Source organism: Roseateles subflavus (assembly GCF_030285365.1).
GTDB lineage: Bacteria > Pseudomonadota > Gammaproteobacteria > Burkholderiales > Burkholderiaceae_C > Roseateles_B > Roseateles_B subflavus.
The window spans coordinates 230,151-286,883 of sequence record NZ_JASVDS010000006.1; the positions used below are offsets into that span (position 1 = coordinate 230,151).

The 56,733-nt window shown below is 70.0% G+C and carries 49 protein-coding genes (2 of these 49 running past the window's edge); 25 read left to right on the plus strand and 24 right to left on the minus strand.

Going from position 1 to position 56,733, the window contains the following annotated elements; genetic code table 11:
- The 3 genes in view from ccoG to QRD43_RS19390 are tightly spaced (at most 13 nt apart) and all read left to right on the plus strand, a layout consistent with a single transcriptional unit that may run on beyond the window.
- A protein-coding gene (ccoG, locus tag QRD43_RS19380; protein ID WP_285984143.1) for a cytochrome c oxidase accessory protein CcoG crosses the window boundary here: on the plus strand, positions 1–158 show its 3' end. The gene continues 1,303 nt to the left of window position 1, outside the view; 158 of the gene's 1,461 nt are visible here — the last part of the coding sequence; its start codon lies off the left edge, out of view; it ends in the stop codon at positions 156–158.
- Between the two features lie 13 nt (positions 159–171).
- Positions 172–498 carry a metal-sulfur cluster assembly factor gene (locus QRD43_RS19385; RefSeq protein WP_285984144.1) on the plus strand — a complete coding sequence of 109 codons (327 nt, stop codon included), beginning with the start codon at positions 172–174 and terminating at the stop codon, positions 496–498.
- Positions 489–1,556: a DUF8744 domain-containing protein gene (locus tag QRD43_RS19390; RefSeq protein ID WP_285984145.1), complete on the plus strand. Its 1,068-nt coding sequence runs from the start codon at positions 489–491 to the stop codon at positions 1,554–1,556. Before QRD43_RS19385 ends, QRD43_RS19390 begins: the two co-directional genes overlap by 10 nt.
- Positions 1,557–1,604: 48 nt before the next feature.
- On the opposite strand, the gene QRD43_RS19395 is transcribed toward QRD43_RS19390, so the two are convergent.
- The 4 genes from QRD43_RS19395 to QRD43_RS19410 form a co-directional block, all read right to left on the minus strand.
- The gene (locus tag QRD43_RS19395; protein ID WP_285984146.1) at positions 1,605–3,347 is read right to left on the minus strand and encodes a diguanylate cyclase domain-containing protein; all 1,743 of its coding nucleotides are present in this window, start codon (positions 3,345–3,347) and stop codon (positions 1,605–1,607) included.
- Positions 3,344–4,411 (minus strand): ABC transporter substrate-binding protein, encoded by a 1,068-nt coding sequence (locus QRD43_RS19400; RefSeq protein WP_285984147.1) that lies wholly within the window; start codon positions 4,409–4,411, stop codon positions 3,344–3,346. The genes QRD43_RS19395 and QRD43_RS19400 overlap by 4 nt, the downstream gene beginning before the upstream one ends.
- Positions 4,412–4,536: 125 nt before the next feature.
- Positions 4,537–4,872: a rhodanese-like domain-containing protein gene (locus QRD43_RS19405; RefSeq protein WP_285984148.1), complete on the minus strand. Its 336-nt coding sequence runs from the start codon at positions 4,870–4,872 to the stop codon at positions 4,537–4,539.
- 50 nt (positions 4,873–4,922) lie between these two features.
- On the minus strand, positions 4,923–5,333 hold the full coding sequence (locus QRD43_RS19410; protein WP_434063911.1) for an ArsR/SmtB family transcription factor: 411 nt from the start codon (positions 5,331–5,333) through the stop codon (positions 4,923–4,925).
- A gap of 173 nt (positions 5,334–5,506) precedes the next feature.
- Between QRD43_RS19410 and QRD43_RS19415 the strand changes: the two genes are divergently transcribed.
- The 8 genes from QRD43_RS19415 (at position 5,507) to QRD43_RS19450 (ending at position 13,094) form a co-directional block, all read left to right on the plus strand.
- On the plus strand, positions 5,507–6,601 hold the full coding sequence (locus QRD43_RS19415; protein WP_285984149.1) for an efflux RND transporter periplasmic adaptor subunit: 1,095 nt from the start codon (positions 5,507–5,509) through the stop codon (positions 6,599–6,601).
- 12 nt (positions 6,602–6,613) lie between these two features.
- Positions 6,614–9,913, plus strand: coding sequence for an efflux RND transporter permease subunit (locus tag QRD43_RS19420; protein WP_285984150.1), 3,300 nt, complete (start codon positions 6,614–6,616; stop codon positions 9,911–9,913).
- A 1-nt stretch (position 9,914) separates the two neighbouring features.
- Entirely contained in the window at positions 9,915–10,124 is a 210-nt protein-coding gene (locus QRD43_RS19425) for a YgaP family membrane protein (RefSeq protein WP_285984151.1), read from the plus strand.
- Positions 10,125–10,139: 15 nt separating this feature from the next.
- On the plus strand, positions 10,140–10,574 hold the full coding sequence (gene trxC, locus QRD43_RS19430) for a thioredoxin TrxC (protein ID WP_285984152.1): 435 nt from the start codon (positions 10,140–10,142) through the stop codon (positions 10,572–10,574).
- Positions 10,574–11,050 carry an OsmC family protein gene (locus QRD43_RS19435; protein WP_285984153.1) on the plus strand — a complete coding sequence of 159 codons (477 nt, stop codon included), beginning with the start codon at positions 10,574–10,576 and terminating at the stop codon, positions 11,048–11,050. Before trxC ends, QRD43_RS19435 begins: the two co-directional genes overlap by 1 nt.
- 43 nt (positions 11,051–11,093) lie before the next feature.
- Entirely contained in the window at positions 11,094–11,291 is a 198-nt protein-coding gene (locus QRD43_RS19440; RefSeq protein ID WP_285984154.1) for a YgaP family membrane protein, read from the plus strand.
- 105 nt (positions 11,292–11,396) lie between these two features.
- Entirely contained in the window at positions 11,397–11,876 is a 480-nt protein-coding gene (locus tag QRD43_RS19445; protein WP_285984155.1) for a thioesterase family protein, read from the plus strand.
- Positions 11,877–11,981: 105 nt separating this feature from the next.
- Positions 11,982–13,094: a tetratricopeptide repeat protein gene (locus QRD43_RS19450; RefSeq protein WP_285984156.1), complete on the plus strand. Its 1,113-nt coding sequence runs from the start codon at positions 11,982–11,984 to the stop codon at positions 13,092–13,094.
- On the opposite strand, the gene QRD43_RS19455 is transcribed toward QRD43_RS19450, so the two are convergent.
- Both QRD43_RS19455 and QRD43_RS19460 read right to left on the minus strand, forming a co-directional pair.
- Positions 13,078–13,704, minus strand: a complete 627-nt coding sequence (locus tag QRD43_RS19455; RefSeq protein ID WP_285984157.1) for a helix-turn-helix transcriptional regulator — start codon at positions 13,702–13,704, stop codon at positions 13,078–13,080. The genes QRD43_RS19450 and QRD43_RS19455 overlap by 17 nt on opposite strands.
- A complete protein-coding gene (locus QRD43_RS19460) occupies positions 13,701–14,984 on the minus strand; it encodes an MFS transporter (RefSeq protein WP_285984158.1) in 1,284 nt (427 codons plus the stop codon). The genes QRD43_RS19455 and QRD43_RS19460 overlap by 4 nt, the downstream gene beginning before the upstream one ends.
- A gap of 170 nt (positions 14,985–15,154) precedes the next feature.
- Between QRD43_RS19460 and QRD43_RS19465 the strand changes: the two genes are divergently transcribed.
- Genes QRD43_RS19465 through QRD43_RS19475 form a run of 3 tightly spaced genes read left to right on the plus strand, consistent with a single transcriptional unit; the run spans position 15,155 to position 17,132 of the window.
- Positions 15,155–15,631: a protein-tyrosine phosphatase family protein gene (locus QRD43_RS19465; RefSeq protein WP_285984159.1), complete on the plus strand. Its 477-nt coding sequence runs from the start codon at positions 15,155–15,157 to the stop codon at positions 15,629–15,631.
- A gap of 14 nt (positions 15,632–15,645) precedes the next feature.
- Entirely contained in the window at positions 15,646–16,311 is a 666-nt protein-coding gene (locus QRD43_RS19470; protein WP_285984160.1) for a pseudouridine synthase, read from the plus strand.
- A gap of 38 nt (positions 16,312–16,349) precedes the next feature.
- Positions 16,350–17,132: an SDR family NAD(P)-dependent oxidoreductase gene (locus QRD43_RS19475; RefSeq protein WP_285984161.1), complete on the plus strand. Its 783-nt coding sequence runs from the start codon at positions 16,350–16,352 to the stop codon at positions 17,130–17,132.
- A gap of 73 nt (positions 17,133–17,205) precedes the next feature.
- Here QRD43_RS19475 and QRD43_RS19480 read toward each other — a convergent pair whose 3' ends face one another.
- From QRD43_RS19480 to QRD43_RS19520, 9 genes are all read right to left on the minus strand, one after another.
- Positions 17,206–18,195 (minus strand): CobD/CbiB family protein, encoded by a 990-nt coding sequence (locus tag QRD43_RS19480; RefSeq protein ID WP_285984162.1) that lies wholly within the window; start codon positions 18,193–18,195, stop codon positions 17,206–17,208.
- A gap of 29 nt (positions 18,196–18,224) precedes the next feature.
- Positions 18,225–18,920, minus strand: coding sequence for a CoA pyrophosphatase (locus tag QRD43_RS19485; RefSeq protein ID WP_285984163.1), 696 nt, complete (start codon positions 18,918–18,920; stop codon positions 18,225–18,227).
- Positions 18,921–19,131: 211 nt separating this feature from the next.
- Positions 19,132–20,442, minus strand: a complete 1,311-nt coding sequence (gene gltA, locus QRD43_RS19490; RefSeq protein ID WP_269632581.1) for a citrate synthase — start codon at positions 20,440–20,442, stop codon at positions 19,132–19,134.
- Positions 20,443–20,492: 50 nt separating this feature from the next.
- Positions 20,493–20,762, minus strand: coding sequence for an FAD assembly factor SdhE (locus QRD43_RS19495; protein WP_285984201.1), 270 nt, complete (start codon positions 20,760–20,762; stop codon positions 20,493–20,495).
- A 51-nt stretch (positions 20,763–20,813) separates the two neighbouring features.
- Positions 20,814–21,521 (minus strand): succinate dehydrogenase iron-sulfur subunit, encoded by a 708-nt coding sequence (locus QRD43_RS19500; RefSeq protein WP_285984164.1) that lies wholly within the window; start codon positions 21,519–21,521, stop codon positions 20,814–20,816.
- A gap of 10 nt (positions 21,522–21,531) precedes the next feature.
- The gene (gene sdhA / locus QRD43_RS19505; RefSeq protein ID WP_285984165.1) at positions 21,532–23,307 is read right to left on the minus strand and encodes a succinate dehydrogenase flavoprotein subunit; all 1,776 of its coding nucleotides are present in this window, start codon (positions 23,305–23,307) and stop codon (positions 21,532–21,534) included.
- Positions 23,308–23,310: 3 nt separating this feature from the next.
- Entirely contained in the window at positions 23,311–23,673 is a 363-nt protein-coding gene (gene sdhD / locus QRD43_RS19510) for a succinate dehydrogenase, hydrophobic membrane anchor protein (RefSeq protein WP_285984166.1), read from the minus strand.
- 28 nt (positions 23,674–23,701) lie between these two features.
- Positions 23,702–24,142, minus strand: coding sequence for a succinate dehydrogenase, cytochrome b556 subunit (gene sdhC, locus QRD43_RS19515; RefSeq protein ID WP_285984167.1), 441 nt, complete (start codon positions 24,140–24,142; stop codon positions 23,702–23,704).
- Positions 24,143–24,243: 101 nt separating this feature from the next.
- Positions 24,244–25,038 (minus strand): GntR family transcriptional regulator, encoded by a 795-nt coding sequence (locus tag QRD43_RS19520; protein WP_285984168.1) that lies wholly within the window; start codon positions 25,036–25,038, stop codon positions 24,244–24,246.
- Positions 25,039–25,342: 304 nt separating this feature from the next.
- On the opposite strand from QRD43_RS19520, the gene QRD43_RS19525 reads away from it, so the two are divergent.
- From QRD43_RS19525 to QRD43_RS19560, 8 genes are all read left to right on the plus strand, one after another.
- Positions 25,343–26,329: a malate dehydrogenase gene (locus QRD43_RS19525; RefSeq protein WP_285984169.1), complete on the plus strand. Its 987-nt coding sequence runs from the start codon at positions 25,343–25,345 to the stop codon at positions 26,327–26,329.
- Positions 26,330–26,434: 105 nt separating this feature from the next.
- Positions 26,435–27,430, plus strand: a complete 996-nt coding sequence (locus QRD43_RS19530) for an HpcH/HpaI aldolase/citrate lyase family protein (RefSeq protein WP_285984170.1) — start codon at positions 26,435–26,437, stop codon at positions 27,428–27,430.
- A gap of 203 nt (positions 27,431–27,633) precedes the next feature.
- Positions 27,634–28,173, plus strand: a complete 540-nt coding sequence (locus QRD43_RS19535; RefSeq protein WP_285984171.1) for a hypothetical protein — start codon at positions 27,634–27,636, stop codon at positions 28,171–28,173.
- A gap of 234 nt (positions 28,174–28,407) precedes the next feature.
- The gene (locus tag QRD43_RS19540; RefSeq protein WP_285984172.1) at positions 28,408–28,671 is read left to right on the plus strand and encodes an AbrB/MazE/SpoVT family DNA-binding domain-containing protein; all 264 of its coding nucleotides are present in this window, start codon (positions 28,408–28,410) and stop codon (positions 28,669–28,671) included.
- Positions 28,668–29,075, plus strand: coding sequence for a type II toxin-antitoxin system VapC family toxin (locus tag QRD43_RS19545; protein ID WP_285984173.1), 408 nt, complete (start codon positions 28,668–28,670; stop codon positions 29,073–29,075). Before QRD43_RS19540 ends, QRD43_RS19545 begins: the two co-directional genes overlap by 4 nt.
- Before the next feature lie 36 nt (positions 29,076–29,111).
- Positions 29,112–31,703, plus strand: a complete 2,592-nt coding sequence (acnB, locus tag QRD43_RS19550) for a bifunctional aconitate hydratase 2/2-methylisocitrate dehydratase (RefSeq protein ID WP_285984174.1) — start codon at positions 29,112–29,114, stop codon at positions 31,701–31,703.
- A 221-nt stretch (positions 31,704–31,924) separates the two neighbouring features.
- Positions 31,925–33,430, plus strand: coding sequence for a hypothetical protein (locus QRD43_RS19555; RefSeq protein ID WP_285984175.1), 1,506 nt, complete (start codon positions 31,925–31,927; stop codon positions 33,428–33,430).
- A gap of 227 nt (positions 33,431–33,657) precedes the next feature.
- On the plus strand, positions 33,658–38,682 hold the full coding sequence (locus tag QRD43_RS19560) for a diguanylate cyclase domain-containing protein (protein ID WP_285984176.1): 5,025 nt from the start codon (positions 33,658–33,660) through the stop codon (positions 38,680–38,682).
- Between the two features lie 55 nt (positions 38,683–38,737).
- On the opposite strand, the gene QRD43_RS19565 is transcribed toward QRD43_RS19560, so the two are convergent.
- Positions 38,738–39,277 carry an NADPH-dependent FMN reductase gene (locus tag QRD43_RS19565; protein ID WP_285984177.1) on the minus strand — a complete coding sequence of 180 codons (540 nt, stop codon included), beginning with the start codon at positions 39,275–39,277 and terminating at the stop codon, positions 38,738–38,740.
- A gap of 64 nt (positions 39,278–39,341) precedes the next feature.
- A complete protein-coding gene (locus QRD43_RS19570; RefSeq protein ID WP_285984178.1) occupies positions 39,342–41,570 on the minus strand; it encodes a lipoxygenase family protein in 2,229 nt (742 codons plus the stop codon).
- A gap of 406 nt (positions 41,571–41,976) precedes the next feature.
- On the opposite strand from QRD43_RS19570, the gene QRD43_RS19575 reads away from it, so the two are divergent.
- Positions 41,977–42,642: a hypothetical protein gene (locus tag QRD43_RS19575; protein WP_285984179.1), complete on the plus strand. Its 666-nt coding sequence runs from the start codon at positions 41,977–41,979 to the stop codon at positions 42,640–42,642.
- Positions 42,643–42,732: 90 nt separating this feature from the next.
- Here the strand turns inward: QRD43_RS19575 and QRD43_RS19580 are convergent, their stop codons facing one another.
- From QRD43_RS19580 to QRD43_RS19610, 7 genes are all read right to left on the minus strand, one after another.
- Positions 42,733–43,929, minus strand: coding sequence for a cation:proton antiporter (locus tag QRD43_RS19580; RefSeq protein ID WP_285984180.1), 1,197 nt, complete (start codon positions 43,927–43,929; stop codon positions 42,733–42,735).
- A gap of 95 nt (positions 43,930–44,024) precedes the next feature.
- Complete coding sequence (locus QRD43_RS19585; protein ID WP_285984181.1) at positions 44,025–44,756, minus strand: YoaK family protein; 732 nt, start codon at positions 44,754–44,756, stop codon at positions 44,025–44,027.
- Positions 44,757–44,835: 79 nt separating this feature from the next.
- Positions 44,836–45,543: a hypothetical protein gene (locus tag QRD43_RS19590; protein WP_285984182.1), complete on the minus strand. Its 708-nt coding sequence runs from the start codon at positions 45,541–45,543 to the stop codon at positions 44,836–44,838.
- 145 nt (positions 45,544–45,688) lie between these two features.
- On the minus strand, positions 45,689–47,203 hold the full coding sequence (gene malQ, locus QRD43_RS19595; protein ID WP_285984183.1) for a 4-alpha-glucanotransferase: 1,515 nt from the start codon (positions 47,201–47,203) through the stop codon (positions 45,689–45,691).
- A gap of 54 nt (positions 47,204–47,257) precedes the next feature.
- On the minus strand, positions 47,258–49,426 hold the full coding sequence (glgX, locus tag QRD43_RS19600) for a glycogen debranching protein GlgX (RefSeq protein ID WP_285984184.1): 2,169 nt from the start codon (positions 49,424–49,426) through the stop codon (positions 47,258–47,260).
- The gene (gene glgB, locus QRD43_RS19605; protein ID WP_285984202.1) at positions 49,419–51,605 is read right to left on the minus strand and encodes a 1,4-alpha-glucan branching protein GlgB; all 2,187 of its coding nucleotides are present in this window, start codon (positions 51,603–51,605) and stop codon (positions 49,419–49,421) included. The genes glgX and glgB overlap by 8 nt, the downstream gene beginning before the upstream one ends.
- A 23-nt stretch (positions 51,606–51,628) precedes the next feature.
- Positions 51,629–54,160 carry a glycogen/starch/alpha-glucan phosphorylase gene (locus QRD43_RS19610; RefSeq protein WP_285984185.1) on the minus strand — a complete coding sequence of 844 codons (2,532 nt, stop codon included), beginning with the start codon at positions 54,158–54,160 and terminating at the stop codon, positions 51,629–51,631.
- Between the two features lie 361 nt (positions 54,161–54,521).
- Here QRD43_RS19610 and QRD43_RS19615 point away from each other — a divergent pair, with 361 nt between their 5' ends.
- Both QRD43_RS19615 and malE read left to right on the plus strand, forming a co-directional pair.
- Complete coding sequence (locus QRD43_RS19615; RefSeq protein ID WP_285984186.1) at positions 54,522–55,640, plus strand: ABC transporter ATP-binding protein; 1,119 nt, start codon at positions 54,522–54,524, stop codon at positions 55,638–55,640.
- Positions 55,637–56,733, plus strand: the 5' portion of a protein-coding gene (malE, locus tag QRD43_RS19620) for a maltose/maltodextrin ABC transporter substrate-binding protein MalE (RefSeq protein ID WP_285984187.1). 88 nt of this gene lie beyond the right edge of the window; the window shows 1,097 of its 1,185 coding nt (coding positions 1–1,097); it begins with the start codon at positions 55,637–55,639; its stop codon lies off the right edge, out of view. The genes QRD43_RS19615 and malE overlap by 4 nt, the downstream gene beginning before the upstream one ends.

A 56,733-nucleotide genomic window follows, 5' to 3' on the forward strand; every position in this document is an offset into this window, starting at 1 on the left:
ACCCTGCGGCCATCGTGTCCCTGCCCGTGCAGCTGCGCCTGCCGGCCGGCGCCGTGCAGGACAGCGGCGCACGGCGCGTGCACCTGCTGGCCCGGGACCTCGACCACCCTGAGACCCCGGTCTTCCAGGCCGAGGCCAGTTTCTTCGTGCCGCGCTGAACGACCTGACCCCATGGACCCGCAAGACAACGCCGACGCCACGACACAGGAGCACCTCATGGCGGTGCTGCGCCGGGTGGCCGACCCCGAGATCGGCGAGAGCATCGTGGACCTCGGCCTGGTGGGCCGCCTGGACCTCGCGCCGGGGCGCGTGGCACTGTCCCTCATTCCCACCAGCGCCACCTGCCCGATGGCGGACGTGCTGATCGAGGATGCCGAGCTCGCCCTGCGCGAGGCCTGCCCGCCGGACTGGACGGTGGCGGTCGAGATGGACTGGAACGCCGTCTGGACGCCGCAGCGCCTGTCGCCCGCGCTTCGCCTGCGCCTGGGATGGGCCTGAATCGCCGGCCTGGCCTGCCCGGGTGGGGCCTGGCGCTGGCCCTGGTCCTCGCCCTGCTGAACCTGCTGGCCGCGATGGCCGGCGGCCTGCAGCGGCTGGGCAGTCTGCCGACGGGCCTGTCGGCCGTGGCGCAGGCGGCGCTGCAGCACCACGGCGCGCTGATGCTGGGCGGCTTCTTCGCCACGCTCATCGCGCTGGAACGGGCCGCCGCTCTCGGGCGCGGCCTCGTGGTGCCTCTGCTGTGCGGCCTGGCGGGCCTGGTGCTGCTGGCCGGTCTGCCGATCCCGGCCCTCGCGCTGTGGATGGCCGGCACCCTGGGCTTGCTGAGCCTGTACCTGCGGGCCGGCGACACGCGCGCGTGGTCCCTGCCCCTGGTCATCGAGGCCAGCGCGTGCCTGCCCCTGCTGATGGCCCTGGCCGCTCATGCGATGGCGGTCGACACGGCGCTGCGCTGGAACGGGTCCCTCTTCCTGCTGCTGACCATCGCCGGTGAGCGGCGCGAGCTCTGCCGGCTGCTGCCACTGGGCCCGCTGGCCCGTCACAGCTTCCTGGCCCTGTGGCTGGGCCTGCTCGCGAGCGGCGTGCTGAGCCTGTGGCAACCCACCCTCGCCGAGCGACTGTGCTGGCCGCTGTTGGGGGCCCTCGCGCTGTGGCTGATGGCCTTCGACATCGCCCGCCACCAATGGCACGCCCGGGGCTGGGCCGGCCACACGGCGCGCTGCCTGCTGGCGGGCTATGCCTGGGCGGCCATCGCCGCGCTGGCAGGGCTGCTGGGCCAGCCCACCTTCGCCTGGCATGCGCTGTGGCTCGGCTTCGTGATGGCCATGGTCTTCGGCCACGCGCCCATCATGCTGCCGGCGCTCCTGCGCCTCAGCCCCCGCTACAGCCCCTGGGCGCTGCTGCCGCTGGGCCTCATGGGCGTGAGCCTGCTGTTGCGCGGGGCCGGCCAGGCCGGCCTTGCACCGGCCCTGCTCCCCTGGGCAGGTGGGCTGCACGCCCTCGCCCTGCTGAGCTTCGGCCTGCTGATGGCCGGGCTGTGCCGGGCCGGGCGGCGCTGAGCGCCCGCGGCGAACGCATCAAGACCAGCGGGGCGGCCGCGGTCGGTGTCAGGCGCGATGCCGCTGGCTCGGCGCCGCGTGGCAGATGAGGCCCCCGCCGCCACTCTTGGCCCGGTACATGGCCGCATCCGCTGCGGCGATGAGCGCCTCGGCATCCTCGCCGTGATCGGGGAAACGGGCCACGCCGACGCTGGCGCCCACCACCAGCTCGCGGCCTTCCCAGCGCACGGGCTCGGCCAGGGTGTCGCGCACCTTGCGGGCCACCACTTCGACGTCCTCGGCCTCGTGCACCTCGTCCAGCAGGATCACGAACTCGTCCCCGCCAATCCGGGCGACGGTGTCCGACTCCCGCACCAGGTGGCGCAGGCGCTGAGCCAGGGTGCGGAGCACGGCGTCCCCCGCCCCGTGGCCTTCGCCGTCGTTGACTTCCTTGAAGCGGTCCAGGTCGACGAAGAGCATGGCCAGACGCCCCTGGTTCCGGCGCGCATGGGCCAGCGCATGGTCGAGGCGGTCCATGAAGAAGCGGCGGTTCTGCAGGCCGGTGAGGCTGTCATGGCTCGCCAGGTGATCCAGCTCCCGCTGCTTCTGCGCCAGCTTGGAGAACTGCGCGCCGATCTGCTGCTGCATGTGCTCGATGGCGCGGGCCAGCGTGCCGATTTCGTCGCGCCGCTGCACGGGCAGCGGATCGCCCGGCTTGCCGTCGACAAAGCCGTCGACCGCCCCCACGATCTGCGCGAGCGGCCGGGTCAGGGCCCGCGCCAGCAGCGCCGCCAGGAGCACCGCCAGGGCGCTGAAGGCGGCCACGATGCGCAGCACCATCGCGCCCAGGCTGTCGCTGTCGGACAGCACGGCCGACAGCGGCTGTGACAGGCCGAGCAGGAAGTCCTCCTCCGCCTTCAGCGCCGATCCCGGCTGCCGCACGAAGGCGGCGACCGCAACGGGGCCCTGGGCCGCCTCGGAACGGGCCACCACCGTCTTCTCATCCGCGCCGACCGGCGCGACCAGCAGCTCGCGCACCGCCGGGAACTCGTCCTGCACCACCGCGGACTGGCCGCGGTCGAAGGCGAAGGCCTTGCGCGGGTCGGGATGGATCAGGTATTCGCCCTGCGCATTGCTGAGGTAGAGCTGCAGCCCGGGCGGCAGGTCCGCGGCCAGCTGGCCGAAGAGGCCGTTGAGATCGACGTTGATGACCATGACCCCCAGGACCACGCCATGCACGTCCATGACGGGGGCCGCCACCTCCAGCGAGGGCTTGCCCTGCCCGGCATGGGCGCCCAGCTCGTGGTTGATCACGGCCCGGGACACATACACCTGCCCGGCATGCAGCCGCAGGGTCTCGTAGACATAGGGGTAGTGGCCCTTCTCCTGCAGGTCCTCGCCCTGCACGCGCATCACGCCGAGGTCATCGCGGTCCACACGCACGCGCTCGACGCCATGGTTGGCGGCATCCAGCAGCCGCATCTGGAAGTACTCGGGATGCGTCTCCAGCATCTGGCGGAACAGCAGCGCGAGGGTGGTCTCGTTGCGCGCCAGCTGCTCGGGATCGCTGCGCAGCAGCAGGCGGCCGGCCCCGGGATGACCGGCCACCAGCCGGACATCCCGCGCCGTGTTGTCCAAGCCCACCGCGAGCTGGCGCACCAGCACGCGTGTGGCCGTCACGAGCCGCTGCTCGGCGGCCGCGACCATCATGTGGCGGCTCGCGCTGTAGGCGTAGTAGCCCGTCAGCCCGGCCACCACCACCCCGGCCACGGCCAGGGCGACCCCGAGCCGCCAGGCGATGCCGAGCCTCATCGCTGCAGCACCCGCGACGGGGAGTCCCCCGAGTGGATGCGCGCCCAGTAGTGCTCGCGACGCTCCTCGCTTTCCACCGGTTCCAGCCAGCGCAGCGGCACCTGCGGGGCGCTGGCCACGGAGTCGCTCACGGTGTTGGCCAGGCCCTGGCGGGACACCAGGAGGCTGCTGGCGGGCTCCTCGAGCATGAAGTTGATCCAGGCGTGGGCCAGCTCGGGGTCGCCCGTGCTCGAGGAGATCGCCCAGCAGTCGAGCCAGGCCAGCGCCCCTTCGCGCGGGATCACATAGCCCACGTCGACGCCAGCCGCCTTCAGCAGGTGGAGCTGCTGCAGGCCGTAGTTGGCATACATGAGCGCCACCTTGTGCCGCATGAAGAGCTGCACGGATTCCTCCGGCAGGCTGTAGAAGCCCAGGACGTTGCGGCGCAGCGCGACCAGCTTGTCCACCGCCGGCGCCCATTGGCGCTCACCCAGCTCGAAGGGCTGCTGCCAGCCGAGGGCCAGGGCCGCCAGCGAGAAGTTGTGGGTGCCGCCGGCATAGGCCAGCACCTTGCCCCGCCAGCGCGGATCCCACAGGACCTGGAGCGAGTCCGGCGGCGCGCTCAGCTGGCGGCGGTCGTAGATCAGCCCCATCTCGGAGTAGGTGTAGGGCACGCCGTAGACCTGCGTGAGGCCGTCCACCCGCCGGATCAGCCCGGGAATCGCGGACAGCTCCCGGAATCGCGGCCGCTGGCGGCGCGTGTTCGGGACGCGCTGCAGCTCAATGGGCCGGGCGATGCCCTGGTCGATGTACTGCTGCAGCTCGGCGGTGTTGAGCGCAAAGACGTCGAAGTCCCGCCCGCGCCCGGACAGCAGGCGCTGGCGCATGGCCTCGTCGGAACCGACCACCGTCAGCTCCACCCGCGCGCCGGTGCGCTGGCTGAAGCCCTGCAGCACCTCCGGGTCCGCATAACCGGGCCAGGCCAGCACCCGCAGCACCTTGCCCGAGGGCTCGGCGGCGACCGCATGCGCCAGACCCAGGGCCCAGAACAGCAAAGGCATCAGGATGCGCAACGGCAACGTCATGGCGGCATCCTAGAGGACGAAAGGGGCGGCGCGCCGGGCCGTGGGGGTCTGCACCACAGCCGCGCTGCCTCGATCCGCGACAGATGCCGCGGTTTGATGCCGAAACGGCCCGCTGCCGGCCCAGATCAGCCGCCGCCGCGCACGGGCAGGCCGTGGGCCAGCCACGCGGCCATGCCCCCAGTGAGGTTGCGGACGCGACGGTGTCCCAGATGGCGCAGGTAGTTCATGGCCTGCTGGCTGCGCCCGCCGGCGGCACAGGCCAGGATCAGATCTGCATCAGCCGGCAATTCGGTGTGGCGCCGCTCGAAATCGCTCAGGGGCATGAGCAGCAGCCGCTCGACGCCATAGCCCAGCCGGGTCACCTCGTGCCCCTCGCGCACATCGACCAGCCAGGCGCCCTCGCGGATGGCCTGGAGCGCGGCACGGGGGTCGAGGTGAAGCAGTGGCAGGGAGAGGGTCATGGGCAGGGACTCCGTCGGGAAGGACACAGCATCGCAGGACGAGCACACCGTCATGGCTTGAGGAACGGGGCCTGGGCGTCGCTCATCCGCGCATGGTGGCGCGCCAGCTGGCCACAGACCAGGTCACACAGCGCATAGACCGAGGGATCGGCGATCCGGTAGTAGACGCTGGTGCCCCGCCCCTCGCGGTCCACCAGGCCGTGCCGCTGCAGCTGGGCCAGGTGGCGGGAGATGTTGGCCGCGCTGCTGCCGCAGGCCCGGGCCAGTTCGCCCACGCACCGGGGCTGCTCGCGCAACTGGTTGAGCACGCGCAGGCGGCTGGGTTCGGCCAGCAGCTGGAAGAAGCCCGCCACCTGGGCCAATGCGCTGTCGGGCAGGTCGCGGATGCCGCAGTGCTCGGGCAGGGGCGCGGCTGCGCCGGGGAGCGGGGCCGCGGTGGCGGAGGCGGGAACCATGGGCATCGTGCGGACCTCAAGGCTGCGACAGACCCCCGCGAGGGCGCCCACCCGGCTCGACCCGGCGCGGCGCCCCATGGATGCGGCGGTCTTTTGTTTTCATGTTTGACTATTTGCGTGATTGCGCAAATAATAAATGCAACAGGACCTGCTGTCCAGCCTTTCGCCGACCCACCACCATGCGCACTCCGTCCCCCCTCTTCCCTGCGGCTCTGCTGCTCGCGGCACTTGCCAGCCAGCCCCTGCCTGCACGGGCACAGTCCGCGGCGCCGCCGGCCCTGCAGACCTACGTCGCGCAGCCGGACCGCGCGGCCCAGGGCCTGCGCTACGAGGCCCGCGTCGAGGCCGTGCGCCAGACCACGCTGGCGGCGCAGGTCGCCGGTGCGGTCGTGCAGCTGGACGTCAGGCCGGGCGACGCCGTCAAGGCCGGGCAGCTGCTGATGCGCCTGGATGCCCGCAGCGCCGACCAGAACGCCCAGGCCAGCGAAGCCCAGGCCGGGGTGGCCCGCGCCCAGCTGGACCTTGCCCGCCGCGAGCTGGACCGCCAGCAGCAGCTCTTCCGACAGCACTTCATCAGCCAGGCCGCCCTGGATCAGACGGAGGCGCAGTTCAAGGCGACGCAGGCCCAGGTGCAGGCGCAGCTGGCCCAGGCCGGCGCCGCGCGCAGCCAGAGCGCCTGGTACCAGCTGCGTGCGCCTTATGCCGGCGTGATCGCCGAGGTGCCCGTGGTACAGGGCGACATGGCCCTGCCCGGGCGCAGCCTGGCCGTCCTGTACGACCCCACCGCCTTGCGCGTGACCGCCCATGTGCCTCAGGCGGAGGTGCGGGCCGTGCAGGCCGCCCTGGACAGCAAGGACGCGGGCATCGCGCTCGTGATCGACCTCCCGGCCCTCGGCGTCCTGGGCCAGGCGCCGCGCCGCGTGCAGTGGCTGCCTACCGTGGACGGCAGCAGCGGCACCGTGGAGCTGCGGGCCGATCTGCCCTCGCCGCTGACCGGGCAGCTCCAGGCGCTCGTGCCGGGGCAGTTCGCCCAGGTCCGGCTGGTCGGTCCCTCCGCGGAGCCGGGCCGGGCCGGTGTGCTGACCGTGCCGGCGCAGGCGGTGGTCCGCCGTGCCGAGATGACCGGACTCTACGTGCTCAATGCCGAGGGCCGCCCGCTGCTGCGCCAGGTGCGCCTGGGCGAGCTGCGCGGGGGTCAGATCGAGATCCTGAGCGGGCTTCGCGCCGGCGAGCGCGTCGCCCTGGAGCCGCAGGTGGCGGCGCGCGTGCGCTGATCGGGGATGGACATGGCTGACCGCACCCCCGCCCCCCTCGGCCTCTCCGGCCGCATCGCCGCCTTCTTCCAGGCCGCACAGATCACGCCGCTGCTGGCCCTCGTGGCGCTGTTGCTGGGTCTCTTCGCCGTGATGGTCACGCCGCGCGAGGAGGAGCCGCAGATCAACGTCACCATGGCCAACGTGCTGGTGCCCTTCCCGGGCGCCTCGGCCAAGGACGTCGAGCAGATGGTCGCCGGCCCCGGCGAGCAGGTGCTGTCGCGCATGGCCGGCGTCGAGCACGTGATGTCCGTGTCCCAGCCCGGCCTCGCCGTGCTGACCGTGCAGTTCAAGGTCGGTGTGCCTCGCACCGAGGCGCTGGTGCGCCTGCAGGAGACCGTGAGCAGCCATGCCGACTGGCTGCCCGCCGGCCTCGGCGTGCAGGCGCCGCTGGTCAAGCCCAAGGGCATCGATGACGTGCCCATCGTCAGCCTCACTCTCTTCAGCACACAGCCCGAGACCGGTGCGGCCGACCTCGAGCGCGTGGCCCACAGCCTCGAGACCGAGCTCAAGCGCGTGCCGGGAACGCGGGACGTCGTCAGCATCGGCGGCCCCGGGCGCGCCGTGCAGGTGCAGATCGACGCCGACCGCCTCGCCCGTGCGGGCCTGAGCGTGGCGGAGCTGCGCCAGGCGCTGCAATCCGCGCAGATGGGCCTGCCGCTGGGCGATCTGCTCCAGGGCGGCCAGGCCGTCGCGCTGGAGGCCGGCCCCTGGCTGCGCTCCGCCCGCGACCTCGAAGACCTGGTGGTGGCCGTGCGTGGCGGCAAGCCGCTCTTCCTGCGCGAGGTGGCCCGCATCATCGACGGCCCGCTCACGCCCGGCCGCTATGTGTGGCACGGCACCGGCGGGGCCCCGCAGCCCGAGGGCGCGGCGTCGGCGGTCCGGGGCGAGTTCCCCGCCATCACCCTGGCCATCACCAAGAAGGCCGGCGAGAACGCCATCGACGTCGCCAATGCGCTGATGCAGCGCGTGGACGCGCTGCGCAACACCGTCATCCCCGCGGACGTGCAGGTGCAGGAGACGCGCAACTACGGCGCCACCGCCAATGACAAGGCGCAGAAGCTCATCCAGAAGCTGCTCTTCGCCACGGCCTCGGTCGTCGCGCTGGTCTTCCTCGCGCTGGGCCGCCGCGAGGCCGCCATCGTGGGCACCGCCGTGATCCTCACGCTGACGGTCACCCTCTTCGCCTCCTGGGCGTGGGGCTTCACGCTCAACCGCGTCTCGCTCTTCGCGCTGATCTTCTCCATCGGCATCCTCGTGGACGACGCCATCGTCGTCGTCGAGAACATCCACCGCCACCAGCAGCTGCACCCGCAGCTCACGCTGGCGCAGCTGATCCCGGGCGCGGTCGACGAAGTCGGCGGGCCCACCATCCTCGCCACGCTGACGGTCATCGCCGCGCTGCTGCCCATGGCCTTCGTGAGCGGGCTGATGGGGCCGTACATGGGCCCCATCCCCATCAATGCGAGCATGGGCATGCTGCTGTCCCTGGCCATCGCCTTCGTGGTCACGCCCTGGCTGGCGCGTCTGTGGATGAAGGCGCTGCCGGCCGGCCACCCCGGCGATCCCGAGGCCCTGCACGGTCTGTCGGCGCGCCTGGCGCCGGTCTTCACGCGGCTGTTCACGCCGCTGCTCGACGAGCGCCGTGGCCCGCGCAGCCGCCGCCTGCTGGGTGCAGGCATTGCCGGCCTGATCGCGCTGTCGCTGGCCCTGCCCGCGGCCGGCCTCGTGATGCTCAAGATGCTGCCCTTCGACAACAAGTCCGAGCTGCAGGTGGTGGTGGACATGCCGGCCGGCACGCCGCTGGAGCAGACGGCCGCGGTGCTGCACGAGCTGGGCGCCTATCTCTCGACGCAAGCCGAGGTGCAGCACTACCAGGCCTACGCGGGCACGGCCTCGCCGATCAACTTCAACGGCCTCGTGCGCCAGTACGACCTGCGCGCCGGCAGCGAGCAGGGCGACCTGCAGGTGACCCTGGTCGACAAGCACCACCGCTCGGCACAGAGCCATGCCATCGCCACGCGCCTGCGCCCCCCGCTGCAGGCCATCGGCCAGCGCTTCGGCGCGAACGTCAAGGTCGTCGAGGTGCCCCCGGGCCCGCCGGTGCTGGCCCCGCTCGTGGCCGAGGTCTACGGCGCGGACGATGCCGGCCGGCTGCAGCTCGCCCGCCAGATCCGCCGGGTCTTCGAGGCCCAGGCGGGCCTCGTCGATGTGGACGACAGCGGCATCGCCGCGGCGCCCCGCCAGCTGCTGCTCGTGCAGCGCGCCCGCGCCGCCGAGCTCGGCGTGAGCCAGGCCGCCATCGTCAGCACGCTGCGCACCGCGCAGGCCGGCGAGTCCGTGGTCTACCTGCACGACCAGAGCAAGTACCCCCGCGCTGTGCGCCTGCAGCTGCCCCCCGAGCAGCAGGGCCGGCTCGACGCCCTGCTCTCGCTGCGCGTGCGCTCGGCGCAGGGCGCGCTCGTGCCGCTGCGTGAGCTGGTGACGATCTCCGACACCCAGCGCGAGCAGCCGATCCACCACAAGGACCTGCTGCCCGTGACCTACGTCGTGGGCGACATGGCCGGCCGCGTGGACAGCCCGCTCTACGGCATGTTCCAGATGCGTGGGGCGATCGCCCAGCTGAAGGCGCCCGACGGCGGCCCCGTCGCGGAGTACTTCATCCGCCAGCCCGACGACGCGTTCCGCGGCTACGCCCTCAAGTGGGACGGCGAGTGGCAGATCACCTACGACACCTTCCGCGACATGGGCGCCGCCTATGCCGTGGGCCTCGTGCTGATCTACCTGCTCGTGGTCGCGCAGTTCGGCTCCTACCTCACGCCGCTCATCATCATGGCGCCCATCCCGCTGACGATCATCGGCGTGATGCCCGGCCACGCGCTGCTGGGCGCCCAGTTCACGGCCACCAGCATGATCGGCATGATCGCGCTGGCCGGGATCATCGTGCGCAACTCGATCCTGCTCGTCGACTTCATCCACCTGCAGGTGCGCGCCGGGATGGCCTTCGAGACGGCCATCCTGCGCTCCGCCATCACCCGCGCCCAGCCCATCCTGCTGACGGGCCTGGCCGCGATGCTCGGCGCCTTCTTCATCCTCGACGACCCCATCTTCAACGGCCTGGCCATCTCGCTGATCTTCGGCATCCTGGTCTCGACGCTGCTGACGCTCGTCGTCATCCCGACGCTCTACTTCGTTGCCTACCGGCACCGCCTGCACCTGCTTCACCGGCAGCCGGCGGATGCCTCTCCCATCCCCTCTCCCGAAGGAGCCTGACATGACCTCCTGGCAGATCGTCCGCATCGCCGCCGGCAGCTTCGTGCTGCTGTCCCTCGCCCTCGGCCTCCCCGGCAGCCCGCTGTTCCTCTCACAATGGTGGCTGGCCTTCACGGCCTTCGTCGGGCTGAACCTGCTGCAAAGCGGCTTCACCCGCTGGTGCCTGATGGAGACGCTGCTGCGCAAGCTCGGGGTGCGCCCGGGCTGCTGATTCGAGGAGGACACCATGCATCTGGTCTGTGCCCATTGCGGGGCCACCAATCGCGTGCCGACGGAGCGCCTGCAGGACGGGCCGGTCTGCGGCCGCTGCGGCGCCGAGATCGCCCCGGCGCGCCCGCTGGCGCTGGGCGACGCCCATTTCGCCGACTACATCGCGCGGACCGAGGCCCCCGTCGTCGTGGACTTCTGGGCGGCCTGGTGCGGCCCCTGCCGCATGATGGCGCCGCAGTTCGAGACCGCCGCGGCGCAGGCGCCGGGCATCCGCTTCGTGAAGGTGGACACCGAGGCCAGCCCGCAGACAGCGGCGCGGCTCGGCATCCGCAGCATTCCCACCCTGGCGCTGTTCCTCGGCGGCCGCGAGGTGGCGCGCCAGAGCGGCGCCATGCCCGCGGCCGAGCTGCTGCGCTGGCTCCAATCCCATCTCCAGAAAGGACAGGGCTGATGAGCGACGAACTCGTGCGCGTTGAACTGGTCCAGCAGGCGGACTACCGCTTCGACACCCGCTTCGGCGGCGACGTCCCCGCCGTGCTGACCGACGAACCACCGCCCCTGGGCAGCGGCCAGGGGCCCTCGCCCGTGCAGCTGCTGTGCGCGGCCGTGGGCAACTGCCTGTCGGATTCGCTGCTCTTTGCGCTGCGCAAGTACAAGCAGGCGCCCGAGCCGCTGCGCTGCAGCGTCGAAGCCCAGGTCGGCCGCAATGCCGAGGGCCGCGTGCGCGTGCTGGCGATGCAGGCCCGGCTGCAGCTCGGGGTGCCGGCAGCGCAGCTGCAGCACCTCGATCGCGTGCTGAGCCAGTTCGAGGCCTTCTGCACCGTGACGCAGAGCGTAGGCCAGGGCATCGCCATCAGCACCGAGGTCCGCGATGCCGAAGGCGCGCTGCTCAAGCCCGCCGCGCCCCTGTCACACGGATCTTCGTGATCCCCCGGATCCTTCTTCCCCTCAACACACCAAGGAGTGAATCATGCAAGCCAATATCGGAACCCTGGACCGCGCCATGCGCATCATCGCCGGCCTCATCCTGATCGCCTGCACCCTGCTGGGCTTCATCGGCGCCTGGGGCTGGATCGGCGTCGTCTTCGTGGCGACCGGGGCCCTTCGCTTCTGCCCGGCCTACCTGCCCTTCGGCATGAGCACCTGCAAGCTGCCTGAGCAGAAGTAGGCCGCGACCGGCCGGCGGGGGCGCCCCCGCCCCTGTCGCCTGGGCGTCAACGGACGCGGGAAGCTCCCAGGGCTGGCCGGCGGATCGCTGGGGTAGTGTGGGGCCATGAGCAGCACGCCGCCCCGCACCGTCTTCGAACCCGAGTTCACCGTCGCCCTGTGCCAGATCTTCGAGGAGCACATCAGCTTCAACAAGGTGCTGGGTCTGCAGGTCACGGCCCTGGAGGCCCTCGCCGCCGAAGCCACCGTGGTGATGCGCCCCGAGCTCATCGGCCATTTCGCGCATCAGCGCATGCACGGCGGCGTCATTTCCGCGACGCTCGATGCGCTGGGCGGGCTGGCCGTGATGGCAGCCATCGGTGACCGTCACCGCGACGAGTTGCCCTCCGTCCGGCTGCAGCGCTTCAACAAGCTCGGCACCATCGACCTGCGCGTCGACTACCTGCGCCCGGCCATCGGAGACCACTTCATCGCCCGCGCCGAGGTCCTGCGCCTGGGCAGCCGTGTGGCCAGCACCCGCATGGAGTTCATGGACGCCCAGCGCCGCCTGCTCAGCACCGGCTCCGCCGCCTACATGGTGTCCTGAGCCGGAATGCGGGCGAGCTCGGGCGGCGCGCCATCAGGGTTTGCCGCGGCCTGCAGCGGTGATTTCTGGCAGGGGGCGGCCGGCGAATTGGCATAGAGTCCGGGCATGCAGTACCCGCCGTACCCCGACGCCGACCGGGGCGTTTCACTGTCGGCCACCCCCACCTCGAACGGGCCGGCCCCTTCGAGCCCCCGAGCGCAGGCGCCGCTGGACGCCACCGCCAGCGCCACGGCGGCCGGCGAGGCCCTGCTGGCGCAGGCGATCCAGTCCTGGCAGACCGGCGATCTGCTGCCCAGCTGCCGCCAGGCGCTGTCCGCGGCCGTCGCGCTCAGCAATGGCCCTCCCTCCCCCCAGTTGCCGCACGCGCTGCGCCAGGCCGCGCTGGCCTTGTGCGAGTTCGGTCTTGCCGCCGAGGCGCTGCCCCTTGCCCGTACCGCCGTGCGCTACCTGGAACGCGAGGGCCTGCACGAGCCGCTCTCCGCCTGCCTCAGCTGCCTCGGCCATGTGCACGCGCGGCTCGGCCAGCTCGACCAGGCCGAGCTGCTGCACATGCGCGCCCTCTCCCTGGCGCGCGAATCCATCGACAGCGCCGACCGCATGCGGGCCTACACGAACCTCATCGTCTCGATGTCGGCTGCCCATGAGCAGGCCCTGGAGCGCAACGACGAGGAGGGCCGCGTGATGGCGCGGCTCGCGCTCCGCCGCGCCGAGCGCCAACTGGGCGGCGCGCGCTCCCTCGCGCAGGACGGACGCCTGCAGGGCGGCTTCCAGGGCGTGCTGAAGCTGGCTGTCGCCCACCTGCTGGTGCTGCTGCACCGGCTGGACGAGGCGGAGACGATGCTCAACCAGCTGCTGTCGCTGTGGTCGCAGGACGAGAAGACACGCTACTGGCGCTGGTCAGCCCTGGAAAGCATGGCCGAGCTGCTGAACCGGCGGGGCCGCCCGGGCGAGGCCTGGCAGCTGCTGCAGGAGCTGCTCCTCGTGCCCGAGTTGCAGAGCAACGTGCAGCTCCATGGCGCGCTGCTGCGGCAGGCCATGCGCTGCCTGCGCGCCGTCGACAGCCCCGAGACCGCCCAGCGCCTGCAGGCCCTGGAAGCGCAGCGCCGCCAATGGGAGCTGCAGAACGCCCAGGCCGCGGCCGAGGCGCGCGAGACGCTCGCGCAGGAACTGCACCTCATCCAGCCCTGGATGCAGGCGCTGCTCAGCGCCGAGGACTGACGCGGTAGGCGCAGCGGCGCGCACCCGCCAGCTGATGCTCCGTGCGCTGCACCTCGGCCCAGGGGGCGAGGCAACGCTGGAACAGGGCCAGCTCCGATCGGCAGAAGCCCTGGCAGACCTGGGCGGCGGCACAGATGGGACAGTGGTCCTCGATCAGCAGCCAGTCGGTGCCGTCCCGCTCCAGGCGTGCCATGTAGCCCTCGCGCTCGCGTTCGGCCGCCAGGGCCTGCAGGGCGCCACGCAGGCCGCGGCAGCGGGCCAGCGCCGCCCGGTAGCGCTGCTCGGCGTCCCGCTCGCGGGTATCGACCAGGCGTTCGAGGGCGGCCTCGCCGAACAACACGCGGACCTCCCGGATCAGCTGCACCGTCAGCTCGCCGTGCCGGTCAGGGAACAGGGCGTGCCCCGCTTCGCTGAGCTGCCACAGACGCCGCGGCCGCCCCACGCCGGCGGGCTCGTCCTGCCATCGCAGCAAGCCCTCCTCGGCCAGCTGGGCCAGCTGCTTGTGGGCACCCATGAGGCTGAGGCCCAGCGCTTCGGCCACCTGCGCGGCCGGCTGCTGGCCCGCCTGCTTGAGCTGCTGCAGCAGGCGCTGGCGGGAGGCCGTTCTCATGCATCCTCCCGGGGCGCTGGCGCCTCGTGCGGCTGCTCGCTGCGGGCCAGCGCCAGCAGCTGCCACGCCGCCAGCACGCAGGTCAGGCCGCCGAGGCCCATGATCCACCGCGAGGACAGCAGTGCCAGCGCCGAGCCCAGCAGCGCCACCAGCACATTGGACAGACAGAAGATCGTGGACAGCAGGCCCATCACCCGCCCCTGCCCGTGGGCAGCGAAGCGCTCGGACATCCAGGCGGGCATCACCGCGTTGTAGAGCGCCAGCGGCAGGCCCAGCGTCGCGATCATCACCAGTCCCGGCGTGGCCGGCAGCACCGCCAGCAGACTGAGGCCGATGGCCGCCACGAGCGCCATCCAGGCCGCCCCGCGCAGGGGGTGGCGCCGCCCGCCGCCGAAGCGCCCGGCGAGCACGCTGGCCAGCGTCATCGTGGCGCACTGGGCGGCCGTGACGTAGGCGATGCCGCGGCTGTCGAGCCCCGCCTGCTCCAGCATCCACAGCGGCGCGAACTCGTACAACGCCGTGACCCCCAGCGTGTAGAGAAACTGCAGCAGGGCCAGGCGGGCGAGCACGGCGTCGGTGCGCAGCAGGCCCAGCGCCTGCTGCTCACGCATGGCCTTCAGCAGGTGCAGCGGCCCGCTCGCCCGCGGCCCGGCCGGCACGCCCGCGGCCAGGATGACGAGACAGGGCAGCATGGCCAGCCCCGCCAGCACGAAGGGCACGGGCTCGCCCCAGCTCAGCGTCAGGCCGCCCACCAGAGGCCCGAGCAGCCAGCCCGCGTAGAGGCAGGCATTGAGCCAGGCCAGGCCGCGGGTGCGGTCGATCTGGCCGTGCAGGTCCGCCACGAGCGCGCGTGCGACGGCCACATTGCCCTCGGTGAGGCCGGTCACGAAGCGCGCCAGCACGAAGACCACATACCAGCGCTGCTGCAGGGCATAGGCCGTCAGCAGGTAGCCCAGCAGCGTGGCAGTGAGCGTCACGTTGAGCACCGCGCGGCGGCCGTAGCGGTCCGAGAGCGGCCCGATGAAGAGGCTCCCCAGCAGGATGCCGAGCGGATTGACGGCCAGGGCCAGGCCCATCAGCAGCTTGGGATCCAGCCCCATGAAGTGCGTGAAGCCGTCGCGCGCGCCGTCCACGAAGATGGGCGCGAGGATGGGATAGGGCATGGCCACGCCGACGGTGCTCATCAGCGCCAGGGCGCAGACGGCGCCGAGCACCCAGTAGGGATGGCGGATCGCGGGCGTCGTGGGCTCGGGGACGGGGGGTGTGAGGGTGGCGCTCATGCGGCGCAGACCCGATGCAGGGGCGTGAACGAGGGCATGCGCGCATGATGGCCGGGCGCCGGAAAATAATCAACGAAACGTTTATTAACCACGACCTCATCGAGGCGGATCATGGCCTGCTCCGGGCCCGCCCCTCCCTGCCGACGGGCGGCCGAAGGCACAATGGCACCATGGCATTTCGCGCACTCGAGCTCCCACACGACATCAGCGGCCGGCTGTGGCTGCAGTCCATGCCCGGCCGCCTCGAACCCTGGGGCAGCTTCCTTGACGAAGCCCGCACGCGGCAGCTGACGCTGGTGAGCTGCCTGAATCCGCTGGACGAGGTGGCGCAGCTCTCGCCCCTTTATCACAAGGCCATCAGCGAGGGCCGCCTGCCCTTTCGCTGGCAGCACCTGCCCATGCGGGACTTCGGCCTGGGTTCGAACCCCGAGGTCTTCCGCCAGGGGGTCGAGACGCTGATCCACAGCCTGCGCGTGGGTGACCGCGTGCTGCTGCATTGCGCGGCCGGCATCGGGCGCACCGGCACCGTGGCGGCCTGCGTGCTCAAGGGGCTGGGGCTGCCTGTCGAGGACTCGCTGCTGCGCGTGCGCCAAGCCGGTTCCAACCCGCAATCGGCCGTGCAGAGCGGCTGGGTGGAGCAGTTCTGAACATCTCGCCTGCCATGGCGGCGCTGCCACCCGCCCCGGACTCGCAGCGCCTGGCCCTGGGCTGGGTGCATGTGGGCCCTGGCTGCCTCGTCGTCGACAAGCCCAGCGGCCTGCTCTCGGTGCCCGGTCGCGGCGAGGACAAGCAGGACTGCGCCCTCCATCGCGTGCAGGCGCGCTTCCCCGAGGCCCTGGTCGTGCATCGCCTGGACATGGCGACCTCGGGCCTGCTCGTCTTCGCCCGCAGCCCGGCCGTGCAGCGCGAGCTCAGCGACGCCTTTGCCGGGCGGCAGGTCGAGAAGCGCTATGTGGCCGTGCTGGGCGGCGTGCTGGCGACGGACGATCAGCTCATCGACCTGCCCCTCGTGACCGACTGGCCCAACCGGCCGCGGCAGATGGTGTGCCCTGAGCGCGGCAAACCCTCGCAGACCCGGCTGCGCGTGCTGTCCCGCGACGAGCTTGCCCGGACGACCCGGGTCGAGCTCACGCCCTACACCGGCCGCTCGCATCAGCTGCGCGTGCACTGCCTGGCCCTGGGGCACCCCATCCTCGGCGACGCGCTCTACGCCCCGCCCGAGCTGCTCGCCGCCGCCCCGCGGCTGCTGCTGCACGCCTGCGCGCTGGGACTGCCGGCGACCTCACTGGAGGGCGCGCTGGCGCTGGCCAGCCCTCCCCCGTTCTGAGTCTCGCGGCACCGGCCCGGCCGCGCGAGAATGCGCGCATGAACAGCCCCAAGCGCCATCTCTACATCATCAGCGGCAGCTCGCGCGGCCTGGGCTTGGCCCTCGCGCGACAGCTGCTCGCCAGTGCCGAGCACCAGGTCCTGGGCATCGCCCGCCGCGACAACGAGACCCTCTACGGTCTGGCGGCCTCCACAGGCAGCGGCCTGCTGCAGTGGCGCCAGGATCTCTCGAACCCGCTGCCGGCGGCCCAGACCCTGAAGCAGTGGCTGCAGGCCCAGCCGCTCGCCGGCTTCGCCAGCCTCACGCTGATCAACAACGCCGGCGCCGTCACGGCCCCGGCCGCTGTGCAGGACACCGGCCTGGCCGAGCTGTCCAGTGCCCTGCGCGTCGGCGCCGAGGCGGCGCTGCTGCTCAGTGCCGCCTTCCTCGACGCCTGCCGGCAGGTGCCGGGCGAGCTGCGCGTGCTGAACATCTCGTCCGGGCTCGGACGCCGCGCCATGGCCGGCACGGCGGCCTACTGCGCCGCCAAGGCGGCGATGGACCACCTCTCCCGGGCGATGGCCCTGGACGAGGCCCACCGGGCCGCCCAGGGCCTGAAGGCGGCCCGCATCGTGTCCCTGGCGCCCGGCGTTGTCGACACCGACATGCAGGTGCAGCTGCGCACGGCTTCGCCCGCCGGTTTCCCGGACCAGGGCCGCTTCGCCGCCTTGAAGGCCGAGCAGCAGCTGAGCAGCCCGGAAGCGGCAGCGGCGGCCGTGCTGCGCTTCCTCGCGCGGCCGGACTTCGGCGATCAGGTGATTGCAGACGTGCGCGAGGCCTGAGCCCGCCCATGGCGGCCTCGGCTCCTCCACACGAGGGGCGCGAGGCGGCGCCTGCCGCCCGGCGCTCGCGGCCTCAGCCCAGGAGATTGGCCAGCGTCAGCAGCGCCAGCAGGAACATCCACAGCACGACCGAACGCCAGACCAGGCCGACCACGCTCTGCAGGTGGCCGAGCGCCGGCGCCATCCCGGGCGTGGAGCCCTCGGCGCGGGTGGCGTCCATGTCACCGCCCGCCTCGAAGGTCTTGCTGCGATCGGGCGTGACGCCCGGGGCCGCGGTGCCGCCCAGCTGAACGCCCAGGGCACCCGCGGCCGACGCCAGGATGATGCCCTCGTTGGGATGCATCCACAGCCCGGCGTCGCGACGCCAGCCGTTCACGGCTTCCTCGAAGTTGCCCACGATGGCAAAGCCCGTGGCCGTCAGGCGGGCGGGCACGTAGTCGACCCAGCCGAAGAACTGGCGGGAGATCTGCATCAGGCGCTCGTTGGTGGGGGCGTCGATGGTGCGGCTCTTGAAGGCCCAGTAGCGGCTCGCGAATTCCGCCATGCGGTAGAGAATGGCGCCCGCCGGGCCCAGGCCCACGGTGGACAGCACGATGAACCAGAAGAACACGCCGAAGACGTGGCGGTGCGCGGCCAGCAGCGAATGCTCGACGACGTGGCGCAGCAGCTCCGTGCGCGGCAGCTCGCTGGCATCGAGGTGACGCCATTCGGCGAGCAGGCGGCGGGCCTCCAGCTCGTCCGCCCGCTCCAGGGCGTCCCGGATGTCGGTGAAGTAGTGGCTGAACTGCCGGAAGCCGAGTGTGAGGTAGAGGATCAGGACGTCCAGCGCCAGTGCGCCAAGCACCGTGAAGTGCCGCACCAGACCGTAGACGACGGCCGCCATCAGCGCCGGCCCGAGCACCGTGATGCCCCAGACGACCAGCGCATGGCGCTCCTTGCCGGCATCGAAATTCCGGCCCGTCCAGCGCACCCAGCTGATCACGCCTTCGTGCACGGCATTGCCATGCGGCAGCGGCTTGAGCTGCTCACAGATCAGGGCCAGCAGGACGGCGAAGAAGTTCATGGGCCCGCATGATAGCGGCCCGGCGGGCGTCAGGCCGAGAGGAAGCGATAGAAGTTGCGCAGCATGGCGGCCGTCGCCCCCCAGATGAAGTACTCGCGCGACACCCCGGCAAGATCTGACCCCGTCCAGGGCATGGACAGGAACTGCCGTTCGCCCTCCTCCCAGCGGAAGACGTGGCGCTGGTGGTTGGCCGGATCCATCAGGAAGGCCAGGGGCACCTCGAAGGCCTCGGCCACCTCGAAGTCGTCCAGCGCGAGGTCGAAGCCCGGCTCGACCAGCGCCACCACGGGATGCACCATGAAGGCGGTGACGGTGCGGTAGATCGGCAGCTGCCCCAGCACCTCCACATGGCGCGGATGCAGGCCGATCTCCTCCTGGGCTTCGCGCAGGGCCGTGGCGACAGCATCGACGTCTTCCGGTTCCGTGCGGCCGCCGGGAAAGCTGATCTGCCCGGCGTGGTCCCGCAGATGCGCCGTGCGCTGCGTCAGGAGCACCTGCAAGCCCTGCGGCCGCTTCACCAACGGCACCAGCACGGCCGCCGCCGCGGGCTCGCGCTGACTCAGCACGCCACCGTCTCCCGGCAGCTCCACCGACCAGTCCGGCGGCGCACGGAAGCGCAGGCGCAAGGCCTCGGCAGACAGGGCATCGGCCGACACGGCCGGCAGGCTGCCGTCACGGCCAGCCACCGGCACGGCACGGGGATCGAGGATGGGCGGGCGAGTCATCTGTTCAGCATAGCGCGAGCGCCCTGCCCTGCGCGTGCGCTCGGACATGCGCGGGCGCTGTCGGCGTGCCGGGGCGCCTGCGACCTGCCGCCGGGCTGCGTGCCGCCTGCGGCCGCGCGCTGGCCCGTCCGGAAAGGCAAAAGCCCCGCGCATCGCTGCAGCGGGGCTTCCGGTGACTGACCGAGGCCGACGGACGCCGGCCTCGACAGGATCAACGCTCGGCGATGGGCTTCACATTGCGGGGCGTCGCGCCCACGAACAGCTGACGCGGACGGCCGATCTTGTACTCGGGGTCAGCGATCATCTCGTTCAGCTGGGCGATCCAGCCGACGGTGCGGGCCAGCGCGAAGATGGCGGTGAACAGCGGCACGGGGATGCCGATGGCGCGCTGCACGATACCCGAGTAGAAGTCCACGTTCGGGTACAGCTTGCGGGCGACGAAGTATTCGTCTTCCAGCGCGATCTTCTCCAGCTCCATGGCCAGCTTGAACAGCGGGTCGTTGTGCAGGCCCAGCTCGCCCAGGACTTCGTGGCAGGTCTCGCGCATCAGCTTGGCGCGCGGGTCGTAGTTCTTGTAGACCCGGTGACCGAAGCCCATCAGCTTGACGTTGCTGCTCTTGTCCTTGACCTGCTTGATGAACTCGCCGATCTTGGCCACGCCACCCATCTGCTGGATGTCGTTGAGCATGTTCAGGCAGGCCTCGTTGGCGCCACCGTGAGCCGGGCCCCACAGGCAGGCCACACCGGCGGCGATGGCCGCGAACGGGTTCGTGCCCGACGAGCCGCACAGGCGGACGGTCGAGGTCGAGGCGTTCTGCTCGTGGTCGGCGTGCAGCGTGAAGATGCGGTCCATGGCGCGCACCAGCACGTCATTGGGCTTGTACTCCTCGCAGGGCGTGGCAAACATCATGCGCATGAAGTTGCCGGCGTACGAGAGGTCGTTCTTCGGGTAGATGTAGGGCTGGCCGATGGTGTACTTGTAGGCCATGGCCACCAGCGTCGGCATCTTGGCGATCAGGCGGATGGCCGCGATCTCGCGATGCTCGGGGTTATTGATGTCGGTGCTGTCGTGATAGAAGGCCGACATCGCGCCCACCAGGCCGGTCATCACGGCCATCGGGTGCGCGTCACGACGGAAGCCGCGCAGGAAGAACTGCATCTGCTCGTTGACCATCGTGTGGTGCATCACGCGGTTCTCGAACTCGGCCTTCTGGTCGGCGTTCGGCAGCTCGCCGTTCAGCAGCAGGTAGCAGGTCTCGAGGTAGTCGCAGTTCACGGCCAGCTGCTCGATCGGGTAGCCGCGGTACAGCAGCTCGCCCTTGTCGCCATCGATGTAGGTGATGGTCGAGTTGCAGGAGGCGGTCGACAGGAAACCCGGGTCGTAGGTGAACTTGCCCGTCTGGCCGTAGAGCTTGCGGATGTCGATCACATCGGGACCCACGGAGCCCTTGTAGATGGGCAGGTCCATGCTGGGGCTGCCGTCGGAGAACGACAGGGTGGCTTTGACGTCAGACGGTGTCATGGGGCGTTCCTTGTGACTTCTTGGAAAAACAGGTCAGGGGCGGTGACAGATCAGAGCGGGGTCCTGAGCATGCCCAGGACCTCCAGGAATTCGGGCGTGGCCTGCTCGCCCTCGGGCTCCTTGCGCGCCAGCAGGAGGTCCATCAGATCGTTGTCCGACAGGTCCATCAGCTGGCGCAGGCCCTCCGCCTGACGTTCCGTCAGCACGGCTTCGTAACGCTTGAAGAACCGCTCAATGAAGAGGTCATTCTCCAGCAGACCGCGGCGGCAGCGCCACTTCAGTTTGGAGAGCGCTCTCTCGTCAATGAGGGCATCGGTCAAGGTTGTCACGAATGGGGGCCTTTGCAAAGTGTCCGGGGGCGGATCGGGTCATCAGACGGCGCGACGCACCATCAGTTCCTTGATCTTGCCGATGGCCTTCGTGGGGTTTAGCCCCTTCGGGCAGACATCCACGCAGTTCATGATGGTGTGGCAGCGGAACAGGCGGTACGGATCCTCGAGGTTGTCGAGGCGCTCCGCGGTGGCCTGGTCACGGCTGTCGGCGATGAAGCGGTAGGCCTGCAGCAGACCGGCGGGGCCCACGAACTTGTCGGGGTTCCACCAGAAGCTCGGGCAGCTCGTGGAGCAGCTGGCGCACAGGATGCACTCGTACAGGCCGTCCAGCTCCTCGCGCTCTTCCGGCGACTGCAGACGCTCCTTGTCGGGCAGCGGCGTGTCGTTCACCAGATAGGGCTTGATCGAGTGGTACTGCTTGAAGAACTGCGTCATGTCCACGATCAGATCGCGCACGACAGGCAGGCCCGGCAGCGGCTTGAGCACGACCACCTGCGGCAGCGAGCGCATGTTGGTCAGGCAGGCCAGGCCGTTCTTGCCATTGATGTTCATGGCATCCGAACCGCACACACCTTCGCGGCAGGAGCGGCGGAAGCTCAGCGTGGGGTCCACGGCCTTGAGCTTGATCAGCGCGTCCAGCAGCATGCGCTCGTTGCCCTCGAGCTCGATCTCGAGGGTCTGCATGTAGGGCTTGGCGTCCTTGTCCGGGTCGTAGCGGTAGATCTGGAAGGTACGTTTTTGGCTCATGTCTCAGTCCTCAGAAGGTACGCACCTTGGGCGGCACGGATTCCACGGTCAGCGGGGTCAGCTTGACCGGCTTGTAGTCCAGGCGGTTGCCTTCGGAGTACCACAGGGTGTGCTTCATCCAGTTCGCGTCGTCGCGGTTCGGGAAGTCGTCGTGGGCGTGGGCGCCACGGGATTCCGGACGCGCGGCGGCCGAGGTCATCGTGGCCTTGGCGGCCTCGATCAGGTTCTCGACTTCCAGGGCTTCCACACGGGCGGTGTTGAAGACCTTGGACTTGTCCTTCAGGCCGATGGACTTCACGCGCTCGGCGACTTCCAGGATCTTCTTGACGCCTTCGTCCATGACGGCCTGCGTGCGGAACACGCCGGCGTGCTTCTGCATGGTCGAGCGGATGTCGTTGGCGACGTCCTGGGCGTATTCGCCATTGGAGGCCGACTCCAGGCGCGCCAGGCGGGCCAGGGTCTGGTCGGCGGCGTCCTTGGGCAGCGGCTTGTGCTCGCGGTTCTTGAGGTTGAACTCGACGATGTGCTTGCCGGCGGCACGGCCGAACACCACGAGGTCCAGCAGCGAGTTGGTGCCCAGGCGGTTCGCGCCGTGCACCGACACGCAGGAGCACTCGCCCACCGCGTACAGGCCGTTGATGACCTCGTTCGGGTTGCCGTTCTTGGGCACGACCACCTGACCGTTGATGTTGGTGGGGATGCCACCCATCTGGTAGTGGATGGTCGGCACCACGGGGATCGGCTCCTTGGTGATGTCGACGTTGGCGAAGTTGTGGCCGATCTCGAACACCGAGGGCAGACGCTTCATGATCGTCTCGGCGCCCAGGTGGGTCATGTCCAGCAGCACGTAGTCCTTGTTGGGACCGCAGCCACGGCCTTCCTTGATTTCCTGGTCCATGGAGCGGGACACGAAGTCACGCGGGGCCAGATCCTTCAGGGTCGGGGCGTAGCGTTCCATGAAGCGCTCGCCGTTGGCGTTGCGCAGGATGGCGCCCTCGCCGCGGCAGCCTTCGGTCAGCAGCACACCCGCGCCGGCCACGCCGGTCGGGTGGAACTGCCAGAACTCCATGTCTTCCAGCGGGATGCCGGCGCGTGCCGCCATGCCCAGGCCGTCGCCGGTGTTGATGAAGGCGTTGGTGGAGGCCGCGTAGATGCGGCCGGCACCGCCGGTGGCCATCAGCACAGTCTTGGCCTGCAGGATGTGGACTTCGCCGGTTTCCATCTCCAGTGCGGTCACGCCAACGACGTCGCCTTCGGCGTCACGGATGACGTCCAGGGCCATCCATTCCACGAAGAACTGGGTCTTGGCCTTGACGTTCTGCTGGTACAGCGTGTGCAGCAGCGCGTGACCGGTGCGGTCGGCGGCGGCACAGGCGCGCTGGACAGGCTTCTCGCCATAGTTGGCCGTGTGACCGCCGAACGGACGCTGGTAGATCGTGCCGTCGGCGTTGCGGTCGAAGGGCATGCCGAAGTGCTCGAGTTCGTACACGACCTTCGGGGCCTCGCGGCACATGAACTCGATGGCGTCCTGGTCACCCAGCCAGTCCGAACCCTTGACGGTGTCGAAGAAGTGGTAGTGCCAGTTGTCTTCCGACATGTTGCCCAGCGAGGCACCGATGCCGCCCTGCGCTGCCACGGTGTGCGAGCGGGTCGGGAAGACCTTGGACAGCACGGCGACGTTCAGGCCGGCCAGGGAGAGTTGCAGCGAGGCGCGCATGCCGGACCCACCGGCACCCACGATCACCACGTCAAACTTGCGCTTTGCGAGCGAGCTTCCAACTTGCATTTTTTACAGCCTCCAGAGGACTTGGATCGCCCAACCCGCGCAACCCACCAACCAGACCAGGGTGAACACGTGCAGCGTCAGGCGCAGGCCGACGTGCTTCACGTAGTCCATCCAGATGTCGCGAACACCGACCCAGGCGTGGTACGCCAGGGCGATGATGGTCGCGAAGGTCACGAACTTCATCCATTGCTGGGAGAAGATCCCGGCCCACAGCTCGTAGCCCAGCGGCTTCGTGGTGAGGAGGATCTGGGCCAGCAGCACGATGGTGAACAGGGCCATCAGCACGGCCGTCACGCGCTGGGCCAGCCAGTCGCGCAGACCATAGTGCGCACCGCTGACGATGCGCTTGGTTCCGTAAGTACTCATTCTTTGCACCTCAATCCAGATCAGGCGATCAGTACAGGCCGAAGAGCTTGGCGCCCAGGGCCAGGGTCAGCAGCACCGACAGCGCGAGGGTCAGCACGGCGCTGGAGTGGCCCTGCTGCTTGCTGACGCTGTGCGTGGCGTCCATCCACAGATGGCGCACACCGGCGATGAAGTGATGCAGGTAGCCCCAGATCAGGGCCAGTGCGACCAGCTTGACCAGCACGCCCGGGATCGGGCCGAGGCCGGCGACGAAGGCGTTCTTGAACACGTCGAAGGAGATCTCGGTGCTCAGGCTGGTGTCCAGCATCCAGATCACGAACGGCAGCAGCAGGAACATCAGCAGGCCGCTGATGCGATGCAGGATCGAGACGATGCCGGCGGGCGGCAGGCGGTAGGACACGATCTCCGTCACATGGATGTTGCGGAAGACCGGTCGCGGTTTTTTGGTCTGAACGGTGGTGTCTGTCATACCCGACCTTTGGTAATCAATGTGAAACCTGAGGATTTTATTGCAACGCAACAGGGTCAGGCCTTGCCTTTCGCTGCCGCAAGCCTCTTTCTTTCAGAGGGTCAATTCAGATCGTTGCGATAAAAGTGCGTGGAAGTGTTGTAGAGCCCGCGTCGCAGTTCCACCGGCCGGTCGCCGTAGGTGAAGGACAGGCGCTCCACGCTCAGCAGCGGCGCACCGACCTCGACCTGCAGCAGCGCGGCGGTCTCGGCATCCGCCGCCACGGCACGGATCTTCTCCTGGGCACGGATCATCTGCACCCCGAACTCCGACTCGAACAAGCCATAGAAAGGACCGCGATGCTGGTTCAGCAGCTCGGTCGTCAAACCCTTGAACAGGCTGCCCGGCAGCCAGATGTCATCCAGCACCACCGGGCGGCCCTTGCTGTGCAGCAGGCGGCGCACCTCGACCATGGCATCACCTGCGCGCATCTGCAGCTGGCGAGCAATCCAGGCCGGCGCGCGCTGCCGCCGGCAGTCCAGCAACTGCCGCCCCAGGCCAGGCTCCTGGTCCTCGTCCGGCATCAGACGCAGGAAGCGGTACTGCTGCTTCTGCTCCGCGTGCGTGGCGACGAAGGTGCCCTTGCCCTGGCGGCGAACGAGCAGATTCTCTGCCGCAAGTTCGTCAATAGCCTTACGGACCGTGCCCTGGCTGACGCCGAAGCTGGCCGCGAGCTCCATCTCGCTCGGGATGGCCTCGCCGGCCTTCCATGCACCGGCCTGCAGGCGCTGGATGATCAGCCCCTTGATCTGGCGGTACAGCGGGGAGAACGCCGGCGAGGACAGCCCGCCGGACGCAGCCTCGCCACGCTGGAGCTCAAGGCCAGGCGTGCTCGGGACTGCAGGTGGATTCGGCATGGCCGGGATTCGAGCACAGGGCACCCCGCCCCGTCGAGTGGATTCGGCAAATCCTGTCAAAAATGTCTTCTATAAGACATAAGACAGTCAGTTTTATGCAAAGGACGCCGCATAATCTGCCCTGCCCGGCCTCAAGTGGCAGCCTTCAGATGGTCAATAGGGAAAACGCCCGGACTCTGACCTACACTTGCGGCCACCGCGCCGCCGCCTGCCCGCTCTTCGGTCTCGCTCGTTCCAGGATGACCGCCGTGCACCGCAACCAGTGGCGCCACGAACAGCTTTTTCATCCTTTTCGGAGACCTCCATGAGCAAGAAACCCGTTCGCGTTGCCGTCACCGGCGCCGCAGGCCAGATCGGCTACGCCCTGCTGTTCCGCATCGCCTCCGGCGAAATGCTGGGCAAGGATCAGCCCGTCATCCTGCAGCTGCTGGAGATCCCCGACGAGAAGGCCCAGAACGCGCTGAAGGGCGTGATCATGGAGCTGGAAGACTGCGCCTTCCCGCTGCTGGCCGGCATCGAGGCCCACAGCGACCCGATGACCGCCTTCAAGGACACCGACTTCGCCCTGCTGGTCGGCGCCCGCCCCCGCGGCCCCGGCATGGAGCGCTCGGACCTGCTGGCCGCCAACGCCCAGATCTTCACGGTGCAGGGCAAGGCCCTCAACGCCGTGGCCTCGCGCAACGTCAAGGTGCTGGTCGTGGGCAACCCCGCCAACACCAACGCCTACATCGCCATGAAGTCGGCCCCGGATCTGCCGGCCAAGAACTTCACCGCCATGCTGCGCCTGGACCACAACCGCGCCGCCTCGCAGATCGCCGCCAAGACCGGCAAGGCCGTGGCCGACATCGAGAAGCTGGCCGTGTGGGGCAACCACTCGCCCACGATGTACGCCGACTACCGCTACGCCACCATCGGTGGCCAGTCGGTCAAGGCCATGATCAACGACGAGCAGTGGAACCGTGAAGTGTTCCTGCCGACCGTCGGCAAGCGCGGCGCCGCCATCATCGCCGCCCGCGGCCTGTCCTCCGCCGCCTCGGCCGCCAACGCCGCCATCGACCACATGCGCGACTGGGCCCTGGGCACCAACGGCAAGTGGGTCACCATGGGCATCCCGTCCAAGGGCGAGTACGGCATCCCTGCCGAAGTGATGTTCGGCTACCCGGTGACCACCGAGAACGGCGAGTACAAGATCGTCGAGGGCCTGGAGATCGATGCCTTCTCGCAAGAGTGCATCAACAAGACCCTGAACGAGCTGCTGGAAGAGCAGAACGGCGTCAAGCACCTGCTGTGATCGCCGCAAGGCCAGCCAGCATCACGGACAGCCGTTCGTGATACGGTGAAGGGTCGGCCCCGTGCCGGCCCTTTTTCATTTCCCGCCCTGATCGCCCGCATACCCATGAGCACCGCGCCCCATCCCCGCCTGGCCCTCTTCGAGGAAGGCGATGCCGCCGCCCTGCTGCCCGTCGTCGACCACTACTGCGGCGTCGAAGCCCGCATGCGCAAGAGCCTGGAGCTGCAGGCCGAGATGGGCCCGGTCTTCGACATCACGCTGGACTGCGAGGACGGCGCGCCCGTGGGCGGTGAGGTCGAGCATGTGCTGCTGGTCAACGAGGTGCTCAACGACCCGCTGAACCGCCACGGCCGCGTCGGCGCCCGGGTGCATCCGCTGGGCCACCCCGCCTTCGAGGCCGATGTCGAGGGCCTGCTGGCCGGCGGTGGCGAGCGCCTGGCCTACCTCATGGTGCCCAAGCCGCAGTCCTTCGAGGACGTGGACCGCGCCGTCGCCTTCATCGACGCCACCCGCGCGCGCCTGGGCCTGGCGGGCGAGCTGCCGGTGCACGTGCTGATCGAGACCCACGGCGCGCTGCGCGACGTGCAGCGCATCGCGGCGCATCCGCGCATCGAGTCCCTCTCCTTCGGGCTCATGGACTTCGTCTCCGCGCACCGCGGCGCCATTCCGCGCGTCGGCCTGACGGTCGAGGGCCAGTTCAGCCACCCGCTCGTGGTGCGTGCCAAGCTGGAGATTGCCGCGGCCGCCCACGCGCACGGCAAGACGCCCTCGCACTGTGTGGTGACCGAATTCAAGGACACCGACGCCCTCGAGATGGCCGCCGGGCGCGCGGCACGCGAGTTCGGCTACACGCGCATGTGGAGCATCCATCCCAACCAGATCCGCCCCATCGTCGAGGCCTTCGCCCCGCGCATGGCGGAGATCGACGAGGCCATCGAGATCATCCAGGCCGCCCAGGCGGCGCACTGGGCCCCGATCCAGCACCGGGACACGCTGCACGACCGTGCCAGCTACCGCTACTTCTGGCAGGTGCTGGAACGCGCCCACCGCACCGGGCAGGCCCTGCCCGCCGAGGTGACGGCCGCCTACTTCAACCCCTGATCCGGCCCGGCGCCCCGCCTGGCGCCCTTCGCTGCCGTGAAGCCCACACCTTTGCTTGCAGATGAAGGGATTTCTGGCATAGACAGTCGCGCCGCCCGGGCGCATGCTTGCGTCGGTCGTCGCCCAGGCCCGACATGGCCCTCGCGCAGGCACCACAAAGCGCTCTTTTGCTTGCACAATCAAGCATCTGCACAGGATTTCTCATGCATCACCTCCGCTCCCTCACTGCCGCCCTCGGCACCTGCGCCCTGCTGATGGCCGGCCAGGCCTTTGCTGCCGCCAAGGAAACGCCGCCCGCGCCCAAGAATCGCCTGGCCGCCAAGCTGAAGCCGCAGACCGCCGTGGCCCCGCTGCCGCCCCCCGAGGAAGTGCTGCTCAGCGACGAGCAGATGGCCGTCGCCCCGCGCGTGCATGCCGGTGAGGTGCAGTGCGAGTTCAACCAGCAGGTGCACATCACCCCCCACCCGGAGAAGCCCGGCCGCTTCCGCCTGCAGTTCGGCAAGATGGTCTACAACATGACGCCGGAGCCCACCACCACCGGTGCCGTGCGCCTGGAAGACAAGTCGGCCGGCATCGTCTGGCTGCAGATCCCCTCCAAGTCGATGCTGATGAACGCCAAGGCCGGCCAGCGCATGGCCGACAGCTGCCAGCACGCCGAGCAGCGCGCCTTCGTGGCCAATGGCGCCGGCACCGCACCGGCCGGCGGCATCGGCATCACGCCGGGCACGAACGCCAGCAACTGAGCGCCCTCGCGCCCGCAGCAAGGAGGCTTCGGCCTCCTTTTTTCATGGCGCGGCGCCCTCTCCCGGCGGGCACGCCTGCTGCCGCTAGCCATGCGCCCCGCCCGCGTGCCGGCTCTGCCGGCCGGCCGCCAAGTCCGAGTACCCCGCTCGGGCTTGGGGTGAGGCCAGAAGTACGTACAATCAATGCATACTTTTCAGCGCATACTTGGTGTGCATCCCGAGAGGAGTCTCCGCATGGAAGTGACCGTGGCAGAACGTGGGCAGATCACCCTGCCCAAGCCCGTCCGTGACGCCCTGGGCCTCACCAAAGGCACCACGCTGAAGGTGGAACTCGACGGCGGGCGCATCATCCTGCGCAAGAATGTGGACGATGCGCTGTCCAAGCTGCGCGGCCGCTTCAAGCTCGCCGAGGGCCACGCCAGCACCAACGACGCCCTGCGCGCCCTGCGCGGCCGCGCCCCCGGCGACCCCTATCCCGCCCCCGGCGAAGACGCATGATCGCTGTCGACACCTCCGTGCTGATCGACGTGCTCACGGGTGATCCCGAGCATGGCGATGCCTCGTCGCAGGCCCTGGCCAAGGCCCTGAGCGAGGGCGAGGTCGTGATCAGCGAGGCCGTCGTCGCCGAGGCGCAGGCCCTGCTCGACACCCGTGAGACCCTCATGGATGCCCTCAACGAGTTCGGCATCCGTTTCGACCCCATCCAGGAAGCGGCCGCTGTCCGCGCCGGCCACATGCAGCGTCGCTTCCGCGATCGCGGCGGCCAGCGTGGCCGGGTCGTCGCCGACTTCCTGATCGGCGCCCATGCCCTGCTGCAGTGCAAGGCGCTGATCACCCGCGATGAAGCCTTCTTCCGCGATTACTACAAGGGCCTGAAGCTGATCGTGCCTCAGCCCCTGTGACCCGTTTGAACCCACCCTAGCCCAGGAGTCCTCCCGATGCTACAAGCCTACCGCCAACACACTGCCGAGCGCGCCGCGCTGGGCATCCCGCCTCTGCCCCTGGACGCCAAGCAGGTGGCCGAGCTGATCGAGCTCATCAAGAACCCGCCGGCCGGCGAGGACGCCTTCCTGGTCGACCTGCTGACCCACCGCGTGCCTCCGGGCGTGGACGACGCCGCCAAGGTCAAGGCCAGCTTCCTGGCAGCCGTGGCGCACGGCGATCTGACGGTGGGCCTGATCTCCAAGGCCAAGGCCACCGAGCTGCTGGGCACCATGGTCGGCGGCTACAACGTCAAGCCCCTGATCGACCTGCTGGACGACGCCTCCGTCGCTGAAGTCGCCGCCACCGGCCTGAAGAAGACCCTGCTGATGTTCGACGCCTTCCATGACGTCGCCGAGAAGGTCAAGGCGGGCAACGCCCACGCCAAGGCCGTGATGCAGAGCTGGGCCGACGCCGAGTGGTTCACCTCGCGTCCGGAAGTCGCGCAGAAGATCACCATCACCGTCTTCAAGGTGCCCGGCGAGACCAACACCGACGACCTGTCGCCCGCCCCGGACGCCTGGAGCCGCCCGGACATCCCGATGCACTACCTCGCCATGCTGAAGAACACGCGTCCTGACGCGGCCTTCAAGCCCGAGGAAGACGGCAAGCGCGGCCCGATGCAGTTCATCGAGGACCTGAAGAAGAAGGGCCACCTGGTCGCCTACGTGGGCGACGTGGTCGGCACCGGCTCCTCGCGCAAGTCCGCCACCAACAGCGTGATCTGGGCCACCGGCGAGGACATCCCCTTCGTGCCCAACAAGCGCTTCGGCGGCGTGACCCTGGGCGGCAAGATCGCCCCCATCTTCTTCAACACGCAGGAAGACTCCGGCTCGCTGCCCATCGAGGTGGACGTGAGCAAGCTGGAGATGGGTGACGTCATCGACGTGCTGCCCTACGCCGGCCAGATCGTGAAGAACGGCGAGGTCGTCGAGACCTTCGCGCTCAAGAGCGAAGTGCTGCTGGACGAAGTGCGCGCCGGCGGCCGCATCAACCTCATCATCGGCCGCAGCCTGACCGGCAAGGCCCGCGAGTTCCTGGGCCTGCCCACCTCCACCCTGTTCCGCCTGCCCAAGCCTCCCGTGGACAGCGGCAAGGGCTACACCCTGGCGCAGAAGATGGTCGGCCGCGCCTGTGGCCTGCCCGAAGGCAAGGGCATGCGTCCCGGCACCTACTGCGAACCCAAGATGACCACCGTGGGCTCGCAGGACACCACCGGCCCGATGACGCGCGACGAGCTGAAGGACCTGGCCTGCCTGGGCTTCTCGGCCGACCTGGTCATGCAGTCCTTCTGCCACACCGCCGCCTACCCCAAGGCCGTGGACGTGAAGATGCACCGCGAGCTGCCGGCCTTCATCAGCAACCGCGGCGGCGTGGCCCTGCGCCCGGGCGACGGCGTCATCCACAGCTGGCTGAACCGTCTGCTGCTGCCCGACACCGTCGGCACCGGCGGCGACTCCCACACCCGCTTCCCCATCGGCATCTCCTTCCCCGCGGGGTCAGGTCTTGTCGCCTTCGGCGCCGCCACGGGCGTGATGCCCCTGGACATGCCCGAATCGGTGCTGGTGCGCTTCAAGGGCCAGATGCAGCCCGGCGTCACGCTGCGTGACCTGGTGCATGCCATCCCCCTGTACGCCATCAAGGCCGGCCTGCTGACCGTCGAGAAGAAGGGCAAGAAGAACATCTTCTCGGGCCGCATCCTCGAGATCGAAGGTCTGCCCGAGCTGAAGGTGGAACAGGCCTTCGAGCTGTCCGACGCCTCGGCCGAGCGTTCCGCCGCCGGCTGCACGATCAAGCTGAATCCGGAACCGATCAAGGAGTACCTGACCTCCAACATCGTCCTGATGAAGAACATGATCGCCGACGGCTACGAGGACAAGCGCACCCTGGAGCGCCGCATCAAGGCCGTGGAAGCCTGGCTGGCCAAGCCGGACCTGCTGGAAGCCGACAAGGACGCCGAGTACGCCGCCGTGATCGAGATCGATCTGGCCGACATCAAGGAGCCCATCGTCTGCTGCCCGAACGATCCGGACGACGCCAAGTTCATGTCCGAAGTGGCCGGCACCAAGATCGACGAAGCCTTCATCGGCTCCTGCATGACCAACATCGGCCACTTCCGCGCGGCCGCCAAGGTCCTGGGCGGCGCCCGTGACATCCCGGTCAAGCTGTGGGTCGCCCCGCCGACCAAGATGGACCAGAACGAGCTGATCAAGGAAGGCCACTACGCCACCTTCGGCACGGCCGGTGCCCGCACCGAAATGCCGGGCTGCTCGCTGTGCATGGGCAACCAGGCCCAGGTGCGCGAAGGCGCCACGGTGATGTCGACCTCGACCCGCAACTTCCCGAACCGTCTGGGCAAGAACACCAATGTGTTCCTGGGCTCGGCCGAGCTGGCCGCCGTGTGCTCCAAGCTGGGCCGCATCCCGACCGTGGCCGAGTACCACGAGGCCGTCGGCATCGTGAACAAGGACGCCGCCAGCATCTACAAGTACCTGAACTTCGACCAGATCGAGGAGTTCGCGGAGACCGCCAAGAGCGTGAACGTCTGAGGCGCCTGAGTCCGCACGCCGTGAGGCGCGCGGACCACCTCCCGGCGGCGTCTCCGTGACGCGCCCCCCAGCACCCTGGCCTGCCTCGCGGCAGCCAGGGTGTTGTTCTTGGGGCCTCTGCGGCCGGCTTCGTTCGACCGCCATGCGTCGATCACGCGTCGATCGCGCGACCGTCACGCGACCGTCATCAAGCCGGCACCGTGGACGGCTAAGCTGCCGGCATGCACCCTGACAACAAGAACAAGAAGGTGCGGGGGCTCACGACCGAGTCCGCCACGCGCCCCGATCCGCGTCCGTCCTGGCCGGACCTCCCGCGGCCCTCATCAGCACGGGCGTCACCGCCGCCGCTGGGCGAGCCTTCGACTGATCGCCCCACCCGCCCGCCACCCGATGGCCCGGCGCCCCTTTTCGACCCGGCCCCTGCCCGGCACGCCGGCGCGCCGCTGCGGTCCCGGCGCCGCCTGGCTCTGTCCTGGTTCGTGGCCCTCTTCTGGAACATCGTCGCCTTCCCGATGGCAAGCCTGGCCCTCCTGCGCCCGATCTCCCTCTGGACCTGCGCGATCAGCCTGCTCGTCGTCGGCCTGGGCCTGGCCCTGCTGTGGGAGGCGCTCCACCAGACCTGGCTCGCCTGGCACTACCAGGGCTCGCGCCTGCAGATCCGGCCGGCACGGCCGCGCGCCGGCCAGCCCCTGTCGATCGACCTGCACCTGCCGCGGCGCGCTCGGGAGACCTGGCCGCCGGGCGAGACGCCACGCTGGTGCCTGACCCAGCACCGCATCGATGAGACGACGTCCGGCTCGCCCGAGCGGGAGGTCGAGTGCATCGAGTGTCCCGCCCGCTGGCAGGACCTGGGCGCGGCCGGTCTGCACCTCTCGGCCCGTCTCGTGGTGCCCGCCGACGCGCCGCCCGACGGCAGCCCGCGCGGCCGCGAGACGGTGGCCTGGCGACTGAGCCTGCGCACCGCCGACGGCCGGATCCTGCAGGACTACGGCGTGCCGGTCGCCGGCGGCGATCCGACCCACCTGAGCCCCGCCAGCGCGCCGGCCTCGCCCACGCCGCCGGACCGCTTCGCGCCCACCAGCGGCCCCGCCCCAGCCGTCGACATCCCCCCCATGCCGCCCGATGCGCGCCCCCCGCGGCTGCCACCGGCGGTGCAGTGGCACGAGACACCCGCCGCGGGCCGCCTGGTCTTCGCGCAGGCCGGCTGGCGCGGGGTGGGCGGGCTGGCGCTGCTGTGCGCCCTGGCCGTGGCCCTGCCGTCGCCGGGCGGCAGGGGCGGGCTGTCGCTGCTGCTGCTCACCGCCAGCCTCGCCCTGGGGATGCACGGCCTGACCCGGCACTGGACGCTGTGGGTGCACGACGAAGGCCTGCTCCTGGAGCGGCGCTCATGGCTGTGGCTGACGCGGGTGTCCCTGCCGGCGTCCGCGCTGCAGGGCCTGTCCCGCCGGGAGACGCACCAGCGCCGGCGAAGCGGCCGCCTCCAGGATTTCCACGCCCTGCACACCTCGGCGCCGCTCGCGGACGGGGGCACGCGGCTGAGTCCGGGCCTGCCTGGCCGGGAGAGCGCCGAGGCCCTCGCCGGCTTCCTGCGCTGGGCCTTTGCGCAGCGGCAGGGGCGCTTCAGCCCCGGTGCCCGGCGCGACGTCCGGCGCACCAGCGTCTCGCAGCCCGGTTGGGGGCTGGCGCTGCTGGTCGCCGTGCTGGTTTGGCTGCTGCAGCGTCACTGACGCTGCCTTGAAGCCCGGAAGAGGCGACCTTGAAGCCGCTCCGCCGCCCTCTCCACGCTCGCAGCGGGAAAAATGCGCTTGGCCGTCGGAAACCCCGAACTCCATCGGTGTTTTCCTGCTGACTGTCATCAGTCATTTGCGACACTCTCTCGTCTGTTTCATTGCGTCCGCCGCCTTCTGCCAGGAGGAGCGTCGGGTGGTCAGCTCCAGGTTCCTCCCCTCTTCCGATGCTCATTGCCGGTTACCGCCAGACCGACGTCATCTACGCGAATGCCGACACCGTGGTGGCGGCGGCCGTGGCGCCGGATGGCGAGCGTGTCGTCCTCAAGTACCCCGACAGCGAGCAGCCGGCACCCGAGCTGCTGGCCCGCTGGCGGCATGAGTTCCACACCCTGCAATCGATCGACTCCGAGTGGGTGGTCAAGGCGCGCGCCCTGCACCAGGACGGGCGCAAGCTGGTGCTGGCCATGGAGGCCTTCGCCACGAGCAGCCTCGCGCAGCTGATCGAGGGCCAGCACCTCGATCTGGGGGAGAAGCTGGGCCTGGCCCTGCAGCTGTGCCGCGCGCTCAGCGACGTCCACGCTCACCGGCTGATCCACGGCGACGTCGCGCCCAAGAACGTGCTGGTCGACCTGCGCCAGATGCGCCTGAAGCTCTGCGACTTCGCGCTGTCCTCGCCGCTGGACCGCGAGGAGGCGCCCCCGGGGCCGGGGCTGCGCGGCACGCTGGACTACATCTCTCCCGAGCAGACCGGCCGCACCAGCCTCGAGGTGGACTACCGCAGCGACTTCTATTCGCTGGGCATCACGCTCTACGAGCTCTTCGCCGGCCGCCGACCCTTCCTGCTGAGCGACCCCATGGCCCTGCTGCACGCGCAGCTTGCCGTGATGCCGACACCGCTGCACCTGCTCGATGAGAGCATCCCTGCCCCGCTCTCGCGCGTCGTGCAGAAGCTGCTGGCCAAGTACCCCGATGAGCGCTACCAGAGCAGCTACGGGCTGTTGGAGGACCTCGAGCAGTGCGCCCGCGACTGGGCGCACCGCCGCCACATCGACGACTTCGAGCTCGGCCGGCATGACACCCCCGAGCGCTTCTGCATCGCCCAGAAACTCTACGGCCGCGAAGCCGAGGCGGCCGCCATGCTGGAGGCCTTCGAGCGGGCGGCGGCCGGGCGGGCGGAGCTCCTGCTCGTCAGCGGGGCCTCGGGCATCGGCAAGACGGCCCTGGTGGCCGAGCTGCACCGGCCCGTGCTGGCCCGGCGCGGCTACTTCCTGCGCGGAAAATGCGACCAGTACCGCCGCAACGAGCCCTATGCCGCGCTGTGCCAGGCCTTCCAGCCCTTCGTCGAGCTGCTCGCCTCCGAGGGCGAGGAGCGCCGCAGCTACTGGCGCGACACCCTGCGCCTGGCCCTGGGCGACACCGCCGGCACGGTGGCTGCGCTGCTGCCGCAGCTGAGCCTGCTCATCGGCGAGATCCCCGCCCTGCCCGCGCTGCCCGCCGCCGAGAACGAGCAGCGCTTCCACTTCGCCTTCGCCGCCTTCACCCGCGCCCTGGCAGACAGCGCCCATCCCATTGCGCTGTTCCTCGATGACCTGCAGTGGGTGGACGGGCCGAGCCTGCGCCTGCTGCAGCACCTGCTGGCGGACCCGGAAGGCCACTGCTGCCTGCTGGTGGTCGGGGCCTTCCGCGACCAGGAGGTGGATGACGGCCACCCGCTGCAGCAGATGCTGCTGAGCCTGCGCCAGGCGGGTGTGCCCGCACCGGGGCGCCTGCACCTGGATCACCTGCAGTCCGAGCACGTCTCGCAGCTGATCGCCGACAGCCTGCACAGCAAGCCGGAGGACATCGAGGCCCTTGCGGAGCTGTGCGTCGAGAAGACCCGCGGCAATCCCTTCTTCCTCAACCAGTTCCTGCGCCGCCTGCATGCCCTGGGCGACCTGCGCTATGAGCGACGCAGCGGCCGCTGGGCCTGGGACATGACCCGCATCCGCCAGCGTGACATGACGGACAACGTCGTGACGCTGATGCTGGACGGCATGCGCGGCCTCGCCCCGCTCACGCAGCGCCTGCTGGCCAATGCGGCCCACCTCGGCGAGAGCTTCTCGCTCAGCGAGCTCATGGCCGTGAGCGACCTCGACGCCGATGCCTGCGCGCGCGCCCTGTGGCCCGCGCTGCAGGCCAGCCTCGTGCTGCCGCTGGACGAGGGCTACAAGTTCACCGGCACGCCGGCGCTGCTGGCCGAGGCCCGCTACCGCTTCCTGCACGACCGCGTGCAGCAGGCCGCGCATGACCTGACCCCGCTGCATGACCTGGCAGCGCTGCAGCTGCGCTGCGGCCGCCGCCTGCTGGCCGCCAGCAACGAGGCCCAGCGAGAGCAGCGGCTCTTCAGCATCCTGGCCTGCCTCAATGCCGGCCGCGGCCTGATGCACGAGCCGCAGGAGCTGGCCACGCTGCGCCGGCTCAATCTGCGTGCCGGCCTGCGGGCCAAGGCCGCCTCGGCCCACGCCACCGCGGTGGACTTCCTTCGCCACGCCCATGCCCTGCTGCCCGAGGACGCCTGGGAGCAGGACCCGGACGGCACGCTGGCGCTGTACCGCGAGCTCTCGGAAGCCGAATACCTGGCTGGCAACTTCAACGCGGCCGAGCGCCTCTACCCGCTGGCCCAGGCCGCCTGCCCCTCGGGCGACGGGCGGGCCTTGCTGGGCCTGGTGCAGGCCGAGCAGTACCACATCCAGGGCCGCTTCGGCGATGCCTTCACCGTGCTGCTCAAGGCCCTGGAGGAGATCGGCCGCCCCTTCCCCGCGACCGAGGAGGCGGCCCAGGCGCTGTTCCCGGACGAGTTCGCCGCCACCGAGCAGCAGCTCGCGGACCAGGGCGAGGACGCGATCCTGCGCGCCCCCGAGATGCAGGACCCGCGAGCCCTGCTCGAGATGCGCCTGTGCATGGCGCTGTCCTACGCGAGCTACCAGACCAGCCGCTTCGCCGCCTTCGTGCTGAACACCTGCCGCATGATGAGCACGACGCTCGCGCACGGGCAGAGCGACCTCAGCTGCATCGCCTACGTGGCGCACATGACCTCCCGCTCGGTCATGCAGCGCCCCTACACCGAGTGTTATGCGCTCGGCCACCTCGCGCGCCTGCTGGCCGAGCGCCGAGGCGCGGCCTACTTCCGCATCACCGTCTACCAGTACTTCAGCGCCTTCTACCAGCACTGGTGCGAACCGCTGTCCGCCGCGATCCGGCAAGTCGAGCTGGGCTGGGAGCTGGGCCAGAGCGGCACCAACCCGCTGGCGGCCGGCTACTGCGCGCTCCTGAGCGCCGTCAACCATTTCGCGCTGGGCACGCCGCTGGACGAACTGGAGGTGCACTGCGAGCGCGGGATCAAGTTCCTGAACAGGACGCGCCAGCCGGCGACGGAGTCCATGCTGCGCCACGGCGTGCTGCAGCCGCTGCTGGCACTGACCGGGCGCACGCTGTCGCCCCTGAGCTTCGACACCGAGGCCTGCCGCGCCAGCGCACTGCTCGAGGCCCAGCCGCTGCAGCCGAGCATCCCGCTGGCGCTGATGGTCGCGGCGCGCCTGCGCCACAGCTACCTGCTGCGGGACGCCGAGGGCTGGCGCCAGGCCCTGCCCCTGCTGCCCATGGTCGCCCTGTGCCTGCCTGACAGCCCCTCGCTCGTGGAGAGCAGCTTCTATTCGGCGCTCGGCCATCTGCGCAGCGGTTTCCCGACCGACGACACCGCGATCGACACGGCCCGCCAGCTGCTGACCCGCTTCGAGACCTGGGCACGCCACGGGGAGACCAACTTCCTGCACAAGCAGCTGCTGATCGCCGCCGAGCTGGCCCGCGCCGAAGGCCGGGACGAGGCGGCGATGGCCTTCTACAGCCAGGCCGTCGAGCAGGCGCAGGCCAGCGGCTTCGCGCCCTGCGCGGCACTGGCCAACGAGCTCTACGCCGACTACTGGACCGCCAAGGCCCAGCCGCAGCTCGCCCGCAACTTCATCCGCGAGGCCCACTACCACTACCGCCAGTGGGGCGCCGTCGTGAAATGCCGCCAGCTCGAGGCGCAATGGCCCGGCCTGGCCTTCTCCAGTGCCCGCGGCCCGCAAGGCAGCCAGAGCCGCAGCAGCCCGACCTACCGCGACTCCCTCGACCAGATCAGCCGCCTGGACCTGCACTCCCTGCTCAAGGCCAACCAGCTGCTCACCCAGGAAATCCAGCTCGACGCGCTGCTGCCCCAGATGCTGGGCGTGCTGCTGGAGAACGCGGGCGCCGAGCGCGGGGCCATCGTGCTGGAGGACGAAGGACGCCTCATCGTCGAGGTCGTGGGCGGTGTGGACGAGCATCACCGCCTGGTCTCGAGCCGCATCGCGCGCCCGCTGGACGAGGTCAACCGCGGGAGCGAGGCCCTGCTGCCGAGCAGCCTGATCGAGTTCACCAAGCTCAGCCGCCGCACCCAGCGGCTCAACCGGCCCGCCGAGGACGAGCGCTTCGCGCAGAGCCGCTACCTGCGGCAGTGCCAGCCCAAGTCCGTGCTGTGCCTGCCGGTGCTCAACCAGGGCAAGCTCGCGGCCGTCATCTACCTGGAAAGCCGGCAGCTGGAGAACGCCTTCACGCCGCGCCATCAGCAGACGCTGGAGTTGCTGAGCTCGCAGGCCGCCATCTCGCTGGCCAATGCGCGGCTGTACGAGCAGCTGGAGGAGAAAGTCGAGCGCCGCACGCAGGAGCTGCGCCAGATGAGCATGCGCGACGGCCTCACGGGCATCGCCAACCGACGCGCTTTCGACGAGCGCCTTGCCATCGAATGGCGGCGCAGCCAGCGCCATGGCACACCGCTGTCCTTGCTGATGCTGGACATCGACCACTTCAAGCAGTTCAACGACCACTACGGCCACCTCGAGGGCGACCGCTGCATCAAGACGGTGGCGCAGCTGCTGCAGGGCGTGGCCAGCCGGGGCAGCGACCTCGTGGCGCGCTACGGGGGCGAGGAGTTCGCGCTGCTGCTGCCGGACACGGAAGCGCCCGCGGCCGAGCGCCTGGCGCAGGCCTGCCTGGACGCCATCGAGGCGCTGGCCATCCCGCACGCCAAGTCCGCCGCCGGTCCGCATGTGAGCCTGAGCCTCGGCTGCAGCACCTTGCAGGCCAGCGAGGCCAGCACGCCGGAGATGCTGCTGAGCCACGCCGACCAGGCGCTATACCGCGCCAAGCGCGGCGGACGGCGCCGCTGGACGCGCTTCGACCCCCAGATCTGACGGCAGCGGCGGAACGCCCCGTCCGGTGACGCCCGCCGCGGGGTGGCCGGCAGGGTCAGGTCTTGAGGGCCGCCTTCAGGGCCTCGAGCAACTGCTTCACGAGACCCTGGATGCGCTCATCCACCAGCTCGTTCTGCTCGTCGAACAGGCCCGCCGTGAAGGCATTGCAGAAGACCTCGGGCTTGTTCAGCACGTGGAGGTCCAGGCACACGGCCACCTGGCGCAGGTGGTACTGCGCCCGCGACGTGCCCATGCCGCCGCCCGCACCCATCAGGCCCACGGTCTTGCCGGCGAGCAGGTGGTTGTCCTTCTCCCGCGAGGCCCAGTCCAGCGCATTCTTGAGCGCCGGGGCGATCGAGTAGTTGTACTCCGGGCAGGCCAGCAGCAGACCGTCGGCGGCGCGCAGCTGCTCGAAGAAGCGCTGCACGGCGGGCGGCGGCGTGGGGTGGTCCGCGTTGTAGAACGGGAACTGGCTGATGTCCGCCATCTCCAGCTGCAGCCCCTCGGGCGCGTGGCGCAGGGCGTAGCGGGCCAGGGCCGTGTTGCGCGAGGCGGCGCGCAGGCTGCCGCTCATCACCAGGATCTTCTTCGTCATCGTGTGCTCCTTGCCGAGGCGGCCGGTGCGGAGCCCCTGCCCCGCGCCGGCCGTCGCCCGTTGATCAGATGCTGATGCTATTCGGGATCTGCGACGGCAGCTGGAAGGGGTATTCCACCGGGCGCAGGCGGTTGCGCCCGCGGATCTCGCGCTCGGCCAGGGCCAGGTCCGTCTGGAGGTCCGCCACGAGCGGGCCCACACGCGGATCCTGGAAGTACGGGTTGCGCGGGTTGTGCTCGTAGTGGCCGAAGGTGTCGTACTGCACGCCGGAGAGCAGGTACTCGAAGGAGAAGGTGTACAGCGACACGTCCAGCGGCGGGTACCAGCGGATGCAGTCCTGCTCGCTGGCCACGACGGTGCTGCGCGCCGGCGCGGGATCGTAGAGCGTGCCGGCCACCGCGGGCATGTAGGACATCAGCGGGTACTGCGCGTAGTTGACGGACGCGTGCTGCGGGCCGGCCACGTAGATGATCTGCGCCACCACCTCGATGAGGTAGGCCAGGCTCTCGATGCGCCAGGGCCGCTTCTTGTCGCCGGTGGCCTTGAGGCCGCGCATGCCCTTGAAGCCCGCGAACTGCGGCGCCGTCATCTCGTGGATCCAGTTCTGCAGCTCGTAGTCCCCCGCCACCTCCGCATCGCTCGTGTAGTAGAGGCGCAGGTAGCGGTCGACGAAGCGGTGCGTCGCCTGCCACAGGAGCATCGTGTCGTCGCGGAAGGGGAACTGGGGCAGGCCGTCCACGCCGCGCAGGCGGAAGAGGCGCTCGGGGTGGTTGTCGTCCCAGCGGTAGGCCTGGTGCGCCTGCGCCAGCACGCCCAGCGTGCACTCGATGGCCGGGCCGACATTCGTCGCCACCACGCCGCCCGGGATGATGAGGCTGTGGATGGCGGAGTCGTTGATGTTGATGGTGAAGCGGAAATGCGGCGCGAGCAGCTTCAGGATCGGGTGCCCCTCGGCCAGCTGCCGGTGGGCGGCGACGACGATGGGCTCGATGATGAGGTGGCAGGCGCCCAGGTGGGCGATGGCCTCGTGCTGGATGGCCGCGGCCACGTTCACGAAGTACTTCGCGATGCGCCACTTGAAGCCCTGGGCGTCGTTGGCGTTCCCGGCGTCATGCGGGGTGTAGATGGGCGCGGTCTCGGCATCGTGCTGCTGCGCGAGCTGCACGGCAATCGGCTGCAGCACGCCGTCGGGCAGCGCCGGGTAGCCGGCCGGCGGCGTGGTGTTCCAGAAGAAGAGCGCGATGGGCGCGGCCATGTAGCGCTGCTCGCCGTGCAGTGGATCGGCCCAGGCGCCGTTGAGCAGCGCGTAGTCGCACACGAAGAGGCGCCCCTGCTCCGCGGCCTGCGCCAGCGTCAGGCCGGCCTGGCCGGTCTCCTTCTGCAGCATCGCGTCCGTGACCGGCATCTTGGCCAGCAGATCGGCCAGGGGCATCTTCTGGATGCCTTCCATGGGGTCGTCCACGTCCGGCGCGACCGGCGCCGGCACCACGGCGCGCAGCATCGCCGTGTTGTAGCCGGCCGTCTGCAGCCAGCCGAAGAACCAGTCCTGCTGGCAGGGCTTGCCCTGGCCCTGGGGCATCCAGGGCTGCTCCTGGATGGACAGCATCAACGGCGTGGGCAGGCTCACGAAAAGGCGCTCGTAGTCCTCGATGCCCTGGGCCTGCAGGTAGTTGCGGCCGGGCTCCTCGCTGAGCATGTCGAAGAGCGTGGATTTCAGGAAGGCCGTGGGGCCGTTTTCCAGGAACTCCTTGAAGACCGCCTCGAGGCCGACGGCCATCTTGGCCAGGTCCTTGGGCAGGTTCTGCAGGCTCTCCAGTGCCGAGGGCAGCGCGGCGATCGCCTCGTAGAAGGCCTTCAGCTCCTCCAGGTCCCGCAGCGGGTGCAGCAGGCTGAAGTCCTTGCTGAGCTTCTCGTAGGTCTCCTCCACGCGACGCAGCGCGGCGGTGGGCACGTCGGCCAGCAGCTCCCGCTCCAGCAGCATCATCACGACGCGCTTGAAGTTGTCCGTCAGCTCCAGGAAGACCTGCACCACCTGCGCCTCGTAGTCGACGCTGAACTTCTCGCTGTCCGGCAGGTCGGCCGACAGCGGCACGCCTTCCAGGTAGCTCTGCATGTAGTTGTACTGCGTGCGGGCGATGGAGAGCTGGAAGGCGCGTGCCTTCTGCGCCTCGGCGTCATGGTGCTGCGGCAGGCTCGGCACCTGGGCCGGGTTGGCGTTGCTGGCGGGGGTCTGGAAGAGGCTCATCGGAGTCGTCTCGCTGATGCGGCGGCTCACGAGTCGGGGACTGCTCACTCGTGCGCGCCGGGCGGGTTGTTTTGGGGCGCGCACTGCCAACTGCCTGGCGCGGGTGGCACGGAAGTTACCACTGCGCGAGGGCGTCTCAGGGGAGAAAAAATCCGGAGAGACAGGGGTGATCCGTCATTGGTGCAACGGGCCGGTCCGGTGCTCGACCCACGCTTCCTTCGGGTCAGGCGGCCCTCGAAATCCGCATTTTTCTGATGGCCTGCGCCCCCGTGCTGCGATACGGTGGCTGCCATGCGGGTCGGCCCGCACCGGGAGGAAACCCATGAAGACACGTCAAGCGCAGGCGGCGGCAACGGCGCGGGAGCCGGCCGCCGCCCCCACGGCCCAGCCCCGGGCGGCGATCGCGCCGCACACCGCAGGGGCGCTGCAGTCCGCCCTCCATGCATCGCCCCGCATGACGCTGCAACGACAGTCGATCCAGGCCGCGCGCCGCCCCGCCGTGCCCCTCGAGTCCGGGCAGGCCGTCCCGCCCCCGCAGGCACCGACGCCGGTCTCCGCCCCGCCCATCCAATGCACCCGAACCCGGTTCACCGGCGGCAAGACCCGCTATGCCAGCCGCACCGGCGGCCGGATCGGCAGTGTGTATGCACAAGATCCCGAGCACCAGGAGAACTACGGCCGCCGGATCCGGCTGATGCACAAGAGCGGCCCACACGTGTCGAAGCGAAGCAGCTACCGGCACGGACGCGGGGACGCGATCCGTCCGCTGAACGCCGGGCAGGTCAATCGACGCGGCGAGCGCCTTGTCGAGAGCCGCACCGTCGACGGGCCCATCACGCACACCTCGCGAGGCAGCCTGGGGCACATGCAGCCCCTGAACGACGAGCAGGCCGTCGCGCTGTACAGGCTCGCCCGGCGCTCCGACGATGCGCGCCCGTCACGCGACGCGTACGAGAATCAGCCGCAGGCCTACCGGCAGGCCAAGGCCGACCATGCCGACGAATACAACGACCGCATGTGGAACCTGCTGATGGAGGACCGCTTCCAGGACCACGAACTCGGCATGGAGGCACGGGCCCTGCATGAATCCGGCTACGACGGCGACGATGAATCCGATTGATCCCTGACCCGGCCCATCGCCTCGCCCGATCCCGATCCCGGCCGCGCGATCGGCGCGGGGCCGGCTGGCGTGCGACGTCCTGATCGCCCGTCAGCTCGCCCGCTTCAGCAACGCCAGCGTCGGCCGCAGCCGCGGCGCCACCACCGGCACCGTCAGCATCGTGCTTCCCACCGCCATCAGCAGCAGCGCGGTGAAGGTCTCGGCGGTGATGATCTGCTTGTCCAGCAACACGTTGGCGAAGATGATCATGATCAGCGCCTTGGTTTGCAGCAGCCAGCCGATGATGCTGGCCTCGCCGGGAGGCCAGCGCAGGATCCGACCGGCGATCCGCAGGCCCAGGAGCTTGCCGGCCACGGAGGCCGCCAGCAGCAGCGCGGCCACGCCGAAGACCGCATAGCCGCCCATCTGCCAGTTGGTGCGCAGCCCCGTGGAGAGGAAGAACACCGGCATCAGCACCATCAGCACGTGGTGGCGCAGCAGGTCCATGTGGTCCTGGTTGAACCAGTCCGCGTCCATCACGGCCCCGGCGAGGAAGGCGCCGACCATGAAGTGCAGGCCGGACCAGTCGGCCCCGAAGGACACGATCGCCAGCCAGATCAGGCTCACGAACCAGCGGTCGCGCTCGGGCAGGCGCCGCATCAGCGCGCGCAGGCCCCAGGTCGCCACCGCGAAGGCCAGCAGGAACAGGCCCTGCCGACCCACGCGCGTCCAGTCCATGAGGATCAGCGCCAGCACGCCCCAGATGGCGATGTCGTCGAGGCTGGCATAGCGCAGGATGCGCTGGCCCAGCGGCTGGCGAAGGATCTCCAGCTTCTCCATCAGCAGGATGAGGATGGGCAGCGCCGTCACCGCGCAGGACATGCCCACGCCCAGCACGAACTGCCAGGTCTCGGCCTTCGCCCCCATCCAGCCACCGCCGAGCAGGCCCAGGCCCACGAGACTGCCCGCGATCAGCGGCGTGCCCAGCGCCAGACCGGCCGTGATGCCACTCTCCACGCGATGGATCCAGGCCTTCTTCAGATCCAGCTCGATGCCGGCGATCCACACGAAGAGCATCACCGCCCACCAGGCCACGCCGTTGAGGGACTGCACCACCGGCGCACTGAACACGAACTGGTAGTAGTCCGGAAACGCGCGGCCCAGCACGCCCGGCCCGAGCACGATGCCCGTGAGGATCTGGACGACGACCAGCGGGGCCCAGTAGTCGGTGCGCCCCAGCCGCCAGATCAGGTAGGGCACCGTGAAGATGATCGTCATCGCGATCAGGAAGACTTCGGTCGTGTTCATCGGCGCATGATGCCCGCCCCGCCCCGCCCGGCGCAGCAGGGCTCACCCGGAGGCCATGCATCTTGAAACCCGATGAAACCGGGCGCGCCAGTCCGCTAGTGCAGGTCGTCCCAGGCCGGCACCAGGGAGATCACGGCCAGCAGCACGGCGATGGGGATGGTGAAGCCGTAGCCGATGGCCTTGAAGCCGTAGGCCCCCGAGACGCCGCCCACGAGAAAGGCCGCCAGCAGGCCGCCGAGCACCTTGAGGCGGTCGCGGTCCGCACGGACGGGGTTGGGCAGCGCGGGGTCGGCATTCCAGTACACGAGCTTGCCGAGCTCGATGCCGAGGTCCGTCACGATGCCCGTCATGTGCGTCGTGCGGATGACCGCGCCGGACAGCTTGGTCACGACCGCGTTCTGCAGGCCCATGATGAAGCACAGCAGGATCACGGTGAAGGGCAGCAGCAGGCCCTCAAAGGCGGCCAGGCGCGCGCCCAGGAGGCCGAAGCCCAGGATGAGCACCGACTCCAGCAGCAGCGGCAGGGCATATTCGCTGGCCAGGGCCCGTCGCCGCGCAAAGTTGACGAGGATGCCGCTGCACATCGCCCCCAGCAGGAAGGACAGCACGCCGATGACGCCGTCCACGACCAGGTCCAGCTGCCCCAGCGCCAGGTTGTCCGCCACCGCGGACACGATGCCCGTGACGTGCGAGGTGTACTGACGCACCGCGAGATAGCCCCCGGCGTTGATGGCCCCCGCGACCAGGGCCAGCAGCCAGCCCAGCTGGCGGTTGGCGGCAACGGTGCGGTGGCGCCCGATCAGGAATCTGGCGTAGTGGGTGGGCATGCGCGAGGCGTTCGAAAGGGGGCGTGCAGACCGCATTTGACCACTGACGCGCCAGGCGTCGTCGCCAGGCGCCCGGCCGTCACGGCTTCGGCGCCGGCCGCGACTGGGTCCGTTTCAGGTCGGCGTGCTGCGCCTCGCGCAACTGCCGGGCGTAGGCACCCCACTCCGACACGTAGCGGTCGAAGTCCGCCAGGCTGAGCCTGAGCACGCTGAAGGTCGACGCCCCCTTGCCCAGCAGCACCTCCACGCCCGACCGGCAATGCCGGTGGCCCGGCAGGTCCTGCTGGTAGCTGACGACGGGATAGGCGGCGGGCCAGCACTTGCTGACGCTGTTGGGGGAGCTCCAGTCCTTCAGCGCCGCCCAGTGCAGCTCGTGGAGGCCGCCCTCGCTGGGCAGGGCCGGGCCGTACTTCTGGACCATCTCGGCCCGCGCGGCCGACACCGCCCTCGGCTTGTCCAGCGTCTCTTCGCGGGCAATCACCAGGGCCTTGCCCGTGAGTGGCCCGAAGCCGATGCCGATGGCGGCCTGGCGCTCGCCCTGCGGGCTCCGCCGGACGTAGAAGACCTCGGCGACATGCGCCGGCATGCCCGCCGCCGCTGGCAATGTCTTGCGACTGAGCAGCACATAGCCGAGCGCGCGGGTGATGCTGTCGACCTCGTCGGCGGACTGCCCCACTGCCAGGCCCAGGGTCTCCAGCGTGCGAGGCGCGGCCTGCGCCCCGGCCAGCCCCGGAGACGCGGCAAACAAGCAGGCAAGCACGACGGCAGCAGCGGACGGATGGCGCATGGAGGACCCCAAACTGGTGGCAAGCCATGGCTGCGGATGGCCATGTCGCGCCGATTGTGGGCACACTCGCGAAGCACCATCGGCCCTTGTTGTAAGGGCCTGTATCCGTTCTCAAAGCCGCGGCCGGATCCGCCGCCCCGGCCAATCAGGGCAGGCGCATCAGCCCCACGTCCGCCCGCCCGCTGGCGGCGGTGATAAGCCCCAGCACGCGGGTGTGCTCGCCCGTCACCAGGTCCCAGCGCAGGCGCCAGGCCCAGTTGCCGCCAAGGATGCCCGGCACGTTCATGCGGTGCTCGCCACCCAGGCCCAGCACATCCTGCATGGGGAAGACGGCCATAGTGGCGACGGAGTTGCAGCAGGCACGGATCATGGCCCAGTGCACGTCGTGCTCGCCGCAGGCCAGGTAGGCGCCGGCGAAGGCGCGCTCGCGGGCGCTGGCGTTGCGCCACCAGCCCAGCACGGTGTCGTTGTCGTGCGTGCCGGTGTAGGCCACGGCGGCGCGCGGCCACATCTGCGGCAGGAACTCGTGCGTGCCGTCGCCGCCGAAGCCGAACTGCAGGATCTTCATGCCGGGGAAGCCGCAGGCGTCGCGCAGCTGGTGCACATCCTCGGTGATGAAGCCCAGGTCCTCGGCCACGATGGGCAGCGGGCCCAGGGCCTGCTCGATGGCATCGAACAAGGCCTGGCCGGGGCCGGTGCGCCACACGCCCTGCTTGGCGTCGGGGCTGCTGCCGGGGATCTCGTAGTAGCCGGCGAAGCCGCGGAAGTGGTCGATGCGGAAGACGTCGGCACTGCTCAGCGCGCGACGCACGCGGGCCGTCCACCAGGCATAGCCTTCGGCGGCCATGCGGTCCCAGCGGTACAGCGGATTGCCCCAGCGCTGGCCCTCGGCGGAGAGCGCATCGGGCGGCACGCCGGCCACGGTGACGGTCTGGAACTGCGCGTCAAGGTCGTAGAGGTCCGGGCGGGCCCAGCAGTCGGCGCTGTCGTGGGCGACGAAGATGGGCAGGTCGCCCATGATGCGCACGCCGCGCTCGTTGGCGTAGCGCTTCAGACCGGCGACCTGCCAGTCGAAGCACCACTGCACGAAGCACCAGAAGGCGATCTCGGCGGCGTGCTCACGGCGTGCGGCGGCGAGGGCCGCGGTTTCACGGCGTGCCAGGTCTTGCGGCCACAGCCACCAGGGCTGACCGCCGCGCGGGCTGCGGATGGCCATGAAGAGCGCGTAGTCGTCCAGCCAGTCGGCCTGTGCGGCGCACCAGGCCGCGAACTCGGCCCGCTCGGCCGCCGTCGCCTTCGCCCGGAAGCCGGCCTCGGCGAGGCGCAGTTGCTGTTCACGCCAGGGCAGCACGCGGCCGTAGTCGACGCGCGCGGCGTCGAAGCCTTCGGGCGGCAGCTGCGGCGCACTCGTCCAGCCCTTCTCGACCAAGGGCTCGAAGGCCACCATCCAGGGGCTGCCGGCAAAGGCCGAGACGCCCTGGTAGGGGCTGTCACCCGGGCCGATGGGCGTCGAGGGCAGCCATTGCCACAGCCCCTGGCCGGCGGACTGCAGCCAGTCCACATAGCGGTAGGCATCGGGGCCGAAGTCGCCCATGCCGTGCGGGCCGGGCAGCGAGGTGATGTGCAGCAGCACACCGGCGAGGCGTTGGTTCAGGTCCATGCGCGCAAGTCTCGTACAAATGGGAGGGAAATGGAGGGTGAGGCGCTCACCGGCTCAGGGCGCCTGTGACTGCAGCAGCCAGACGCTGTGCGCCGGCACCTCGAGGGCGAGATCCAGGGACAGCGCCTGCACCGCGGGGCGGCCGTCGGCCTGGCTGCTGTCGAGCAGCAGACGCCAGTGCGTGCCGCGGCACTCGGCCGGCGCCTGGAAACGCAGTGGCTGCGGCTCCGGGTTGAAGAGCAGCGCCAGCGGCGGGGACTCGCCAGCCGGCAGGGAGGAGATCACGCAGGCCAGGGCCTGCTCGTGGCCGAGGTGCCAGTCCTGCACCTGCATCTCGTGACCGTGCGGCGAGAACCAGCGCAGCTGCGCATCCCCCGGCTGGGCGCAGGCGCCCTGCCCGGCCGACACGAACCAGCGCTCGTGCCGCAGCAGCGGCTGCGCGCGGCGCAGGGCGCTCACGCGGGCCACGAAGGCCTGCAGCGCGGCGCTGTCGTGGTGCCAGTCCAGCCAGCCCAGCGGGTTGTCCTGGCAGTAGGCGTTGTTGTTGCCCTGCTGCGTGTTGGCCAGCTCGTCGCCCGCATTGAGCATGGGCGTGCCCTGGGCCAGCAGCAGCGTGGCCAGCATGGCGCGGCGCAGGCGCTCGCGCGTGGCCTGCACGTCGGCAGGGGCCCCCTCGCCCTCATGGCCGAAATGGTGGGCCAGCTCGCCGTCGCGGCCGTCGCGGTTGTCCTCGCCGTTGGCCTGGTTGTGCTTGCCGCTGTAGCTCAGCAGGTCGTGCAGGGTGTAGCCGTCATGCACGGCGATGAAGTTGACCGAGGCCGTGGGCAGGCGCTGCGCATGGTGGAACACATCGCTCGACGCGCTGAAGCGGCGGGCGAACTCGCCGCGGCTGATGGCGTGCCCCAGGCGCGGCTGCGTGGCCGCCGGGCCGATCCAGTAGCCGCGCACGGCGTCGCGGAACTTGTCGTTCCACTCCATGAAGCGACCGGGGAAGCGGCCCAGCTGGTAGCCGTCATAGCCCGCATCCCAGGGCTCGGCGATCAGGTGGACGCCCGCCAGCACCGGGTCCTGGCGAAGCGCCGTGAAGAAGGCGGCGTGCGGATCGAAGCCATGCGCGACGCGCCCCAGCACCGGCGCGAGGTCGAAGCGGAAGCCGTCCACGCCCATCTCCTGCACCCAGAAGCGCAGCGAATCGAGCACGAACTGCGCCACGCGCGGATGCTGCGCATTCAGGGTGTTGCCGCAGCCCGTGAGGTTCTCGGCGCGGCTCGCGTCGTCGGGCACGTGGCGGTAGTAGCTGCGGTTGTCCAGCCCGCGCCACGAGAGCGTCGGACCGAACTCGTTGCCCTCCGGCGTGTGGTTGTAGACGACGTCCAGCACCACCTCCAGCCCCGCGGCATGCAGGGCTTCGACCATGGCGCGGAACTCCGCCGCCACCCGGGCCGGATCATGGCGCACCGCGCTGCTGGCCAGGCGCGGATCCGGCGCGAAGAAGCCCAGCGTGTTGTAGCCCCAGTAGTTGTGCAGGCCCTTGTCGCCCAGGTGCGGCTCGTCGATGGCGTAGTGCACCGGCAGCAGCGAGAGCGTGCTCACCCCCAGGCGCTGGAAATGGGCGATGGCCGCCGGATGCGCCAGCGCCGCGTAGCTGCCGCGCAGGGCTTCGGGGATGTCGGGGTGCTGCGCCGAGAAGCCCTTCACATGGACCTCGTACAGCAGCAGATCGGCGGCCGCGTGCCGCGGCGCGGAGGCCCGCGGGCTCGGCTGCAGCGCCGGCGCCGCCACGCGGGCCTTCAGCGCGTGCAGGGCGTTGTCCCGCACATCCAGGCTGCGTGCGCCGTCCGGATGGCCCAGCTCGTAGCCGTGGTGCTCGGCGCGCCAGGCGAAGCGACCGACGATCTCGCGGGCGTAGGGGTCGAGCAGCAGCTTGTGCGCATTGAAGCGGTGCCCCCGCTCGGGCGCATACGGCCCGTGCGCCCGCAAGCCGTAGACAAGACCTGGCCCCACGCCGGGCAGGAAGCCATGGAAGACGCCGTCGTGCGGGCCGTGCAGACGGTAGCGACGCAACTCGCGCTGGCCGTCGGCATCGAACACGCACAGCTCGAGGGCCTCGGCATGCTCGGAGAACACGGCGACGTTGACGCCGCCGTCGCGGGCCTGGGTGCCCAGGGGCTCGGTGCGGCCCGGCAGCAGCGGGTCCGGCAGGGACAGGAAGGCGTCAGGCATGGTCGTCGGACTCGGGCACTAGAAACAGGGTGGCCAGCGGCGGCAGGTGCAGGCGCAGCGCGCCGCCGGACTCGGCCAGCAGCGCGGCCGCATTGCCGTCGTTGCTGCCGCCGTAGTGGGTCGAATCGGTGTTCAGGCGCTCGCGCCAGCGGCTGCCCTGCAGCGCCGGCGGGAGCGGGATGGCGTAGCCGGGACGCGGCACCGGCGTGAAGTTGCAGACCACCAGCGTCCGCTCGCCGCCCGGCTCCTGGCGCAGCCACGCGAAGACGGAATGGTCGCGGTCCTCGCTCACCAGCCACTGGAAGCCCGCGGCCTCGCAGTCCTGGCGGTGCAGGCTCGGGCGCTCGCGGTAGAGGCGGTTGAGGTCGCGGATGAGCACCTGCACGCCCGCGTGGGCCGGCGCGTCGAGCAGCGCCCAGGGCAGCTCGCCGTCGTGGTTCCACTCGGTGTCCTGGGCGAACTCCTGGCCCATGAACAGCAGCTTCTTGCCCGGGTGGCCCCACATGAAGCCGTAGTAGGCGCGCAGGTTGGCGAAGCGCTGCCAGGGGTCGCCGGGCATCTTGCCCAGCATCGAGCCCTTGCCATGCACCACCTCGTCATGCGAGATCGGCAGCACGAAGTTCTCGCTGAAGGCATACACGAGGCCGAAGCTCATCTTCTCGTGGTGCCACTTGCGATGGATGGGGTCCTCGTGCATGTAGCGCAGGGTGTCGTTCATCCAGCCCATGTTCCATTTGTAGTGGAAGCCCAGGCCGCCGGCCGAGGTGGGCGCACTGACGCCGGGAAAGCTGGTCGATTCCTCCGCCACGGTGATGCCGCCGGGCGCCTCGGCGCCGATCACCTCGTTCATGCGGCGCAGGAAGGCGATGGCCTCGAGGTTCTCGCGGCCGCCGTGCACATTGGGCACCCACTCGCCGGGCGGGCGGGAGTAGTCGCGGTAGAGCATGGAGGCCACGGCGTCCACGCGCAGGCCGTCCACGCCCCACTGCTCCAGCCAGTACAGCGCATTGCCGACCAGAAACTGCTGGGTCTCGAGGCGGCCGAAGTGGTAGATCAGCGTGTTCCAGTCGCGGTGGAAGCCCTCACGCGGGTCGGCGTACTCGTAGAGGTGCGTGCCGTCGAACTGCACGAGCCCGTGGGCATCCGCCGGGAAATGCGCCGGCACCCAGTCCAGCAGCACGCCCAGCCCCTGCGCATGGCAGGCGGCCACGAAGCGCGCCAGGCCGCGCGGGTCGCCCAGGCGCGCGGTGGGCGCGTAGAGGCCCAGGGTCTGGTAGCCCCAGGAGCCGTCGAAGGGATGCTCGGCGATGGGCAGCAGCTCGATGTGCGTGAACCCCAGCCCCGCGGCATAGCCCGGCAGCGTGGCGGCCAGGGTGTCCCAGTCCACGAAGTCCGAGGCGCCCCCGCCCGGCGGACGGCGCCAGGACGGCGCATGGACCTCGTAGATGCTGATCGGGGCATCACGCCGGTTCACCGGGCGGCGGTCCACGGGCAGGCGCATCTGAGGCGGCTCGGGGCAGACGACGCTGGCGGTGTCCGGCCGGAACTGGGCCTGGCGGGCGTAGGGATCGGCCTTGCGCAAGACCTGACCCTCGGCGCCCAGGATCTCGAACTGGTAGAGGTCTCCCGCCTGCACCGCCGGGATGAACAGCTCCCACACGCCGGCCTCGTGGCGCCGCCGCATGGGATGGCGCCGTCCGTCCCACTGGTTGAAGCCCCCCACCACGCTGACCCGGCGCGCATTCGGCGCCCAGACGGCGAAGCGCGTGCCGGCCACACCGTCCACGCGCGCCAGGTGCGCGCCCAGCACCCGCCAAGGCCGCAGATGACGCCCTGCCGAGAGCGGCTCCAGGTCCTCCGAAGCGAGCTGCGGGCCGAAGGCGTAGGGATCGTCCATCACCTGCCACGGACCGTCCGGCGACCACTGCACCGAGAGCCGGTAGGCGAAGGCCTTGCGGCGGCGCGGGACGATGACCTCGAAGAACAGGCCCGGCTCGCGCACCTCCATCCGGCACAGCGCGCGGCCGGAGCCGGCATCCAGCACCTGCACGGCCTGTGCGCCCGGCAGGCAGGCGCGCAGCCACAGCCGCCCCTCGGCGTCCGCGTGCTGCCCCAGCACGGCGAAGGGGTCGCCATGCCGGGCTTGCGCCAGGGCCTGCCAGGTGCCGTCGTCGAGCATGCCGCCGCTCGCCACGCCGCGCGTCAGGCCTTCAGCGAGGCGGGCGACCACACCCGCTCGACGTACTCGGCGATGGTGCGGTCCGACGAGAACCAGCCCATGCCCGCCACGTTGCGCACGGTCTGCTCGCCCCAGGCCTGCGGGTCACGGTAGACCGCATCGACCTTCAGCTGCGTGGCCACGTAGTCGGTGAAGTCGGCCATCAACAGGTAGGGATCGGCGCCCAGCAGCTTGTCGACCAGCGGCTTGTAGCGCGCCGTGTCACCGCCGCAGAAGTCACCGTCCGCGATGGCGCGGATCACGGCCTGCAGCTGGCGGTTCTGCTCGACGTACAGGCGCGGGTCGTAGCCCAGGCTCTTGAGACCGGCCACGGCCTCGGTGCGCAGGCCGAAGACGAACATCTGGTCCACGCCCATGTGCTCGGCCATCTCGATGTTGGCGCCGTCCCAGGTGCCGATCGTCAGCGCACCGTTGAGGGCGAACTTCATGTTGCCGGTGCCCGAGGCCTCGGTGCCCGCGGTGGAAATCTGTTCCGAGAGGTCCGCCGCCGGGATGATGGTCTCGGCCAGCGAGACGCCGTAGTTGGGCAGGAAGACCAGCTTGAGCCGGTCACCCACGCGCGGGTCGCTGTTGACCACCCGGCCGATGTCGTGGGCCAGCTGGATGATCAGCTTGGCCATGTGATAGGCCGAGGCCGCCTTGCCGGCGATCACGACCGTGCGAGGCACCCAGCCGCGGCCGTCCACCCCGTCCGGATTCGCGACGATGGCCTGGTAGCGGGCGATGACGTGCAGCAGGTTCAGCAGCTGGCGCTTGTACTCGTGGATGCGCTTGATCTGCACATCGAAGAGGCTGTCCACACTGACGGTGAGGCCCAGTTCGCGGCGGATGCGGTCCGCCAGGCGCTGCTTGTTGGCGCGCTTCACGGTGCGGAAGCTGGCGATGAGACCGGCATCCTTGGCATGGGCCGACAGCTGCTGCAGCTGCGACAGGTCCTGGCGCCAGGCGGTGCCGATCTGGCCGTCGATCACCGCGGACAGCGCCGGGTTCGCCTGCTGCAGCCAGCGGCGGGGCGTGACGCCGTTGGTCACGTTGTGGAAGCGATCGGGGAAGATGCGGGCGTAGTCGGCGAAGATGGTCTGCACCATCAGGTCCGAGTGCAGGGCCGCCACGCCGTTGACGCGGTGCGAGGCCACGATGGACAGCGCGGCCATGCGTACGCGGCGCTCGCCGCCGTAGTTGCCACCATTCGTGCCGCCCTCGTCGATCAGCGAGACGCGCGCGGTCAGCCCATCGTCGCCGGGGAAGCGCTGGCGCAGTTCCTGCAGGAAGCGGTGGTTGATCTCGTAGATGATCTCGAGATGGCGCGGCAGCAGGGCCTCGAACATGCGCACGGGCCACGTCTCCAGGGCCTCGGGCATCAGCGTGTGGTTGGTGTACGAGACGGCCTGGCGCGTGAGGGTCCAGGCCTCGTCCCAGGGCAGGCCGTGCTCGTCCAGCAGCAGACGCATCAGCTCGGCCGGGGCCAGCGCGGGGTGCGTGTCGTTGAGATGGATGGCGTTGAGCGTGCCCAGCGTCTGCAGCGGGCGGCCCTCGCGCAGGTGGCGCTCGATGAGGTCCTGCAGCGAGGCGCTGACGAGGAAGGCTTCCTGCTTGAGGCGCAGCTCGCGGCCGGCCTCGGTGGAGTCATCCGGGTACAGCACCCAGTTCAACGCGTCGGCCGCGACCTGGCGGCTCGCGGCATGACTGTAGTCGCCGCGGCAGAAGGCCTGGAAATCGATGGTCTCGGCGGCCTGGGCATGCCACTGGCGCAGGGTCGAGACCCGCTCGCTGTGGTGCGCGGGCACGATGAAGTCATAGGCCTGGGCCACGAGCACCTCGGCCGGCACCCACTGGCGCGACCCGGTGGCATCGACCACGACGCGGCCACCGAAGCCCACGCGGTAGCGCAGCTCGGGGCGCGGCAGCTCCCACGGATTGCCCAGGCGCAGCCAGTCGTCGGGGGACTCGACCTGGCGTCCGTCCTGGATGCCCTGGGCGAACATGCCGTACTGGTAGCGCAGACCGTAGCCGAAGGATGGGAGACCCAGCTCGGCGAAGGAGTCGAGGAAGCAGGCGGCGAGGCGGCCGAGCCCGCCATTGCCCAGCGCGGCATCGGGCTCGCGCTCCAGCACGCCGGAGAGGTCCTGGCCTTGCGCCTGCAGCTGCGCCTGCAGCACGCCATCGAGGCGCAGCGCGGCCAGGGCGTTGCTCAGGGCGCGGCCCATCAGGAATTCCATCGAGAGGTAGTGCACGCGGCGGCAGCCGGCGTCGTCACCGCGCCGCGCATCGGCCGCCTGCGTCTGCGCCCAGCGGCGGGCGAGCAGCTCGCGGCTGGCTGCGGCCGCGGCGCGCATCAGCTCGTCGCGACCGGGCGCGGCGCCGACCAGCGCGCGCTGCTGCAGTTCACGTTGAAGGGCAGCCTCGAAGGCGGCCTGCAGGGGAGTGGAAGCGGATTCGGAGTTCATGGCACCTCGCGCCGTGGAACGGGCCGCGTTGAGAAGCGTGGACAGCATGGGCAATCATCCAGAGAGAGCGCGGCCCGGCGGCCCGCCCTCGGCAGTCGGCCGCCGGACCCCGGTTCGGGCCCCTCGGCACATCGGACACACAGCCCACACGGACCGGACGTGTGAGCGCGACGATGAAAGTATCGCCCAGCTCGCTGATTTTGTGTAGTTTCACTACAGCGGGTTAACCCGAACTGAAAGTTAAGTGCTTGATTTTCAATGGTTGCGTGACCAGCAATCAGGTTCACCCACGTTGTAAGACTACATTTTGAACTGTATATTCTCTACAAACGAGGTCCTCGGCACCGCCCGGACCACCCCATGAGCGAGACAAGCCGACCGGCGCCAGCCGGCTGGCGGAGGTAGACAAGTGGCGAGCGTGTTGCTGCAGTCCGTGGCCAAGGCCTACGGCGAGACCCAAATCCTGCATGGCATCGACCTGGAGATCCGCGACGGCGAGTTCATGGTCTTCGTCGGGCCCTCCGGCTGCGGCAAGTCCACCCTGCTGCGCTCCATTGCCGGCCTGGAGGACATCACCGGCGGCGAGCTGCGCATCGGCGGCCGCCTGGTCAATGACGTGCCGCCGGCCGAGCGCGGCATCGCGATGGTGTTCCAGTCGTATGCGCTCTACCCGCACATGAACCTGTACGACAACATGGCCTTCGGCCTCCAGCTGGCCAAGGTGCCCAAGGCCGAGATCGACACGGCCGTGCGCCATGCCGCGCGCATCCTGCACATCGAGCACCTGCTGGAGCGCAAGCCCAAGGACCTCTCGGGCGGCCAGCGCCAGCGCGTGGCCATCGGCCGCGCCATCGTGCGCAAGCCCGAGGTCTTCCTCTTCGACGAGCCGCTCTCCAACCTCGATGCCGCCTTGCGCGTGCGCATGCGCTATGAGTTCGCGAAGCTGCACGAGGAGCTCAAGACCACCATGGTCTACGTGACGCACGACCAGGTGGAGGCCATGACGCTGGCGGACCGCATCGTGGTGCTGCAGGCCGGCCGCATCGAGCAGGTCGGCACGCCGCTGGAGCTGTACGAGCACCCGCGCAACCTCTTCGTGGCCGGCTTCATCGGCAGCCCCAAGATGAACTTCATCGCCGGCGAGCTGGCCGCGATCGAGGCCGGCCACGCCGATGTGCGTCTCGCCGGCGGCCTGCTCATGCGCACGCTCGTGGATGCGGGCCGCGTCCGCGTGGGCGACAAGGTCACGCTGGGCATCCGCCCCGAGCACATCCGCACCGAGGGCGAGGGCAACCAGCTGCAGACGACGGTCACCTTCGTCGAGTCCCTCGGCGGCACGACCTTCGCCTACTGCCCCTTCCCCGGCATCGAGGAGGCGCTGACCTGCCAGTTCGCCGGACGCAACGGCTGCGACCGCCTGCGCAGCGGGGACCAGCTCCAGCTGCACTTCCCGCCCGAGGCGCTGTACCTGTTCGACGCCGAGGGTCAGGCCTTGCGCCGCCTCGCCGCGCCGGAGCTCGGGGCATGAGGGCCGCCCGCAACGCCGCGGCCGCCCTGGCGCTGCTCGCGAGCGCCCTCGCCCAGGCCGCGCCGACGCCCACGCTGCTCGTCTGGATCAACGGCGACAAGGCCTACAACGGCCTGCAGAAGGTCGGCCACGCCTTCGAGAAGCTCTCGGGCGTGAAGGTCGTCGTCGAGCATCCCGTCGACGCGACGGACAAGTTCCAGCAGGCCGCCGGCGCCGGCAAGGGCCCGGACATCTTCTGCTGGCCCCACGACCGCGTGGGCGAATGGGCCAAGGCCGGCCTGCTCACACCGCTGCGCCCCTCCCCCGCCCTGCGCGCCGAAATCGAGGACACCGCCTGGCGCGCCTTCAGCTACCAGGGCCGGACCTGGGGCTACCCGATCGCCATCGAGACCACCGGCCTCATCTACAACAAGAGCCTGGTGCCCGTGCCACCCAGGACCTTCGACGAGGTGATCCAGCTGGACCGCAAGCTCCAGGGCCAGGGCAAGCGCGCCATCCTGTGGCACTACAACAAGAGCTTCTTCAGCTGGCCCGTGCTGGCCGGCGCCGGCGGGCAGATCTTCGGACGCGATGCGCGCGGGGACTTCGACGCCGGGCAGGTCGGCGTCAACAACGAGGGCGCGCTGGCCGGTGCGCAGATGATCGACCGCCTGGTGCGCGAGGGCCACATGCCCAAGGGCGCCAACTACGCCGAGATGGAAAGCGGCTTCGCCCGCGGCGAGGTGGCGATGATGATCTCCGGCCCCTGGGCCTGGGAGAACGCCCGGCGCGCGCGCATCGACTTCGGCGTGGCGCCCATCCCCGCGGTCAGGCCGGGACAGTACTCCAAGCCCTTCGTGGGCGTGCTGGGCTGCATGATCGCCGCGCCCTCCCGGCAGAAGGACCTGGCCCGCGAGTTCCTGGAGCAGCACCTGCTGCGCCCCGAGGCCCTCAAGGTGCTCGATGCCGACGTGCCCATCGGTGTGCCCGCCAACAAGGCCTTCTATGCCGAGCTCTCGGTCAATCCGCTGATCAAGGCCAGCATGGAGAACGCCCGCCTCGGCGAGCCCATTCCCAACATCCCCGAGGTGGGCCGCTTCTGGACCGCCATGGA

Coding starts and splice junctions, on each gene's coding strand:
- QRD43_RS19465 (WP_285984159.1), top strand. CDS start 15,155: ATGGCATTTCGCGCACTCGAGCTCCCACACGACATCAGCGGCCGGCTG.
- acnB (WP_285984174.1), top strand. CDS start 29,112: ATGCTACAAGCCTACCGCCAACACACTGCCGAGCGCGCCGCGCTGGGC.
- malQ (WP_285984183.1), bottom strand. CDS start 47,203: ATGGACCTGAACCAACGCCTCGCCGGTGTGCTGCTGCACATCACCTCG.
- QRD43_RS19610 (WP_285984185.1), bottom strand. CDS start 54,160: ATGCTGTCCACGCTTCTCAACGCGGCCCGTTCCACGGCGCGAGGTGCC.
- sdhC (WP_285984167.1), bottom strand. CDS start 24,142: ATGACAGACACCACCGTTCAGACCAAAAAACCGCGACCGGTCTTCCGC.
- trxC (WP_285984152.1), top strand. CDS start 10,140: ATGCATCTGGTCTGTGCCCATTGCGGGGCCACCAATCGCGTGCCGACG.
- QRD43_RS19585 (WP_285984181.1), bottom strand. CDS start 44,756: ATGCCCACCCACTACGCCAGATTCCTGATCGGGCGCCACCGCACCGTT.
- QRD43_RS19455 (WP_285984157.1), bottom strand. CDS start 13,704: ATGAGAACGGCCTCCCGCCAGCGCCTGCTGCAGCAGCTCAAGCAGGCG.
- QRD43_RS19400 (WP_285984147.1), bottom strand. CDS start 4,411: ATGACGTTGCCGTTGCGCATCCTGATGCCTTTGCTGTTCTGGGCCCTG.
- QRD43_RS19530 (WP_285984170.1), top strand. CDS start 26,435: ATGAGCACCGCGCCCCATCCCCGCCTGGCCCTCTTCGAGGAAGGCGAT.
- QRD43_RS19485 (WP_285984163.1), bottom strand. CDS start 18,920: ATGACTCGCCCGCCCATCCTCGATCCCCGTGCCGTGCCGGTGGCTGGC.
- QRD43_RS19460 (WP_285984158.1), bottom strand. CDS start 14,984: ATGAGCGCCACCCTCACACCCCCCGTCCCCGAGCCCACGACGCCCGCG.
- QRD43_RS19450 (WP_285984156.1), top strand. CDS start 11,982: ATGCAGTACCCGCCGTACCCCGACGCCGACCGGGGCGTTTCACTGTCG.
- QRD43_RS19405 (WP_285984148.1), bottom strand. CDS start 4,872: ATGACCCTCTCCCTGCCACTGCTTCACCTCGACCCCCGTGCCGCGCTC.
- QRD43_RS19565 (WP_285984177.1), bottom strand. CDS start 39,277: ATGACGAAGAAGATCCTGGTGATGAGCGGCAGCCTGCGCGCCGCCTCG.
- QRD43_RS19420 (WP_285984150.1), top strand. CDS start 6,614: ATGGCTGACCGCACCCCCGCCCCCCTCGGCCTCTCCGGCCGCATCGCC.
- sdhA (WP_285984165.1), bottom strand. CDS start 23,307: ATGCAAGTTGGAAGCTCGCTCGCAAAGCGCAAGTTTGACGTGGTGATC.
- QRD43_RS19580 (WP_285984180.1), bottom strand. CDS start 43,929: ATGAACACGACCGAAGTCTTCCTGATCGCGATGACGATCATCTTCACG.
- QRD43_RS19535 (WP_285984171.1), top strand. CDS start 27,634: ATGCATCACCTCCGCTCCCTCACTGCCGCCCTCGGCACCTGCGCCCTG.
- QRD43_RS19425 (WP_285984151.1), top strand. CDS start 9,915: ATGACCTCCTGGCAGATCGTCCGCATCGCCGCCGGCAGCTTCGTGCTG.
- QRD43_RS19390 (WP_285984145.1), top strand. CDS start 489: ATGGGCCTGAATCGCCGGCCTGGCCTGCCCGGGTGGGGCCTGGCGCTG.
- glgX (WP_285984184.1), bottom strand. CDS start 49,426: ATGCCTGACGCCTTCCTGTCCCTGCCGGACCCGCTGCTGCCGGGCCGC.
- QRD43_RS19470 (WP_285984160.1), top strand. CDS start 15,646: ATGGCGGCGCTGCCACCCGCCCCGGACTCGCAGCGCCTGGCCCTGGGC.
- QRD43_RS19555 (WP_285984175.1), top strand. CDS start 31,925: ATGCACCCTGACAACAAGAACAAGAAGGTGCGGGGGCTCACGACCGAG.
- QRD43_RS19475 (WP_285984161.1), top strand. CDS start 16,350: ATGAACAGCCCCAAGCGCCATCTCTACATCATCAGCGGCAGCTCGCGC.
- gltA (WP_269632581.1), bottom strand. CDS start 20,442: ATGACACCGTCTGACGTCAAAGCCACCCTGTCGTTCTCCGACGGCAGC.
- QRD43_RS19540 (WP_285984172.1), top strand. CDS start 28,408: ATGGAAGTGACCGTGGCAGAACGTGGGCAGATCACCCTGCCCAAGCCC.
- QRD43_RS19410 (WP_434063911.1), bottom strand. CDS start 5,333: ATGCCCATGGTTCCCGCCTCCGCCACCGCGGCCCCGCTCCCCGGCGCA.
- QRD43_RS19480 (WP_285984162.1), bottom strand. CDS start 18,195: ATGAACTTCTTCGCCGTCCTGCTGGCCCTGATCTGTGAGCAGCTCAAG.
- QRD43_RS19525 (WP_285984169.1), top strand. CDS start 25,343: ATGAGCAAGAAACCCGTTCGCGTTGCCGTCACCGGCGCCGCAGGCCAG.
- QRD43_RS19385 (WP_285984144.1), top strand. CDS start 172: ATGGACCCGCAAGACAACGCCGACGCCACGACACAGGAGCACCTCATG.
- QRD43_RS19520 (WP_285984168.1), bottom strand. CDS start 25,038: ATGCCGAATCCACCTGCAGTCCCGAGCACGCCTGGCCTTGAGCTCCAG.
- QRD43_RS19395 (WP_285984146.1), bottom strand. CDS start 3,347: ATGAGGCTCGGCATCGCCTGGCGGCTCGGGGTCGCCCTGGCCGTGGCC.
- QRD43_RS19560 (WP_285984176.1), top strand. CDS start 33,658: ATGCTCATTGCCGGTTACCGCCAGACCGACGTCATCTACGCGAATGCC.
- QRD43_RS19440 (WP_285984154.1), top strand. CDS start 11,094: ATGCAAGCCAATATCGGAACCCTGGACCGCGCCATGCGCATCATCGCC.
- QRD43_RS19545 (WP_285984173.1), top strand. CDS start 28,668: ATGATCGCTGTCGACACCTCCGTGCTGATCGACGTGCTCACGGGTGAT.
- QRD43_RS19500 (WP_285984164.1), bottom strand. CDS start 21,521: ATGAGCCAAAAACGTACCTTCCAGATCTACCGCTACGACCCGGACAAG.
- QRD43_RS19590 (WP_285984182.1), bottom strand. CDS start 45,543: ATGCGCCATCCGTCCGCTGCTGCCGTCGTGCTTGCCTGCTTGTTTGCC.
- QRD43_RS19415 (WP_285984149.1), top strand. CDS start 5,507: ATGCGCACTCCGTCCCCCCTCTTCCCTGCGGCTCTGCTGCTCGCGGCA.
- QRD43_RS19435 (WP_285984153.1), top strand. CDS start 10,574: ATGAGCGACGAACTCGTGCGCGTTGAACTGGTCCAGCAGGCGGACTAC.
- glgB (WP_285984202.1), bottom strand. CDS start 51,605: ATGCTCGACGACGGCACCTGGCAGGCCCTGGCGCAAGCCCGGCATGGC.
- QRD43_RS19445 (WP_285984155.1), top strand. CDS start 11,397: ATGAGCAGCACGCCGCCCCGCACCGTCTTCGAACCCGAGTTCACCGTC.
- sdhD (WP_285984166.1), bottom strand. CDS start 23,673: ATGAGTACTTACGGAACCAAGCGCATCGTCAGCGGTGCGCACTATGGT.
- QRD43_RS19575 (WP_285984179.1), top strand. CDS start 41,977: ATGACGCTGCAACGACAGTCGATCCAGGCCGCGCGCCGCCCCGCCGTG.